This window comes from Vibrio sp. Vb1554 (assembly GCF_033344235.1).
Genome location: NZ_JAWPOJ010000030.1, coordinates 1 through 50,286 on the forward strand (window position 1 = coordinate 1; position 50,286 = coordinate 50,286).

The window sequence follows — 50,286 nt, forward strand, 5'->3', positions numbered from 1 at the left end:
TGGTGATTTCTCCAATTGATTTTCCGGTGTAGCGGTTTCCGACGTCTCGGAAAACCAAGTAGTTCTCTCAAAGTTACCTCTATTAACGACACCAAATTCAGAAGCTTTAGAAAAAAGTTTAAAAAAATAACATTGCGAGATTTAGCTAATAAAATTGAAGAAAAGTAAGAAAAAGTGCTCAAGTTTCCACAAATCGAGCCGAGAGGGCTAAATTGTATAGAAAACCAGCAAAAGGAAACAATTAAAGGTAAGTTCGCAGACGATAGACGTGAAAATTAGAAAAGAAAAAGCCCCTTTTCCTTTGAGAGAACTGGGGCTAGGTTGGTCGCCAGAGCCTATGTGGAGATCAAGAGAAATGAACACATTTCCGGCATACCGAGTGCAACTTTACATTGAAAATGATTGGCAGGTGAGAGATGAGAGAGCCGCTCATTCTATTGTAAAGCTGCTTGCCAAAAGCCTGCATTCCCATCCACGTCTGAATGTATTGAGTACAGGCTAAGTAAACTACTGCAATAGTGACATTGCAGAGTTTGGCAACTGTTTCGCTTGAGCAAGAATCGATGTACCTGCCTGTTGCAAAATTTGTGCTTTGGTCATTTGCGTGGTTTCTTTCGCAAAATCTGTATCTTTAATTCGGCTGTTCGATGCGTCAACGTTTTCTTGGATATTCGCCAAGTTGTTGATGCTGTGACTCAAACGGTTTTGCTTCGCACCTAAGTCTGCACGTTGCGAGTCTACGTATTTCAGTGCCGAATCCAGCACAGAAATCGCGTTTTGAGAACCTTGTACCGTGGTCATATCAATATCTTGTACTGACGTTCTGATAGGTTCATCACTCAGGCCAAGCTCAGATGCTAATCCACCAGAAATGGAAATCTCGCCCTGAACGTTTGGATGCGCGACAAAAACTTGCAACTTGCCATCTTCACTTACAGACGCATTAATCATATCAGACTGACCATTAATGTAAGTGGCAAGCTCTTCGATGTCGTCGCCCGCTTTGGCATTAATGTTGATTTCTAGATCATCAACATTGCCGTCTTCGTCTTCACCCATACCTGGTAGCGTGATCTTCAAGTCAGATTTAGCTGGGTCAACGCTCCAGTTTTTATCTTTACCATTTTCAGATAAGAAGGTCACACCGCCCATGCGAGTATCGTCCGCACGAATGCTGGTGAGTCCCATGATCATGGCTTCTCCTGAGCTCGCACCAATCTGGAATGCTGCTTCACCGAATGAGCCGTTCAATAGACGACGACCACCAAATGAAGTGGTTTCTGCAATACGGTTTAGCTCGTCAATCAATGCCATTGACTCTTCGTTGATCGCCTGACGCTCAGCTGGAGAGTTAGTACCGTTCGATGATTGAATCGCAAGGTCACGCATTCGTTGCATGACAGAGGTTGCCTCATTCATCGCACCTTCAGCGGTTTGTGCAATCGAGATACCATCGTTCGCGTTACGCATTGCGACATCTAGGCCACGAGACTGTGCAGTTAAGCGGTTAGAGATCTGTAGACCTGCCGCATCATCTTTTGCACTGTTAATCTTATGTCCTGAAGATAAGCGCTCCATCGACGTGTTTAATTCATCAGTCGCTTTGTTTAGGTAACGCTGCGCGGTCATCGCGGAGACGTTAGTACTAACTGTTACAGCCATTTTGCTCTCCTGTTGAGTTCGCAAGCTTTTGCGAAGCGGCCAGCTTTACTCTCATTTGGATAAGCACTGACCGTAAAAGTTACTTGCTAAATCTGCCTTAAACGCAGGGTTTAGAATCTCTAAATCTGTTCTGATATTTTCAATACAATTTGTGTGCCAACTTGCGTAAATTATTTAACTACTTTTAAAAGAATCAAATAAACAATAAGTTAGCTTTATCATTAAGCTATTTCCGGTTTGTCAGACTCATCTTAGCCCAAGGGTATTGAACGCTGCCCTGTTGCCGCCCGACTTGCCTCCCGCATCATTGCCGCTTTGGGTAAAATCGTGCCGCATGACATCTCAGACTCTCAGGTTACGTCGACTTATCGCGCTTAAGGCTTTGCACATAAGGCATCAAAATCAGACAATGCGTATGAGTGTCATACTAGATGTAGTTAAACAACGTTAGATCTTTGGTCTTACCGAATGCTTGTTGCGATGCCTGTAACGCTCGCGAGTTTTCACTGAACTCGATCACGGCTTTAGAGTAATCCAAGTCCTCAAAGTTGCTCTTCGCTTTTGCCAGAGACAAATTAAAGTCTTCATGATTTTGCTCTTGGATATCCAGCGTACTCAATCGAGCACCGGCATCTGTACGCGCTTTATTCAAATGGATAAAAGCAGCGTGGAATTCTTCTGTCATTTGGTGCAATTTAGCAGTCGCCGACGTATCCGAAACCGATTTGTCTGACCATGCCATTGCATCCTTGAAGGTATCGAAAATGCTGAACTCTGCCCGCTTTTCGATCTCAATGCTGTCACCAGGCGTAATTTGGCCTTTTACGTGCACTTTCAGGCCTTTGTATTCAATCCCTTTCTCTGGAGAAAACTCATCGGCATCCACTACTTTGCCGTTACGCTCTAATTGGTAACCAAATTTGCCGTTATTCATATCGACAAATGTCACGCGATACGCGGCATCATCCTTCGCGTCAACGTTAGTGGCTTTGTTTAGCAACAGCTCAGAGCCGTTTTGTAGATCGTAATTCGGCTGATAGTCGCCAAATGGGTTTGGTATCTCCATAAACAGCTTGCTGCCAGGATCGTTCATTGGCATCTCGAGCATGCTAGAGACTTTCATTTTGCGCTGATAATCGTCTCCAGCGTACTGAACACTACCGTCTTTATCGCGATAGAATGGTTGACTTTTTGGCTTAGTGCCCGCAAACACGTAGTTACCAGATTCATCTTGCGAGTTCACTAAGTTAAGGAAGTTGTTCGCAATCTCTTCTAACTCACGCTTCTTTGCTTGTCGGTCTTCAGCAGAAAAGGCACCGTTAATCATCTCCATCGTTAAGCGCTTCGACTCGTCGGCAAAATTCTCCGCATTGGCGATATTAACTTCGTGGTTTTCTAAACGATTACGCACCAACACTATCGAGCTAAGATATTGTTGTAGCTGTTCTTGTTGCTGACTAATGTTTTGGATGTAATGCGCAGCGAGGGGGTCGTCACTAGGTTTCAGTAACTTTTTCCCTGAAGCAAGTTGCTCTTGGTTGTGGTGAACCTTATTCTCTTGACGACGCAGATCATTTTGTACGGACTGATAGTTATGGAAACTAGAAATTCGGGTTAGCACTTATCTCTTCTCCTTACCTCAGTTGTAAAATGGTATTGAAGGTATCATTCGCCGCTTGCATCACACGTGATGAAGCCATGTACGCTTGTTGAAACTTCATCATGTTGGCCGCTTCTTCATCGAGGTTAACACCAGAAATAGAAGCAACGCGCTCTTGCGCCGCTTCATGCTCTAAACGAGCGACGGAGGCTAAACGGTTTGCTGTAGAAGACTTCAGTCCAACTTCGGTATTGAGGTTATGATAAACATCGATCAAGGTACTGGATTTTCCATCCATCATCTTGTCTGTTTGGATCTTCTGCATTTTTCTCAAGTTGCCGTTACCACCTTCAGAAGGCACCAAGTTTGCGGTGAATTTATCATTCATCAGAGCGCCTTCGCTCAACTCAAACACGGTTGCATCGCCGTTTTTATACAGCGGATGGCTTTTCGGCACTGATATTTCAATCATCGGGTTATCTTTATCTAACGGGTATGAGTATTTGTCCGATAGTAAATTACCCTTGTTATCCGTGATCTTTAACCACGGCTTATCATGCTTCTCGTCGGCTGGTTGTACGGTAACCTCAAACTCTTTAACATCCCCCGCCTCACGAATTTTAAACTTGGCGTTACCTTGGGCAAAAGTGGTTGAGGCTTCATAACTTTGTGCGGCAATAGCTTTTGCGTCATTGGTTTCCATCTTTATGATGGCTGCACCACTTCTCGTTGGGCGTAGCAATACGCGCTCACCGGCGGCAAGGCCTTCACCAATTTGCACTTTCATACCATCCAGAACAAACGACGAATCCGAACGGTCGATGTTCAACGACATTTGCTCACCTTTCGGTGTTGTCACGCTGTATTGGTCGCCATCATAACGCAGCGAATATTCACCACCTTTGATCGCGGAAATATCCTCGATGTAAACCGCAACATCAGCTTGAGAGTCAGGCGCAGCAAAAACTCGAGATTTTGCCACCAGCTCAGAGTTCACATCGGTAAATACGTCTTTACCTATCTTACCGTTGAGATCCAGACCTTGAGATTGCAGCTGATTAATTTTGTAGGAGAAGCCCGTTGCTAAACGGCCCATTTCATCTTGCAGTTGTGGGATGTGTTTGTCGCGCATTTCAAGTAAAGCGCCGATTTTTCCATCCATATCATCAGACTTGATCGCTTTAATGCCATTCCCTTCCACCATTGCTAATCGTCTTTGATGAACATCCGGATAGCCATCGATCATTTTGAGCTGGCTTGCTTCCGTGCCAGAAACAAGTGTGTGTCCATTGCCGATATGAACATTAAACCCTTCCGCATTTTTGCGTGGGGTTACGGTAACTTTGGTGTACTCTGACAGCTCAGTAACCAGCTTTTCATGCTGATCCATCAGGTCATTATGTGGGCCGGGGGTGCGCATCATCAGCCGATGAATATCGCGAATTTCCAACGCAAGTTGGTTAACGCGCTCAATGCCCATATCCAATTTTTTATTGGTGACATCAGATTGCAGTCGAACGGTTTCGTGGAAATCATTTAATGTATCAGAGAAGATTTTCGCCTTTTCCAATACCACTTTTCGTGCCCCTAAATCGTTCGGGGTATCTGCCATGGTTTTTACCGCATCGAACCACTCATTCAGGTTCTCGGGAATTTTCTTCGATGCCACGGAGCTCAACATGCTAGAGAGCATATCAAGATTGTCTTGGGTATCCGTTTTGTTGGCATTGTTGGTCGACGACAGGTTCAGTTCATTCACGGCAAACTGATCCCACGAGCGGCGAACATTTTCCACATGCACACCCATGCCGTAGGTAGAACCACCAAACATGCGCGGATCATTCGTGCCTTGGATAACAGACTGACGGCTATAACCCTCTGTATTAACATTAGAAATGTTATGACCAGTGGTGTTTAATTGTCTCTGAGCAGTAAGCACACTTTGAGTACCTACATTCAGAAGATCTGACGCCATACATGCCCCCGAAAACGAAATATAAATCGGCAAACCGATCACCTAGACACATTAAAAGCAAAAGATGTGCCAAGTGATAGAAAGGCGTAGATGTTCAGATAAAGTGAAGGCTTGCACTATGGCAAGCCTTCGAGAACGTCATAAATTTTCGCAGAGACATTACATACTTTCGATTTTATCCTTCACCTGCAGGACTTTATCTGCGTAGTTCGGATCGGTCGCGTAACCCGCACTGTGGATACCGCGAATAAACAACTCTGAACTCCCGCGTTTCTGCAATGCTGTCTCGTAACGTGGGTTGTCATTCAAAAATCGTACAAAGTCATTAAAGCTGTCTTCGTAACTTGAGTAGGAGCGAAATGCTGCCGTCTCTTTCACTGGCGTGTTATCGTGGAACTCTAAAGTTTGAGTCGTCACTTTGTCACCCTGCCAGCTTCGATCTGCTTTGATGTTAAATAAGTTGTTGCTGCTGCCACGCGCGTTCTTCACGACCTTTTGTCCCCACCCCGTTTCCAAAGCGGCTTGCGCAAGTAGCAAAGATGGCTCGACACCTAAGGCTTTCGCAGCTTTCTCCGCGTATGGCTTCATCGAGTTAACAAAGGATTCTGGTGAATCGAATCGAGTGGGTTCATTGCTTGGTCGAGATAATTGACCAGATTCAATCAAGCGCTGTTCAATCTCGCGCGCTTTTTTCGGGTCAACACGACGATATTCCGCAGCATTGTTTGCCGCATCACGCATAGCCGTTTCTTTTTTGTCGTTCCCTTGCCCAGCCGTTAATTGCTTAACAATCATATCGGCCAGTCCCATTGAACCAGACGAACTCAATTCACTCGCCATCTGTTCATCCAACATTTGTCGGTAGAACTTCTCGTTTTGGCTGTTCATCATGTTGGACTCAAAGCCCTCATTGGCTTCACGCATGGATTTCAACATCATGGAGGTGAAGATCGATTCGAACTGACGAGCAGCCGCATGCAATGCTTCTTGCTCGCCATCTTTTCCCTCTTTCACTGCTTTTTGACGCAGAGTATCCAGAGAACTGATGTCATGGATAAAACCAATGTCGTTAGGATTGTTCATTATACCTACCTCCTAACCATTAAATGATGATCAACTGGCCTTCAATGGCACCAGCTTGCTTCAATGCTTGTAAAATTGCCATCAAGTCCGAAGGCGCAGCCCCGACTTGGTTCACGGCACGGACCAAATCATCCAACGTTAAGCCTGGTTCGAACTTAAACATTTTGCCTTGCTCTTCGCTGACTTCGATATCCGAGTCTGGTACGACTACGGTTTGCCCACCAGAAAAGCCGTTAGGTTGGCTAACATTCAGGTTTTCTTTGATCGCAACCGTCATGCCGCCGTGCGTTACTGCTGCTGGTTTAAGACGCACATGCTTACCAACTACGATGGTGCCCGTGCGAGAGTTAACGATGATTTTGGCTGCACCATCTGCTGGGTCGAACTCTAGGTTTTCGATTGCCGATAAGAACGCAACACGCTGGCTGACGTCACGAGGAGCACGCACGCGCACTGATGTCGCGTCAACAGCGCTCGCCATTTGTGGGCCAAGGAAGTTGTTTACAGCATCCGCCATACGTTGAGCCGTTGTGAAGTCTGACTCAAGCAAGTTGAACGTGATGTAATCACCACGACCAAATGGGTTTGGAATTTCTCGCTCTACTGTCGCACCACTAGAGATAAGACCAACGGTTGGATTGTTACCTACGATTTTAGAACCGTCAGCGCCTTCAGCACTGAAGCCGCTCACTACTAAGTTACCTTGAGCAACCGCGTAAACTTGACCGTCGAGACCTTTGAGGAACGTTTGTAGTAGCGTACCACCACGCAAACTTTTAGCACTTCCGATGGAAGAGACAGTCACGTCCACTTGCTGACCCGGTTTAGAGAAAGGCGGCAACTCTGCCGTAACCATGACTGCGGCAACGTTTTTAATTTTTGGCTTTGTGCCCGGCGGCATCTGAATGCCGAAGTTTTGCAGCATGGCGGCGAAACTTTGCTCTGTAAACGGGTTCGCTTCACCCGTACCAGGTAAGCCTGAAACCAAACCATAACCCACGAGTTGGTTGCTTCGTACACCTGCCACTTGCGCGACGTCTTTGATACGTGCGGCTTGGGCTACGGTAGAAAACAGAGCAACGCTCATCAGTACTAAAAGGAGTTTTTTCATGCTTACTTATCTCTTGCAGTCAAATTGCCGTCAGCACGGCGTGTTATAGCGCTACATTAAAGAATCGTGCCAAGAAGCCTGGCTCTTGCATATCTTGTTGCAAACCAGTCCCTGAGTATTGAATTCTTGCGTTAGAAACGCGATTTGATGCAATGGTGTTGTCGAAATTAATATCATCCGGACGAATAGTGCCACTTAAACGTATGTACTCATCACCCGTATTTAGCGTCATCCACTTCTCACCGCGGATCACGAGGTTGCCGTTTGCCAGTACTTCGATCACCTCAACAGTGATGTAACCACTGATGCTGTTGCTCTGTTTTGCAGAAGAGTCACCTGCAAATGAGTTGGAGTTGTTTAGGTCATAAGAGAAATTATATTTTCCGCCAATTTGCAGCTCTTCTCCGCCCACTTGAAGCGGGTCCATTTGCGCTTCATTGGTTTTCGATAAATCGGCATTTGCGCTTTTCGTCGCACTGGTTGTCTCATCCAGTGTTACGGTAATAATGTCGCCAATACCACGTGGTTTAGAATCGTCGTATAGATCGGTAATGTGCTCGGCGCTAAACAACGAACCTGTTGCAGCAGCGTAATGCTCAGGTTTGTTTTTCGGATGAATTGGAGCCCAAGCAGGGTCGCCAGCAACCGGATCACTTCTACCACGTAAAGTATCTACAATACCGCTGCTCTCTTCTTTCGATTTATCGCCTTCTACTGCGTCGACCACAGTGGTTGCTTGTGTCACTTCATCCGTTTCAATCGGTTCCAACATGGCACATCCCGACATCGTAGCAATCAAAGCGAGTAGGCAAATACGTTTCATCGTGAGCTCCTCAAATCTTGCTCTTAATCGTTACAATTGCTGGTTAACGAAGCTCATCATTTTATCGACTGACGAGATCACTTTTGAGTTCATTTCGTAAACGCGCTGGGCTTCGATCATGTTGACCAACTCTTCCGTTACATTCACGTTGGACGCTTCCAGCATGGATTGACGAATTTCACCCAAACCGTCCAAACCTGGAACACCCTCTTGTGGATCGCCACTGGCACCCGTTGGTAAGTAAAGGTTCTGACCAATTGGCTCTAGGCCACCCGGGTTAACAAAATCTGTAATGGTTAACTGACCAACGACTTGGTTGTCTTGCTGCCCTCGGACGCGAACCGACACTTCACCATCCGTACCGACAGTAATAGAAATCGCATCTTCTGGAATCACAATTTCAGGCTCTACAGGGTAGCCAGAACCCGACGTGACTAACGTGCCTTCACCATTTAGCGTGAACTGACCGTTACGGGTATAACCGATGTTGCCGTCCGGCAATGTCACTTGAAAAAAGCCGTCGCCTTCCACCATCATGTCCAGTGCGTTGGTCGTTGTCTGTGCATTGCCGTGCGTGTGCACTTTTTGCGTCGCAACCACTTTAGAACCCGCACCTAGCATCAAGCCACTTGGCAGTTCCGTGTTCTGAGATGACTGGCCGCCAGGCTGGTTGATGTTCTGATAGAACAGATCTTCGAATACTGCACGGCTCTTTTTGTAGCCGACAGTAGAGGCGTTCGCCAAGTTGTTCGAAATCGTGGCAATGTTGGTTTGTTGGGCGTCTAGACCTGTTTTACTTACCCATAGTGCTGGATGCATAGTGAACCTCTAACTCTGTTAACTCATACGAAGCAGTGAATCTGAAGATTTATCCATTTCTTCAGCTGTGCTCATCATCTTGACTTGCATTTCAAACTGACGTTGTAAGTCAATCAATGCGGTCATTTCACCTACGGCATTCACGTTACTGCCTTCTATCGCTCCCGTCTGGAGGCTAACAGTCGCGTCTGCTTCGTAAGGTTGGTTTGGAGTTTTATGGCGAAATAAGCCATTGGTGTCTTTAAACAAGCTTTGATCATTAGGCTTAACAAGCTTAATGCGATCAACCGCTTGGAATTCTTCTGCCGGGGCACCTTGAGGAAGTACAGAGATGGTGCCATCCCGACCGATTTCAATTTTGGAGAGAGGGATAGGCAAAGTAATCGGCGCGTCGTTTTCACCCAGCACCAAATGACCACTTGCGTTGGTAAGCATGCCATTTTGATCGACTTTTAGGTTGCCGTTACGGGTCAACCCTTCTTTCCCTGTATGATCGAGTACCGATATCCAACCGCTGCCTTCAATCGTCACATCCAGATCACGCCCTGTTGTAATCACGCTACCTTGAGCAAAGTTATGCCCTGGACGCTCTGTCATGCTGAATACACGTGAAGGATGGCCTTCACCATAAGCCTGCATTGAGCGAGCCTGTGCTAAATCAGCCCGAAATCCGGTCGTGCTTACGTTAGCCAAGTTATTAGCGCGCAATTGTAGTGCCTGCATATTTTGCTTGGCGCCACTCATTGCGAGAAACAGTGCGCGATCCATAAATTACTCCAAAAAATCTCTCTGTACACGGAGTAGAAAGCAATAGTTATGCCAAAACAAAAATAGACTTATTAATCAATACTTTGAATTAAAAATCAACAATGAAAAGAGGTCAATAGAGGCAGAAAACTGTAACGAGAGGCAAGGTTTTGATCCATACGGCGGCAACAGCGGCAAATCGTAGATCAAAGCATGCTTAGCCTGAGTGAGGTGTATTCAGGCTAAGCATCAGATGAATGTCATGATGAAAATGAACAAAGCGGTAATTACTAAGAAGCAATCACACGCCATTGCTTACTCAAGCAGAGTATCGAATGACCCAGCTAGTGCTCTAGCGGATCTGTAAGATATTCTGTTGTAGTTGGTTGTGTACTTCTAGCGAACGTGAGTTTGCTTGGAAGTTACGCTGAGCAGAGATCAGGTCCACCAACTCCTGCGTCATATCAATGTTTGACTGTTCCAGCATACCGTTATTGATGGTGCCGAAAGAGCCTTTATTTGATTCACCCCAGATCTTGTCACCAGAGAACTGCGTTGAATCCCATTGAGTGCCGCCTTTCTTATCCAGACCTTGCTCGTTTGGAACACGTACGAGAGCAACACGACCCAATGTAACGTTTTCACCGTTTGAGTAAGTTCCCAATACGCTGCCGTTTTCATCGAAGTCAACTTTGGTTAGGAAGCCCGTCGTTGCACCGTCTTCGTCAAACTTAGTCAGTTCGAACGGAGCCGCAAACTGTGTTGCTGAGCCTAAGCCGAAGTTAAGCGTCTGCGCAGGATCGGCACCATTCATATCGACTGGTGTCGTGTTCGTCGCCGGATCGCCCAGAGCCACAGAAGTGATTGGCTGACCATTGTTCAAGCTCGCCAACGTACCATCGTTGTTGAACTTCATGGTATGCCCCACATGACCTGTTGGCGTTTGCGCATCACCAGCCGCAACATTTAAAGGCTTTTCACCTTCTTTATCTGTCACGGTGTAGTAAGTGTTCCATGTATTTGGCTGAGTCTGATCTTTCAAGTAATACGTCGTTAGCTTGTAAGACTGACCCATCGAGTCATAAATTGTCGAAGAGGTTGAACGGTTGTATGTATCTGGGTCTGAAAAATCAAACTGCGTTGGATCTTTCAAATCGCCGTTCGCTGGCAAGTTCACACCCACTTCAATGTTTGCTGTTTGTTTTGGCTTACCAAATTCAGCAGGAATATTGATGGGTTGTGGCTCGTATGAAGAAACCTCACCAGAGCTTGGGTCCACTTGGTAACCTAATAAGAACTCGTCGTTCGCGGTCACCATGTAGTTTTCTTTATTTAAGTGAAATGCACCATTACGTGTCAGTTCATTCTGTTGTGGAGTTAGACGCTCTTTCGCTACAGCGAAAAAACCTGTCCCCGAAACACGCAAATCCATTGGGTTGTTGGTGTAAATGCTAGAGCCTTCATGGAACTGCTGTGCCACTTGGCTTGCTTGCGCACCACCACCCGGTGTGGTTTTTGCGTTAGTAAATAAAGAGTTAGAGTAGACATCAGCAAACTCAGCACGGGACTCTTTAAAGCCGTAAGTGTTGGCGTTCGCAATGTTGTTACTGGTGGTGTTCAAATCCAGTTGGGCGGCGGACAAACCGCTTAAAGATACATATGACATTCCAAAATCTCCTAATCTAGCGAGCTATGACTACGCTTTGCCGACTTCCAATACTTCTGCAAGTCGAACTGGCGATTCAAAACCAGCCAGATTGAGTAATACGTTTCCGTCACCTTTGCCAAGCAATACGCTGTTTACGTTGGCATACGTCGATACTGGGAACTCTTGCGACTCCCCTTCAACTAAGCCAGACGCTTTCACTTTGTATTTGCCAGCTGGCAGTGGATTTCCGCTTTCATCTTTACCGTCCCAAAGCACACGCGTGTCGCCGGCTGGTTTCGCCCCTACCTCAAAGGTACGAACCAGTTGGCCAGCTTCATCCTCTACACGAACAAACAGATTATCGATAGATTGTGAAAGCTTAACCATTGCCGCCATTGGCACGTCGTCCTGCTTCACACCTGCTGCTCCTGGGACCAATACGTCACGCCCTACCAAAGAGGAAGCTTGTAACGCTTGATTTGATGTCATTGACGAATTCAAACTCTCAAACTGAGTGTTCATCTTGCCAATGCCATCAACGGTCGCAAATGAAGCCATTTGCGCAATCATCTGGTCATTACTTACCGGCTTAAAAGGGTCTTGCTGAGACAGTTGCTTCGTGAGCAATGATAAGAAGTCTTCCTGTTTTAGATCCTGCTTACCCGTGCTCTCTTCCGCTTTCTTGTTACTCTCTTGTAGACTTTTAAGCTGGTCGATATAGGACAAGCCGCTTTGACCAACGTTGTTAATTCCGGCCATACGCTACCCCCTTATCCTTATTGACCCATCTGCAGCGTACGCAGCAGCATTTGTTTACTAGAATCAGCGACCTGTACATTAGTTTGGTATGCACGAGAAGCTGAAATCATGTTTGCCATTTCTTCCATTACATTGACGTTAGGCTTGTAAATGTAGCCTTCTTCGTTTGCAAGGGGATGGTCTGGGTTGTACTCCGCACTCAGCGGTTTATCACTTTCTACAATACCCATCACTTTCACTGGCACCGTATCACCGCCACGCATGGCGTTACTTAACTCTGCACCAAACACTGCATGACGCGCTTTGTAAGTGTCTTTCGCAGAGCTGCTGACACTGTCGGCGTTCGCCAAGTTGCTTGAGGTAGTATTCAGACGAACGGATTCAGCGCTCATTGCGGAACCTGTCACATTGAAAACGTTAAATAAGCTCATCTAAATTATTCCCCTTTGATTGCTTTGGTTAAGTTCTTGAATTTGCTGCCTAGAAAGTCGAGTGATGCTTGGTGTCTGATTTGGTTTTGCATAAACAAGTTACGCTCTAAATCCAAGTCTACCGTGTTGCCATCTCCCGTATCTGGTTGCGTAGGAAGACGATATAACTTGTCCCCAACCAACGTTGTAGTGGCAGGAATATGCCGACCATCTGTGCGACTAAGACCAATGCTTGCCCCAGATGTTGCCGCTTGCAATTCCTTCGCAAAGTCTAAACCTCTTGCTTTGTAACCAGGCGTGTTTGCTTGTGCGATGTTGGTGGAAATCACCTCTGCATTGCGCTCACGTACGCCCACCGTGTGCTGGTGGATGCCTAGTGCATTGTCAAAAGATATAGCCATGTTTGCCTCTACAATTAAGAACTGACCGTGATTGATAACCAAAAAGCAATTAGCATGCCAAAACCTAAAGCATTACACCAACCTAGTGGTTACCGTGAATTGAAATAGCAATAAGTGAGCCAAAGTAACTGGAATGTCATGTCGTATCACTTTGCTCACTTAATAAAGATACACCGTGTTGAGGGCACAAGGCAAAAACGCGCTTCAACTAATTGAGTGATACATGAAGCGCTCGGCGCAGAAAGGTAACAAACAAAAAAGCCTGACACGAAGTCAGGCTTTTCTATCAATGAAGAGATACCGCTATTTAAGCTTGTAAATGATGCCCGGATTACAGCGCACCATTTCAAATTTATCAGTCAGACCAGTTAGCGACTCTGATGCCCCTAACAGCAAGTAGCCACCAGGGTTTAAACTGCTCGCCATTTGGTTAAGCACTTTAGATTTCATTTCTGGAGAAAAGTAAATCAATACGTTACGACAGAAAATGATGTCGAACTTACCCATCAGTGCGTAACTGTCCATCAGGTTTTGTGGACGAAAGTTCACCAAACGCTTGACGTTATCTTTGACTTTCATGCGACCACCGTCCGCATTTTCAAAGAAGGTGCGACGACGTTCTGGTGAAAGCCCGCGACCCAAAGCCAAGTTGTCGTACACCCCTGCACGACACATCTCGAGCATACTTGCCGAAATATCTGTGGCTGTAATGGACACGTTTGGTAACAAGCCCGGCTTGCGCTGTTGCGTTTCCAGGATCGTCATTGCAATAGAATACGGTTCTTGGCCCGATGAACTGGCAGCAGACCAGATCTTAATTGGGCGCTTGCTTGCCGCTACTTCTGGCAATAATTTGTCAGCTAAAACCGTGAACGGATAAGTATCTCGAAACCACAAGGTTTCGTTAGTCGTCATCGCATCCACAGCGGCGACTCGTAATTCTCGATTACGCCCTGTAACAACATCACGTAGCAAATCTGATAACGATGCGAGCTTAAACTTCGTCACTAAAGGACTCAGTCGGCTACGCACGAGGTATTGCTTGCTATCACCTAACACGATGCCACATTGCGATTCTAGAAAACGGCTAAAGTCACGATACTCTTGATCACTGATTGTAATAGCAGTCATTAATGTCTCTTTTATTGTGTTAATGCAGATTTAACCGCGTTACCCAACTCATCTGGGTTAAATTTCGCAATGAAGGTGTTGGCACCTACACGCTCAACCATAGCTTGGTTGAATACACCACTTAATGAAGAATGGAGGATAACATAAAGGTCTTTCAAATCGGCATGTCTGCGAATTTCAGCCGTTAAGGTATAGCCGTCCATTTCTGGCATTTCAATATCGGAAATAACCAACGAAATTTGATCGTAGATATTGCCTTCTTGAGCCATTTCAATCAACTTATTGTACGCTTCTTTGCCGTCTTTGACAGATACGACCTCAAAACCGATGGATGTAATCGCACGCTCTACCTGTTTACGCGCGACCGTCGAGTCATCAGCAATCAGTATGCGGCGTACAATAGGCTTTTCTTGTTCTGCTTGTGCGATTTCTTCGCCAATAGCGGAATCCATCGTTTCATCAACTGGCGCAATTTCTGCCAGGATTTTTTCAACGTCAAGGATTTCAACCAGCTCATTGTCAATGTTTGTAACGGCAGTCAAGTAGTGCGCTTTACCTGCGCCGTCTGGCGGTGGCAAAATCGCTTCCCAATGCATATTGATAATACGCTCAACCGATGATACCAAAAATGCTTGGATCGTACGGTTAAATTCTGCAATAACAACAAAACATTTATCTAAATCAGTGGTTGGGCGGCCACCAATTGCCAGGCTCAAATCAATAACGGACACGGTATGGCCGCGGATATGAGCGATACCTTTAACCAGAGGGTGTAGATTTGGCATTGAAGTCAGCTTAGGGCACTGTAGTACTTCTTTCACTTTGAATACGTTAATGCCGTAGCGCTGTCGGCCCATCAGTCGAAAGGTCAATAATTCCAATCGGTTCTGACCGACGAGTTGCGTACGTTGATTCACCGAGTCAAGAATCCCCGTCATATGCTCATCTCCATCTCAAACTTTTTGTTTTTAAATGATACTCTACCACTGGCAAGCACGATACCAGGGAGACAGTATGGCGTATTTCACTTTCACTTCGACACCATTGACTATGACAATATGTAGAGCGCTAATTACAAAGTACGCTAAGTCTATCGGCATTTTGCTCAGTATGTTTAGCTTTTTTGTTCATTCAGCTTCAGATAATCAGATCGAGCAAATAAAAACAGCAGCAGAACAACATATTCTTGCTACGGTTGATCAGCCTGATGGTGGCGAGCTATCTGTTAATGCGGCAGAGATCGACTCGAGAATAAAAGCAACGGATTGCCCTGTTCCGTTAGATACATCTGCCTCTTCCACCAGCAGCACGAGAAGTAACATCAATGTGTTAGTGGAATGCCAACCGGATGACTGGAAAGTCTATGTCCCTGTGAGGATCTCGGTATCAGTACCAATGATCGTCGCGACACGAACATTAGGGAGAGGAGAAATCGTCAGCGCATCGGATGTTACCACTTCCATGATCGAGCTACAGCGCTTTCGTAAAGATGGATTTTCTAGCTACGATCAAGTGGTTGGGGCAAAGCTAAAGCGTAATGTTCGTTTAGGCGATGTCGTAGAGAGAAATGATGTTTGTGTGGTATGCCGAAATGAAAAGGTCATTATCAAAGCGGTGAATTCTGGCATGACGATCACAACGCAAGGCACAGCATTGCAGGATGGTTCAGCTGGCGATCAAGTAAGAGTGAAAAATGATAAGTCACAACGTATAATAGAAGGCATAGTGACTGACATTGCGGAAATCACTGTTAATTTTTAATATCCACTGGTAGCGTGTTTAAACTGATCAATAAAAATGCAAAAAATGACTAAAGTTATTTTTGCGCTGGTCGATAGTCTGGATACCAGTATTACGATACAAGGCAAAGGTTAAACATGGCAGGTATAGATAATATACGTTCAGGGCAAATGATGACGACAACAAGTCGCGCACCTGCACGTAACGATTCCAATGCTACCAGCACGACAGAATCAAAAAAGGCGCCAGCGCAACAAGACGCAGTATCACTCAGCCAGCAAAGTAAAGCCGTCAGTAAACTCCAGAAGGATATGGCAGCTTCTCCGGCATATGACAGCGCCAAAGTTGCAGCAATCAAAGAAGCTATCACAAACGGTTCATACAAAGTCGATCCTGAAAAATTGGCTGACAACATGATTAAGTTTGAAAACGAATTGCAAGGCAAAAGCTAACTGACTTAGGCCGAAGGTAAGTATTTTATGGCAGCATTAGTCGATCTCGTTAATTTCCAGCTAGAAAATGCTAAGGCACTTTCCGCTGTTTTACGCCAAGAAACACAAGCAATAACGGCGCGTGTCTCTACCGAGATTGAGAACATTGCCAAACAGAAGATGACGCTCATTGATCAGCTCAGAACAACTGATCAGCGAATCGCCTCTCACCCGCACGTCAATCAACTTACTGAAGATGAGCACCTAAGTCAGGTTGTTGCTCAAATCCAATCGATCGTCCTCGACTGTCAACAAGTTAACCAAGTAAATGGCGAATCGCTTAGTCGCGCACAGCTGAGCTTCAATAAACTCAACAACATGCTTCAGCGAACTCATGGCAAAGTTGGCATGACCTACAATGCGGGCGGAAAAACCCACACCATCTCGACGCTTGGCACCAATATAAAAGCTTAAACGTCACTCCTACCCTCAATTCCCGCGCTCACGTAGATATAAAAAAAGCGACTCATTGTTACCAATCAGCCGCTCAAAAAGATTATCTGTCTAGTGAAATGGTTTAAAACAAGGTTTGCTGACGCTTCTCAGGTACCTGCTGAACTTCTCCATAATCACGTAGCTTATCCATCTTACGGATATCCAGACGCAGCTCAGTCACATAACTGTCTTCAACAAGATAACTACGCACAACTTCTGCACCACGAATTACACCATCGACGGCACCAGTGGTGCTTTCAATACCCAAACGCTGGTCTTGCAGCTCTGCACGTCCACTAACACGCATGCCATAAACTTGCTCTGCTAGCTCACGATAAGCATCAATTTTTGATGCGCGCATTGCTCGTACACGCTTTTCTTCTACTGTGCGGCCTGTTTGCTCACTGACGCTGGCGTAGCCCACCGCCACTAAGATTTCATCTTGACGCATCTGTTGTAATGGCTGACACCCAACCAATATCAGTGTGGCAACAATAAATAATAACTTCTTCATGCTTCTATCCTATGGACGGAGAATCACAGTGTACGGCTGACGAATGGTAGGGTCAGAACGAATCAACACACCATCTTGTGTGCGGATGCTATTTAACGTATCTAAGTCACGCCCAATACGGTCAGCCGGAAGGAAACCTTGCGCTGTCGCTACAACTACACGGCTTTGCATGCCAACCACGCGTGCATTGACAAGCACTCCCCCCTCTTGGCGCAGCATCGTTCCGGTCAATACATACTGAATTTGCTGCTCTTGAGCTAAATCTTGCCAATCACGACTTAAAGCAAAATCGCCCTGTTGCGTCACTTGAATAGAGCCCGTAGTTTTGAAATCAACCACTTTAAACCCTCGGCGCTGAAACTGATGGATAAAACCTTCAGAGACCGAGTTACCTAACCAGTTTGTTGCATCCATATTTTGTAGATCAACAAACGAGGTAATCGCAATCGGTGTCCGCGCTGATACTGCCACATTAGAAACCATCAGGTCTTCTGTCATGCTCTCAATGAAAAAGTCCATCGTATGACGCGGACTATCCATCAGCATGAACTGGCTTCCCGAGTAAGGTTCTTTACCATTGTAAATCGGTGAGTACGCGCACGATGTCAGAAGCGTCATCATCGATGCAGCGACAAGCCACTTTTTCATGGTTTGATTCTCCAGATAATCTTAGGTGATACCGTTCTTTATTAATTCCTTTCCAAGAAAGTGAATATTGGAACAGTCTTTGCTTTTCTTTGTTTGCCTAACGAAGAAAAACCCACCAAACTTCACTGAATTTGTTAAAGCAATATTTATACCCGAACGGTTGTAACCAATGAAAAAAATATTAAACAGTCTGTTTTCAATCACTTTAGTGATGCTTGTGCCTTTTAAGGTAATGGCATCTTGGTATGAAGTCACAGGCGTTGCCACCATCGTTTCTTCAGAAGAGACGGCAAGGCTCCATGCGTTGGAAGACGCGCTGTTCAAAGCCGTCAATTTTTCGGGCGCAGATATTGGCAGTATTAGCAACTTGATGCCGCTATTAGAAGAAAGTCGCAACGAATACCAGTTTACCAATCATGAAGTCCGTTACATTTTGGTGGAGTCTGAACGCAAACGTCGCGGTAAAGTCGAGGTAAAAATCCGCGTTGATATTTATCCATCGGCAACGGGTTGCCACACCGATCAATACAAAAAGACAATGCTGGTCGGCAATATTGAGGTCGCATCACCACAACAAGCAGTGATGGGACAAATTTATCAAGTTGGTGACGATTTTAGCCACGTAGTGAACCGTCAACTTGATCAAACCTCACGCAGCTTTGTGTCTGTTGGTACAACGGACTACTCAATAAGCAGCAACTATCCTGCTCGCACTCAAATGATCGCGCAAGACAATGGCGCACAATACATCATTGGAGGGGTCATTACCGATCTCACTGCAACGGTCGAATCTCAACTATTGCAAGATGACATCATCAATCGTCAGTTTGCGTTAGAAATGAAAGTATTTGATGGTAAAACTGGCCATGAAATCTTCAACAAAGCCTACCGTGAGGTCGCGCGTTGGCCATTTGCTAAGACGAGTCAAGTGGACACTCGTAGTGCACGTTTTTGGGCATCGACCTATGGCGAGATGATGCTTCGCGTTAGTCGCAATATTATGTTGGATCTGGAGTCGGAGCTATCTTGCAAAATTACACTGCCAGAGGTTGTGGCAGTCTTCGGTAATACCGTAACGATGGATCTCGGCCGTATGCACGGCGTAAAAGAGGGAGACAAATTGCAGCTTTGGCACACCGCGTCGTTTATCGACCAAAATGGATTGCCAAGAAACAAAGTCTCGCAAAGCGAAATTACATTAACGGTATCACGCATATACGAACACGAAGCGGAACTGACGATTGATCAGCCAAATTTAGCATCTAGCGTTCAAATTGGCGACGTAATGAACAAGATCCTATAAAAGCAAACATTAAGTCTTGAGATATGCTCACTTTTGAATATCATAGGCAGCGCATCTTATTTGATTATACCAATGACCGTAGCGAATCGTTCAACGTGATGCTGATACAGATCTGGTAGATTGCTAGATTTGAACTCAGTAAAACAGTGCAATGAACTGCAACTATTGGTATTACGCCCCCATGGCACAGCTGGATAGCGCAGTCCCCTCCTAAGGGACAGGTCGTAGGTTCGAATCCTACTGGGGGCGCCATATCATAGCCTTAGCTCCCACTTGAGCTAAGGCTTTTTTGTATCTTCAATTTCAAGCCTCGCACTGCTCCCCCTAGTACACCGTGTTAGATAATCTTCCCAGTAATCAATATGATCGGATCGGGTGTTTCGGTTACGGGATAAACCCTTCTACTGATCTGACTTCTTCCCCTTGAAATCATTTCAACAAGCCCTATTTACAGTTTTGTATTTTATTACTTTAATTATCTATGAGTTTTGCTTACCCTTTTAGCTATTAATAAAATTATTAGTTAGCACTATGTCTAAGAGCAATTTAATAACTAACACTGGACACCGCTTTATTTCTAAAGGCAAGACAGCCTTTAAGATACATATCCATACCCCCGAGGATACGGTACTACACCGCTCGGTAGGATTTGTTCGTATTGGAGAAAAGAAAGGCTTACAAAAAGCCATTAAGCTGAGAAACGAGTTAGGCCGGCAAATGTGGGGCAAATTCTGGCGACGTCTTTTGAAAGACCCTTACCTAATGACCAGGCTTCCACATAGCGTTGAGCCTAAAATCGTTCACAAGCCTAACCCTACTCTTGAAAACCCTGACAACCGAGATACGTGTTACATCGCCAAGTGGCGAGAGTTCAATGATGACGGTGAGTATAAATATAAAACGGTGGTTCGCTCTATTAGTAAGTACGGCAAACTTGCCGCCTACATGCAAACCAAAAAAGCGTTGTTAGAAGCACATAAAGATAACTTGGAGATCCTGACATTCATGGGGCGTTTAAACAGCATTGATCTTAAATAATACCTGGCCACTTTGAACATTTCAGTCAGTTTTTAAAGAGAAATAAAAAGCCCCAAAGAGCGAACTCTTTGGGGCTTTCAGCTTCAGTCTTCTATACTACGGTCGAATAGGAGCTTATTGCTGAACTTGGTATTCAAATTCTGGAACAACGACTTCTACGCGACGGTTTTGTTGACGACCTTCACGAGTGTCGTTTGAAGCGATTGGGTTGTTTTCACCTTCGCCACGAGCTTGGATACGTGATGAATCAATACCTTTTTCAACGAGTGCGTTAGCAACAGACTCAGCGCGTTTCTCAGAAACTTTTAGGTTGTAAGCTGCTGGGCCAGACGTATCTGTGTAACCTACAACTTCAACGTTCGCTTGTGGGTGCTCGTTTAGGAAAGCAACTAGGTTATCAAGTTTTGCAGCGCTCTCTGGTTTTAGAGTTGTGCTGTTTAGATCGAAGCTACCTGTACCAATTGTTTGAGTTTCGAATGTTTTCGTAACTACAACTGGCTCTTCTACCACTTCTTCTACAACCACTTCTTCAACAACAACTGGCTCTTCTACGATTACTGGCTCATCGTTGCCGCCGAATTTGAAAGAAACACCTAGTGTTGCAGTGTTACCTGTCGCACGAGTTACATCGTTGCTGATGTCAGTCAGTGTTTGGTATTCCGCACGAGCTGTTACGTTTTGGCTTAGGTTGAATTCAAGACCAGCTGCGCCTAGGTAAGAGTAATCATCTTTGCCATCAAACATTACGTAAGCGCCACCCACTTTACCGTAAAGTGCGATGTCTTCAGTGATTGGTAGGCTAAATTTAGGAGCAAGAGTGATCGCTTCTACGTGGCCACCGAAAGAAGTTTGGTTAAAATCACCGATGTTGTCGAAACCCGCTTCTACTGCGAAGTATTTATTCATTTCGTAACCAACAAAAGCGCCAAGAGTAGAATCGTCTTTGTCACAAGCCTGGCCCGCTACACACGCGTCTTCCATCCATGACTTACCCATCTTACCACCAACGTATACTTCTGCTTGTGCTGCTGAAGCCATAAGTAGAGACGCTGAAATTACCGCTGCTAATTTTTTCATTATTGATTCCTCTAAAGAAGTTCTTTTGTTAGATGCCGAAATGCGCCGTCTGACTGACGTTGTATTTCAATTCTTTTTATTCATTCCTTGAGTGAGATACTTAGTCAGCTTCTTTTTATGCACATGCATTTTTTTTATGGAAGCAACTTACGTACATTTCCTGTTCAGTGATACATATCGCCATCTCGGTATCGCTGACGGGATGAACTATAACGCTAAGAAATCGCGAGAAAAATCCCAATTCTGTCAATTTATTGTCATCAAAAATCTCGACAACATGTGATCTTAAGCAAAAAAATCCCCACGCAACCACGACGCAAACGTTTGCTTTAATTTTTGGAACAACATAGCTAAAGCAAATATTTTTCTTAAAAATGAGACAAATAAAATGGAACTTTAAGGAACATGGATAAAAATCAATCAGATATTTGATATATAATCGCTCGTTTTTTATTCATGCCAACGATATTTGGATTAAAAAATCTTATCCATATTGAGGTAAATTACAGGTGAAACCATCTCTTCATTCACCAATATGAGAGAAAGTTTCTCGTTATCTAAATTGAAGATACAAAAAAGCCGCGGTTGCTCACCGCGGCTTTGTGACTATTTATTCAAAAGAACGTTCAGTTCAAAGCAATTATGCGTTTGCTTCACGCTCAGCAATGAACTCAAGCGCCATCTTAATGCGAGCAATACAGCGCTCTTTTCCAACCAGCTCCATTACTGCATCGACAGAAGGAGACTGACCCCCGCCTGTTACAGCAACACGTAATGGCATACCGATTTTGCCCATGCCGATTTCCAACTCTTCACATACTGCTGCGATAACGCCATCTTTGATGTTCGCTGTCGTCCATTCAGTTAGTGCTTCCACTTTCGCTAATGCAAGTTCTAGAGGCTCTTTAGCCACGCCACGCAGGTGTTTCTTCGCTGCGCCCGCTTCAAACTCAGAGAAATCTTCATAGAAGTAACGGATTTGCTCAGCTAGCTCAACTAGTGTGTTGCAACGCTCACCCACCAGCTTGATCACGTCAGTAATAGCAGGACCATTCGTTACGTCTAGTTTTTGTTGGTCTAGATGCCATTGTAGATGCTCAGCAACGTACGCAGGATCTGAGTTCTTGATGTAGTGGTTGTTCAACCATTGCAGTTTGTCAGTGTTAAAAGCAGACGCTGACTTAGATACTGCGTTTAGGCTAAATAGATTGATCATCTCTTCTTGAGAGAAGATTTCTTGGTCCCCATGAGACCAACCAAGGCGTACTAGGTAGTTGTTTAGTGCCGCAGGCAGGTAGCCCATATCGCGGTATTGCATGACTGATACAGCGCCGTGACGTTTAGACAGTTTCGCGCCGTCATCACCCAGGATCATTGCACAGTGTGCAAATGTAGGTACTGGCGCACCTAGTGCTTCGTAGATGTTGATTTGACGAGGCGTGTTGTTGATGTGGTCTTCGCCACGAACAACGTGAGTGATACCCATGTCCCAGTCGTCCACTACTACACAGAAGTTGTAAGTAGGTGAACCGTCTGTACGACGAATGATTAGGTCATCCATTTGATCGTTGCGGATTTCAATGCGACCACGGATTTGATCATCAAATACTACGCTGCCTTCTTTCGGGTTACGGAAACGGATAACACATGGATCACCATCTTTTGCCGCTTCGTTTGCTGCTTTGATTTTTGGATGGTTAGCATCGTAGCGAGGCATTTCTTTATTTGCTTCTTGCTCTGCACGGATTTCATCTAGCAGCTCTTTAGACGCGTAACATTTGTAAGCTTTGTCTTCAGCAAGAAGCTTATCAACCATTTCGTTGTAACGGTCAAAACGTTGAGTTTGGTAGTAAGGACCTTCATCCCACTCCAAGCCTAGCCATTCCATGCCTTCAAGAATTGCATCAACCGCTTCCTGAGAGTTACGCTCAAGGTCTGTATCTTCGATACGTAGAACGAATTCACCACCTTGGTTTTTAGCGTATAGCCAAGAGTAAAGTGCAGTACGCGCACCACCAACGTGTAGATAGCCAGTTGGGCTAGGAGCAAAACGAGTTTTAACCGTCATTTGAGTTCCTTAGGGGTAATGAGCAACGAGAGATCTCTCGTTGTAATGTCAAGGATAAAAGTGGCGACATTTTACCACCGTAAGTCAATTCTACAATCGGTTTGACAACAGAAATAAAAACAGGGCAGAACCAAAAAGGCACAGCCCTGCTATTTACTGTTAAAGCACGAGACGAAATTACTTCAGGTTACGCATTGCCCATTGCATAAATTCTTGCTGCTCTTCACGGCTCAATTCATTAAACGATGCTTTGATTGTTTTGGTTTCCGCTGGAGAAGACGCAATGCTTGCCTTAGTCGATTCTTTATTCATTGCGTTATTATAGTCGGCAACTTCTCGTTCATAATCACGAAAACCGTGCAAACCACCTTTACGAAGTTGAACCATAGAGAATGCCACTTCTTTTCCGTTTTTGTCTTTCAATACCACTTTAGGATCGAGTTCGAACGCTCTCGCCTCTTCAATAGTACGGAATGTTTGATAAGTCAGAGAAAGCTCGGTGTCTTTTTCTGCATCAAACTCTAATACCAGCGGCTGCGAATCGAATTTACGGCGCTTTCCATCTTCAAATACGATTTGTCCAACCGTTACCGCCAATTGGTTTTCCCCATCCTTTAACTCGATGCTGTTGTTCTTGGATATCCACTCAGGGTAGACGAACTCGCCGTTGAGAACGCGAGGAACTAATTCAGATTGCAGAGTGAGTTGAGCAGAAAAAGCTGGCGCCGAAAGCATTGCGCAAAGTCCGAGAAGTGTCGTTGTTTTTTTCATCATGGTTTCTCACTTTATACCAATTTAGATAAGCCTCTAAAATTTACAGGCCAGTCATTTCAAAGGCTTATTTGAATAAGTATCAAGATAAAAAGGGCGTTTCCGCCCTTTTAGCTGCTTCTTTAGTTAGAAGTAGTATTCAACACCTACAGAGAACTCGTCGTAGTCAGCAGACTTCCAACGTGCTTCTGTTGGTTTATCTAATTGAGACGCACCGTCGCCAAAGTCTAGAGTACGAGCACGTACGTACAGCACTGCCGATGGGTCTACGAAATACATAACTTGTGCAGATAACACATCGTCCGCTGTATCGTTAATTTTCTTACCATCACGCTCGAGATCAAAGTTAGCGGCGTAAGCCAGTTTGTATTGCCAATCACCCGTGGTGTACATGATAGCGGCAGACATTGCATCTTGCTTTTCACTCACACCATTGCTTGCGTCCGCTTCCATGTATTTGTATTGCGCAAAGAAAGAGATCCCGTTATCAAACCAGCCTTGTGCCCCTACCAAGTACGTGTTGTTTTCCCACGTTTGGCTTTCCATCTTGATATTACGGTTACCTTCATATGCCGCATCTAACTGGATAGGACCAATTTTGTAGTGTGCTGCGATACCACCCCAGTAGTCATCCCCTTCACCTAGACCTGCTTTATCACCTGCACCAGCTGCGATATCTAGGGAGAATTTGTCAGCAAACATTGGAGAGTCCCAGCGGATAGTGTTTGATTGACGGTCTTGGTACTTGGCGCCACCAATAGCACCACCCCAGTCGTATACATCGCCGAGGCCAGGGTTAGATGCTGGCCAGTCAACCAATTCGTACATAGGTGTCAAAACGCGACCCAGGCGAATTTGCCCCCAAGATGCACTTTCAAAACCGACGAATGTGTCACGTTCACCAAGACCTGCGCCCTCGCCACCAAAGCTAGGGTCTACATAACCGCCTTCGATTTGCCAAATAAAAGTAGGGTCGAAGTTAGCAAATTGTTTTTTACCACGGAAACCAATACGAGACTCGTTGTTTAGCTGCATGCCACCCAAATCATCGTCCGTTGCTTTGCTGCCAGAATCGTAATCGCGGTACGCGGCCTGCATCGCGATGATTCCGTAAACTTCATAAGAAAATGAATCTTTGGTTAGAAACTCTTTTGCTGCGTCACTGTTTGCACCATCAGCAAATGCAGCACCACTGAACATCATGCCGGTAATTGCCGTGGCAAGTAGGCTTTTCTTTAGGTAAGACATTATAAACCCCTATATTTTTAGTTTTTTCCATTTTCAAATTCACTAACTAGGACATGGCAGGAACTTGAAACAGTGTTTGGACGGGGCAAATATGACAAACTTTTTTCGCACTAAAAAACTTTCCCTACAGCAATCTGAGCGACTTCAAAATGAGAAGATCAAAAATAAAATAAATCAATAAAAAACAATTAGTTAAAATCAAATATAAAAAATAAAAAACGTTAAAAGTACGTTTTGACACTGAACTGACATTGAGAGCATCTAAAAAACGTGAGCGACTTCATTCATCTTTTAGGTGTTTTAACGGAACTTTATATTCAAAGAGAAAAAACCTTGAGATCACTCGCAAGTAAAATGACCGTGCACTTGTGGGATTCGAGAGATTTTGACGAAATTGTTGTGAGTAGCAAATGGGTATTGACCTTACCCTTGCAGGAAGGTTTAAGCTCATAGCATCACTACTATTGAGGTGCAGATTATGTATCAGTTAGTTATACCTTTATCAGGGCTCAACTGCATGGGCTGTGCGAGAAAAGTTGAGAATGCTTTACATGCGAATCACGATGTGGAGATCCTCAATTTGTCCCCGACGCAAGTAGAGGTCAAAACCGAGTCTTCTCTTAAAGAGCTCGTCTCGTCGATTGAATCTCTTGGTTACCAAGCAGGAAATCACTACGAACTAAACCTTTCAGGCTTAAGCTGTGGCGGTTGCGTCAAAAAACTTTCATCTTTATTAGAATCTAATCAAGACGTTATTTCTTTTGAGGCTTCAACAACGCACTTAGAGATTCGTACCCTCCTCTCCGAGCAACAAGTGATCGACTTAATAGCAACACTCGGCTATACCGCCAACCTTGATTCTGTTGAAGTAGAGAACGAAAGCTCACCAGAGACCGAACAGGTAGAACAGCAAAGCAATATTAAAGATACGCAGGTGCCACCAGCGAGTATTCAATTGCAAATGCTGATTCAAGGCATGACGTGTGCGAGTTGCGTATCTTCAGTAGAGAAAGCACTTACTAACGTGGAAGGTGTTGAGAAAGCACAGGTCAACCTTGCAGAACAAAGCGCACTAGTATTCGCAAGCCAAGACTCTGATGACCTCCTTAACGCAATTGTTGAATCGGTAAAACAAGCCGGTTACCAAGCAGAGATCCTACAAGACGCCGCAACCCAGCAAGAAAAGCAAGCACAGCAACAACGTCAGCAACAAAAACGCTTTAAACTGGATGCTATTGCTGGCCTTGTCGTCGGAGCCCCTTTAATGATTTGGGGCGTTGCTGGCGGCAATATGATGATTCGCAACACCAACGACCAATTAGCTTGGGGAGTGATCGGTATCGTATGTTTACTCCTTCTTGCCACAGCAGGGAAACACTTCTTCAGTAACGCTTGGTTAGCTGCTACTCACAAGCGCGCCACCATGGACACGTTAGTCGCGCTCGGTACTGGCGCAGCGTGGTTCTATTCGATGCTTGTGGTGATTTTCCCAGGCTGGTTCCCTCTTGCTTCACGCCACGTGTACTTTGAAGCGAGTGCAATGATCATCGGCTTAATTTCTCTTGGTCACTATATAGAAGCAAAAGCCAAAGCAAACACAACACGCTCATTGCAAGCTCTGATTAACCTGCAACCTCAGCAAGCTACGGTAATCACGGAACAAGGCGATCAACAAATAACGGTTGAGCAAATCACGCTAGGCATGAAACTGCGTATCAAACCAGGCGAGAAAGTGCCTGTTGATGGTGTTGTGATTCAAGGTGAATCATACATTGATGAGTCGATGCTCACTGGTGAACCAGTACCAGTGTTAAAAGCGCAAGAGGCTCAAGTGTCTGCTGGTACATTAAATACCGATGGTGGATTAGTCATTGAGGCAACGGGCATTGGCGCAAATACCATGCTGGCTCGTATCATCCGCATGGTGCGCACAGCGCAAAGCAGTAAGCCAGCCATCGCGAAACTGGCAGACCAGATTTCATCGGTGTTTGTCCCTGTCGTTGTTGGCATAGCAATACTGGCCGCGCTCGTTTGGTTTGCCGTTGGCCCAGAGCCAAAAGCGAGTTATATGCTGGTGGTCACCACAACCGTCCTGATCATCGCCTGCCCTTGCGCTCTAGGCTTAGCAACCCCGCTTTCTGTCACGGTGGGAGTGGGTAAAGCCGCAGAGCTCGGCATTCTGATCAAAGACGCCGACGCCCTGCAATTGGCAAGCAAAGTCGACACGGTTGTGTTCGACAAAACTGGCACGCTTACCCAAGGTAAACCTAGCGTTCAGAAAGTGTTTACTCACGCCACCAGCCAAGAAGATCTATTGGCTTTAGCGTATGCGGCAGAGCGTCAGTCTGAGCACCCACTGGCAAAAGCGGTATGTGATTACGCCAAACGACACGACGCAAAGGATGTCTCATTAGACAAGTTTGAGAACGTTCGCGGGCGCGGCATTTGGGCGACGTATCAAGATAAACCGCTACTCATTGGTTCGCTTCAATTTATGCAAGCAGAGAACGTCGAGACCAGCGCACTAAAACCTGCCATCGATGAATGCGCAAAAAATGCGTGGACTCCGGTAGCTGTGGCATTGAACGGCGAACTGATCGGTCTGATCGCCATTGCCGACCCGATCAAATCAGATGCGAAGCAAGCGCTCTCTGCATTAAAATCGCAAGGCATCAAAACGGTAATGCTGACGGGCGATAACCAACACGTTGCCAATGCTATCGGCCAAGAACTTGGTATTGATGAAGTGATTGCCCAAGTAATGCCAGATGAGAAAGCTCAGCACATTGAGCAACTTCAATCTCAAGGACATGTCGTGGCAATGGTGGGGGATGGCATTAACGACGCCCCTGCTCTCGCGTTATCCAACCTAGGTATTGCCATGGGTAGCGGCAGTGATGTCGCCATTGAAAGTTCGCAAATGACCATCCTGAACACGTCACCAATGGCGGTAGTACATGCGATTGAACTCTCTCGCGCTACACTTAAGAACATGAAGCAAAACCTATTTGGTGCCTTTGTTTACAACTCGTTGGGTATTCCAGTTGCCGCTGGTGTGCTTTACCCAGCGTTTGGATTTTTGCTCAGTCCTGTTGTCGCAGGAGCGGCAATGGCACTGTCTTCAATTACTGTCGTTAGTAATGCAAATCGACTACGACTGTTTTCAGTAAAATAACCACTTCTTTTTGAGGGTATTATGAAGTTGAAACTATTGACCTTTGCAATGCTTGCGACCGTGTCCGCCAACGTATTGGCAGCCGATGTCATTAACCATAAATCGCCATACTGTGGCTGTTGTGGAGAATGGACAAAACACATGGAAGAGAACGGCTTTACGGTCGAAGAAAAATTGCACGATGACATGAACGCCATCAAACGCGATCTAGGCATCAAGAATGAACAGCTTTACTCTTGCCACACGGCAGAGATCAACGGCTATCTGTTTGAAGGTCACATTCCAGCCGAAGACATTAAAGCGTTTTTGAAAAATCCACCACGTAACGCAAAAGGCCTATCAGTACCAGGCATGCCAATGGGCTCCCCTGGTATGGAATATGGCGACAAAAAAGACAGCTACACCGTTTACGCCTTTAACGAAAAAGGCCAAGTGTTCGAATATAGCCACCACGAAGGCAACGACCAATAAAAACAAAGCCCAGCGAGATAAACCGCTGGGCTTTTTCTTAATGGACAGTTAAGACAAATATAAAATTAGAAGCCGTAAGAGGCACCAAATACAAAAGCGTTATTCACTAGGCTGTCACCACTCGCGTTTTCTGCACCGTGTGCTTGACTACGGAACTCAAAGTAAGGTTGAACACCTTTACGAGTCCACGTTGCACGAAGCTCGTGGTCCATGGTTTCCGCTTCAATCATGTAGACGTTGTTGTAGCTTAGCGTCACATCCTCATTCATCACGTAACCGATGCGGTTGTCCATGCGGTAATCTGTATCCGCATCTGCGTCTGTCGCATCAATGTGCGCACGAGTACGGTTACTTAAGGAGATGCCGTTATCGAAGTTGTAACCGATCTTAACCAATGGACGGTACTGTACATTCTCGCCAGCAGAGAACAGGTGTTGGTAACCCGCGGCAACCCATAAATGATCGGTAATATTAAATGACTGCTCACCACCCACAGTGATTGCTGGTGTTGTGTTACCTGCGCCACCGTTTTCTGTTTCCAGTTTACCCAACTGAATACCATCAAATTCGGTGTAAACCGTAAAGCCGCCGAATTGGTTATCAAAAGTATGACCAGCTTCCAGTGTAGACGTAACGTCCGAACCATGAATTCGACCATCATCGTGGAATTGAACATTACCTGTTACGTAAGAAGAACCAGCAAAAGCGCTAGAAGCGAAAGCGAGAGAAAGAGCACTCAGTGCAAAAATGTTTTTCATAATTACTGCCTTTATTTATTCACGTTATGCGATAGTTTTAGAGGGCATCTCTTCCCTTTTATCGCAAACTTTGGAATGTGCCTCCTTGGCGTTCGCAATATTGTTTCAATTAATTCGCGATGGAAAATAAAACATTTTAAAAAGTGATCTTGTTCAAAACGAAGCTCAACAACCCTGATAAAAACATGGAAAATACAGGCACTTACCGTATTTTTATAAAATTATCAAAAAATAGAAGTGTGATCGTAAACAGATAATTTATTGATATTTATCAGATTAAGTCGATCCGGTTCACAATAACCTTGACCATTACAACCCAAAACTTATTTATCAATGAAAAATAATTAGACATCGATCACGCTTAATTTCCTAAAAAAATAAAGAAAGCCCCAACATGATGTTGAGGCTTTGCCAAAAAATTAACTTACAAGAATCGAGTTATTTCACGCTGGTCACTCGACTTGCTTTCTCACCGGTTGCTGACACAGAACGGATAAACACTTCACCTTTCACATTTGGACGAGCATTATCTACGTAAGTTAGCCAGTTCTTGCCGTCTAGAGAGTATTGAAGCTTCACACCCGGGAACTGAACGTTCATTGCCAGTTTACCCTCTTCAACTTTCGCGCCTGGTACAGGTAGGCGGTAGTCGATACCCGCTTTTTCTAGCTTAGCCAGTTCGCGTTGGCCAAGTACGTTCGCAAAGCGGTTGTAGTCTTGGTTTAGCGCAGCTTTGTTTACTAGGTTAGAGTTTTGCGAGTATTCAACACCCACTTTGTAGTCGTTTTCCCAATCAGCACGGTGCCATGCACGTTCAGCGGCTGCCAGTACGCGAGGGAATACCATGTACTCGTATTGCTCGTCGTTACGTACTGTCTCAGACCACAGCTGTGCTGATAGACCATAGAAAGGTTTCGCTTTGATTTCACCTTTACCAGTGAAGCCGTTACCATCGCGGTCTACAGAGGTTTCTGCGTTCTGAGGCATGTTCTCTGGTGCAAAACCAAACATCTTACGAGTATCTGTTGCACGCGTTGCCCAGTAGTAACCACGCTCTTTCGGGTCAACTTCGTACGGCATGTCCATGTATACGTAGTCTGGGTTAGAAACGATAACGTCGTAACCTTTCTTAGACCATTCGTACACTGATGATGTGCCACCCCAGTAAAGAACGTCCCAGAAGTTAACACGCGTGTTTTCTGTTGCGAACGCTTTCTCACCTTCACTGTACTTAAGGCCATCTTGCCAAGCTTGGAAGTTTGGGATGCCTTTCTCTGCCACCATCTTCGACACTTCTTCTGCAAAGTGGCTTGGTAGATGAGCAAAATCGCTTACCGTACCGTCTGCAATTAACGTCTGACATTGTGGTGACTGTGCGAATGGCTTGTCTTGCTTAGACAAATCAATGTTACCCTTCCAGCTTACTTTGTCTTCTGCGTTGATGTCTTGCAGACCAGCGCCTAGCTTGATGTTCTTCGCTTCGTCACCACCAAAGTGCCATGTTGTTAGCGGCGTGCCCGCTTCTTGGTGCATTGCTGCTACTTCTGAAATCACTTTATCAACAAAGCGAGTTGAAGATTCCATACATGGGTTGATGAAGCTTTGCTTGTTGTAGAACTGAACCGTCGTTACGTTCGATGTATCTTGAGGATCCATCAGGCGGTACTCGTTCGCTTCTGCTTCTTTACCTTCTTCCATTAGACGGTCGTAACGTGCTTCCATTGATACCACTGCTGCACGAGCGTGTGCTGGCATATCGATTTCAGGAATCACTTCGATGTTACGTGCTTTCGCGTACTTCAAGATGTCCACGTAGTCTGCTTTGCTGAAGAAGCCAGAACCAAAGTTGTCTGTCGTTGCACCTGAGCCAAGCTGAGGCAGTAAACAGCTTTTCTCTTCCAAATCGAAACAACGGTTAGCACCCACTTCAGTCAGCTCAGGCAGACCCGGGATTTCTAAACGCCAGCCTTCATCATCCGTTAGGTGAAGGTGTAGTTTGTTCATCTTGTACGCGGCCATTTGGTCAAGCGTTGCAAGAATCGCGTCTTTAGAGTGGAAGTTACGAGCCACGTCCACCATCACACCACGGTAATCAAAACGCGGCGCATCTTTAATAGACAGTTGTGGTAGAGAATCAGCATTTTGGCTATCTACCAGGCCAAAGATAGATTGTACTGCGTAGAAAGCACCTGCTTGGTCAAACGCTTTAATCGCAATACCGTCGCCTTTGATGCTCATTTCGTAAGCACCAGATTTTGCCAATTCACCGGTGAAGTCTGCAGGAACAACAGTGATGCTTACAGGAAGATCACCACGAACATCCACACCTACCACTTCTGCACGACCTTGAATTGCTGCATATTGAGCCGCATCGAATGCGTCTTTAGGCAGTGCAATACCCGCCGCGATATCTACCGTACCTTTACCTGCTTCAACAGACATTGGCGTTGGTAGTAACGTGGTTGATACGTCTTGTTTTGCTAGATCTTCGTTCTTCTCGAAACGAGACACAGCGCTCGCAAATACGTTGTTGTCATCTGGCGTACGTTTTAGGTTGTTACCCTCAAGGCCAGTCACGAAAGATGCAACGTCTTCTGTGTTAAGAGAAGCGATCATCTTAGGCTCTGCATTTGGTGCAGCAACGAAAGCGCCTGGCATGAAGTCAGTTTCAAATAGCTGCCAGTATTCAGCAACAAGAGGAAGCACAACCTCTTCACCCGCAGCAAAACCATCAAACTTATCTGTTGGTTCTAGTTTGTGTAGATCACCCGTTACGCGAGAGATTTTAAACTGTTCGTTTTCAACATCCAGAATCAGACGAATGCTATGGAAGTAAATAGCCCAATCTTTTGAGTCAACCGCTTCACCTTGGTTAACCAGCGTCATGTTTACCTTGTTACAAGACGCCCACTCAGCCCCTAAGTCCTGACAAGCAAGACCTTCGTTTGCACCGTGGTTAGTCAACACTTGGTATTGAATATCAAGATTATTAGCCAACGAATTTACAACTTGTTGTTCAGAGCTTTGCAGCGCAGAGCAACCTGCTAATGTAGTGATAACAGAAACAGCAATCAGACTAGGTTTAAACATCTTACTTCCCCAAAAAAGTCAGTGGTTCAAAACGACAATGATAAAAATCTCGGCCCCTCAAATGCGAGGTATCTAACCGTTACATTCAACATACAACCTGTTATTTCTAAGCGTAAAATAAATAGAAATAGGAAGTGATCCAGCTCAAAAAATGACACTCAGCAAAAACAATAAAAATCTAATTTTCATGGAGTTACAATACACGTCAAAATCGAACAACTTGTTTTGACGAGTTTGCTGCGATCTAGGTCACTTATATTCATGAGTTACGACTGATTTTGTAAGATTTGGATCACGCCTAATTATTTTGTGAACCATTAGTAAGCGAATTACCTATTTACCTTTCGTGAAGTGACTCTCATTTATTCGTCGTCAAAACTCGTCAATATTTTTAGAAATGACGATTTTGTCGAATACCCCACTGGAGAAATTGCACTTAACCTCACGCTATTTTGCGTATAAAGTTTAAAGGTATCTTATCTGAGGACCATTCTATGTTTCGTCTCTTGACGCTCATATCATCTCTACTTGTTACTTTGACTCCTTTTTCCTCTTATGCAGAGCCACAGCATTGGTTAGCGAAAAAAGGGGAAACCGAACTTATGATTATTGGCTCGGTACATGTGGGGGATAAAACGATGTACCCACTCCCTAGAACGGTCATCCAGCATTTAAGCCAAAGCGCAGGGTTGATTATTGAAGCAGACGTCAGGAATTCTGAAGGCTTGGTTTACCCACAAACAACCATTCTTTCTAAAGATGTTTTAGACAGAGCTCAACGTCGCCACTTAATTGAAATTGCCCAAGATTTAGGTTTGCCAGAAACTCAACTCCTAAATTCCCCACCTTGGATGGCAGCATTCACCATCCAACTCGCTTTAGTCAACAAACTGGGGTATGTCTCTGATAAAGGGGTCGACATGCACTTAATAGGACTCGCTGATAAAAAGCAAATCCCGGTCATTCCACTGGAGTCCGTGCAATTCCAAATCGATTTAATCGCAGGTCAATCAGAAGGCGGTAAAGAGATACTTCTCTCATCAATTGAAGAATATGATGGCGGAGAAGAGTTGGTTCAATGCTTGATAGAGAGTTGGAAGAGTGGTGATGGTAGCATGTTGGTCGAAGCCTCTTTGACCGATCATACAACAGAAGAGTTTAACCAAGCCTTTTTATACGAGCGTAATCGAGATTGGGCTAAAAAACTCGACACTGGCAGTGTTCTACCTCAGCAATCGGGTCGTTACACCGTTGTTGTTGGTGGCTTGCATTTAGTAGGTAAAGATAACCTGATTGAACTGCTTAAAAATCGGGGATTTAACATCAAACCACTGGGTAAGACGCGCCAAGCAAATTGTGATATCTAGTGATTGTTTGAAAAATGCCATTTAAATACAATTATTTAAATACAACCATTTAAAATTCATTCAAACTTTCTTATAAAACGCCGTTAAGCTAAGTGGATACAAAACAACTCATATGAAATTTAAATATTTATTCCTATACACGATTGGAATTATGCTCACTTCTTCGCTGTCTTATGCTAAACCGCCATGCAACGTAGAAGCTTTTCAAGCTATTGATATAACTCCGGAAGTAAAAGGCGGTGTTTTAGATAAAGAGAGTGGTCAATTTCTTATTACCGAAAAACCAATGATGCGTTGCGCGAACATCACGTTTTCAACAGCCCACACTCGAAATCGCGTTGCACATATGATGAACCAAGGCTTTGAAGCGGTTTACTATGATGGAAATACAAGCAAATCTCACTCAGTAACGTTTGATGAAGACGATTTAAAAGCGGGTTACGTCAAGATTGGTCCAAATCACCCAAAGACCGCTTATGTCTGCTTCACTACTTCTGAAACTCCTATCAATACTATCTCGTGTGACATCAAGTAATAAATTTACTCACTCTAAAAAATGAAAAGGCCCTACATTTCTGTAGAGCCTTCCTCTCAATACGTGTCGGTGAAGTGCCATATTCGAACATCAGGCGAACCCCAATTTGATTCGATACTATTGAAGTCTAAAATTACTAGCGCTAAAAACGACGAAAGCCTGCTCATTGAGCAGGCTTTCTAAAAGTGGTCGGTGAAGAGGGATTCGAACCCCCGACCCTCTGGTCCCAAACCAGATGCGCTACCAAGCTGCGCTATTCACCGAGATGTTTAACTGAGGAATTGTCCCCGTCAACGAATGCGTATATTACGGATTCTGAACTGTGGCGCAAGTGCTTTTTACAAAAAAACCTTAGGTCTTAATTCGTTTGATGAATAACTGAACACTAGCACGTAAAATGTGACTGATAACTCACAACAAAATACAGTTTATTAACCTTAGCAACATAATTGATCCAGATCAGTGTGCAACAAGACACCGCCATTTAGTTTATTCCTGTCGGGAACATCTTGGAGGAAACGTATGGACTTTTGGCTTGATCTCCTATTTGGTAATGCAGTGGGTCTATCGTCAATGATAGTAATTTTTGGGGCAATTGGTCTGATGTTATTTTACGGCGGTTTCTTCATATACAAGATCATGAACGACAAATCTCCTCACTAGATCTCGCTTAGCTCTAGAAACGCTTTGCACCGGAGTCGGTTACTTGCCTACTCCGGTTTTTTATTTGATCTCAATGCACCACTCATTGATATAATCCTATTATTCTTCCCTGTTCTTAATGAGATTACTGCTATGTCTCACGACGACGATTTTGATCTATTTCAACAGATGATGGGCGATGTAAAGCCAATCACTCAAGACACCACCGAACACAAAAAAGTACACCAAGTAACAGAAGCACAGCTCGCAAAACGAGAAGCAGCAATCTGGTTAACGGAAGATGACCCAGAATACCTATCACTTGATCACGCTGAAATGCTCAAGCCAGAGGACTTTGTTGAGTTCAAACGTGATGGTGTACAGGACGGGGTTTACCGCAAACTTCGCCTTGGTAAGTATCCAATCCAAGCTCGCTTGGATTTGCACCGTAAAACATTGAAAGAAGCACGTGATGAAGTCGTGACGTTTTTAAAGCAATGCCTATCAATGGACATTAGAACGGTCGTTATCGTCCATGGTCGAGGAGAACGCTCAAATCCACCTGCAATGATGAAAAGCTTTGTTAGCAGTTGGCTACGACAAATAAAGGAAGTCCAATGCGTCCATAGTGCGCAACGCTTTCACGGTGGAACTGGAGCCGTTTACGTCCTACTTAGAAAAAGTGCGGAAAAGAAATTAGAAACCCGCGAACGTCACCAAAAACGGTTAGGCTAAATTTCACCCTAATGCTAGAATGCCCGCCCTTATTCTTCCTTCCCCTTAAAGGAAGGGAGCTTCATTCGCCGTTGTGAAACGTTAGGAGACAAAAATGTCACAAGACAACGCTAAACGATTAAATAAATTCATCAGTGAAACGGGGTTTTGCTCACGCCGTGAAGCAGACAGACTGATTGAGCAAGGCCGTGTCACCATTAATGGCAACAAAACTGAAATGGGGACAAAAGTGCTACCTGGTGATGATGTTTGTGTGGATGGTAAGCCAGTGGCAGCAAAAGAGAAGCCGATTTACATCGCTCTCAATAAACCAACAGGCATCACCTGTACAACTGAGAGAGACGTCCCTGGAAACATCGTTGATTTCATCGGCCACCAAAAACGTATCTTTCCGATCGGCCGCTTAGACAAACCCTCTGATGGTCTGATCTTTTTGACCAACGATGGCGACATCGTGAACAAAATCCTTCGCGCAGGCAACAGCCACGAAAAAGAGTACGTCGTACGCGTGGACAAGCCAATTACAGGCGAGTTTCTCAAACAGATGTCGAGTGGCGTTAAGATTCTCGACACAGTCACCCTACCTTGTAAGGTAACGAAAGAAACTAAATTCTCTTTCCGTATTGTGCTCACTCAAGGACTTAACCGTCAGATCCGTCGCATGTGTGAAGCGCTGGGCTATGAAGTATTCAAGCTGCGTCGCGTACGCATCATGAATATCTCTCTTGATGGTATTCCCAATGGGAAATGGCGTTATCTAAGTGACGAAGAAGTGGCAGAGATCCTAGCAATGTGTGAAGGCTCGGTAGGTACAGAAGAAGCATCAAAAACAGACTCTAGAGGTCGCAACATTCGTAAAGCGACCGACGCGAAGCTGTTTGATAGCCGTGAAGAAAACCAAGATTCTACTGCTCGTCGTAACCAGAAGACACGAACTTTCCGCGGTAACAATGCTGATGAATTCCGTCATGCACCAAACTCGAAAAAAGGTCAACAAAAGCGTCGTCAGCGTGATGATGAAGGCGGACGTCCAGCTAAAGAACATTACAAAGCGAAACCACAAGGTGAACGCAGCAGACCGCAAGGCGAGCATGGTAAATCACACCGTAAACCAGATGCATCAAGCAATACGCATTCAGTAAACAAGCCTCAATCACCGAGTAAGCCCAAGCAGCATTACATGAACCCAAATGCCGCGAAACCAAGTAAACCAGCTAAACGCACTGGTGGTACATTGAGTCTGAAGAAGTAACGCTTCACTGACAGGCAAGATCAAAAAAGGACGCTCATGAGCGTCCTTTTTATTTGTCATGAGTTTACAAACAAAGAGGTGCAAACTGACCGCGAGTTAAGCTCAGCAAATCTCTCGGGGCTAACTCAATTTCTAAACCACGTTTACCAGCACTCACACAGATTGTGTCTTGCTCTGCTGCGCTTTCGTGCAAAAAAGTAGGTAAGGCTTTCTTCTGCCCTAGTGGGCTAATTCCACCAACGACATAACCTGTGGTCTTTTGGGCGATTTCCGGATCAGCCATATCGGCCTTTTTGCCCTTCGCTGCTTTCGCCGCCAGTTTTAGGTTCAGCTTTTGATCAACAGGGATAATCGCAACCGCAAGGTTCTTTGGCTCCCCGTTCAAGCAGAACAGCAAGGTTTTAAATACTGTTTTCGGATCCTGCCCCAGTACTTCAGCAGCCTCCAAGCCATAACTATCGGCTCTAGGGTCATGCTCATACTGATGAATCGTGTGTGGAATTTTTTTCTTTTTCGCAAGATTAATGGCCGGAGTCATCAAGATTCTCCTCATAAAAACAAAAAGCGCAGATTGAATTGGATCTGCGCTTTTAGTTAATGATATCAGCGAGTTTGAGTCAATCGCTTTTTATCTGTTGGGTTACTGATCAATCGCCGTATCAACTAAATACGTGATTTCACCTGAAGGGGCATACTCATTAACATCAATAGGGCTATGTGTTTCTAAATAATCCTTCAAAACCTCAGCATCGGTAAAACCTGTATTTACATACCCTGGATGATCGTCGATTTTAGGGTAACCATCTCCACCAGCAGCATTATAGCTTGGTACGGTAAAGCGGTAATTACCATCTAAGCGAAGTTGCTTATTACCAATGAACACATTGGTTACCTCACCATTATTGATACTCATCGCAATGCCGGCAAACTGCGCGTAAGCTCCAGAGTCGACAGGTTTAGTTGCAACGACATTTAGGTAATCCAATACTTCTTTGCCCGTCATATCAACGTAAGAGACCATATTGCCAAATGGCTGAACAGTCAGCACATCTTTGTAGGTAATCTCACCTGCTGCAATCGAATCGCGAACGCCGCCAGAATTCATTACGGCGAAATCTGCTTTCGCACGTTCCATGTGAGCCGTTGCAATTAATCGACCTAAGTTTGTTTGCTGGTAACGAACCACATTGCGGTCACCCTCAAGCTTACCGTTAGATTCTGCAATCTTCACGTTTAGTTTGCCCTGACCTTTTTCTTGATAAGGACGAAGAAACTCAAGCATCATTTCGTCTTGTTTAATCTCATCTTGGATCAAGACTCGTTGCGACTGACCATCAACTTTAACTTTCTTTTTCAAGTTTACAGGGATTAGATCGTAGCTCACCATCGAGAGTTCGCCATTACGAAACTCGTAATCGGCGCGTCCCACATATTTCCCCCACTCATGTGCCTGAACAATAAAGGTACCATTTTGTTTATCGGGCTGACATTCATCACCTGGTTTAAAGTTCTTTTTGATAACGTTTGGACCTTCCATGCACACAGGTTCTTGTGAGTGTCCTCCAACGATCATGTCGAGATCGCCGTCATTCAAATAACGAGCTAACGCCACATCGCCAGGAGCATTGATGCCTCTATTACCATTTTCATAGTGTCCCATATGCGTGACAGCAAAAATCAGATCTGGATACTCTGTTTCTTTCAGTTCTGCAATCAGCTTCTTGGCTTCTTCTTTTGGGTCACGGAAGTCAATTTGTTCAATGAATTCAGGGTTGCCAAGTTTCGCTGTGTCTTCGGTTGTAAGGCCAATGACCGCAATTTTAATGCCCTGCTTTTTAAACATCGCATATGGTTGGAATAAACGCTTGCCAGTATTTTTATCGTAAATATTGGCAGACAACATCGGAAAGTTTGCCCACTCTTGCTGCTTGAATAGCACGTCCAATGGATTATCAAACTCATGATTACCTAGAGCCATCGCATCGTAACCAATTTTGCTCATGCCTTTAAAATCCGGCTCGGCATCTTGTAAATCAGACTCAGGTACTCCTGTGTTGATGTCACCACCAGAAAGCAGTAACACGCTGCCCCCCTCAGCCTGTATTTCTTCGCGCAAATCATCGATTAACGTTTTACGCGCCGCCATGCCATATTCACCGTATCGATTTTGCCAAAAGCGACCATGATGATCGTTAGTGTGCAACACGGTCAATTTATAGGTTGTATCGGCATTCCATTCTGGTGCAGGTTGCGTAGCACACCCAGCTAACGAGGCCAAGATAGCGGCACTCAAAACAGTTTTGATCATCAGACGCTGATTCATTTATTTACCTTTTTCTTATTGGGATTACTGAAGCACATTTTAAGCATTCGATCTATTTGAAAACCACGTGCACCCTAACACATTGATTTAATAATTATGATGCATTGTTTAGCAATAACAAATTCATCAGTAACAAGTTTGAGAATTCACGGCTTTTCAGATAAAAAAATAGCCAACACTCGGTTGGCTATAGTATTTGTTACCACCAGTCATCTGGCGTTTACTTGATATCTATATCTGCAAAGCTCTTGATCAGATCATCAAGCGATTTCATTTGTGCTAAGAATGGCTCTAACTTGTCTAGAGGCAGTGCAGATGGGCCATCACAACGCGCTTGGTCTGGGTTTGGGTGCGCTTCGATAAATAGACCTGCGATGCCTGTCGCTAGACCCGCTTTTGCAAGCTCAACCGTCTGCTCACGACGGCCGCCAGATGCTGCGCCTGATGGGTCACGCATTTGTAGTGAGTGCGTTACGTCAAAGATGATTGGGCTACCTTTCGAAGCATTTTTCATCACACCAAAACCAAGCATGTCTACAACTAGGTTATCGTAACCGTGGCAAGAACCGCGCTCACATAGGATGATCTTGTCGTTACCGCACTCTGCGAACTTCTCAACGATGTTTCCCACTTGACCAGGGCTCATAAATTGAGGTTTCTTCACGTTGATAACCGCACCTGTTTTGGCCATAGCTTCAACAAGGTCAGTTTGGCGAGCTAGGAATGCAGGAAGCTGAATAACGTCTACCACGTCAGCGACAGGTTGAGCTTGCGCTTCAGTGTGAACGTCCGTGATGATCTTTACACCAAAAGTGTCTTTCAGCTCCTGAAAGATTTTCATACCTTCTTCCAGACCTGGACCGCGGTATGAATGAACAGAACTGCGGTTTGCTTTGTCAAACGACGCCTTAAATACGTAAGGAATACCAAGTTTTTCCGTTACTTTTACGTAGTGCTCACAGATCTGCATCGCAAGATCACGAGACTCAAGAACGTTCATACCTGCAAATAGGGTGAATGGCTTGTCGTTAGCAACCTGAATGTCGCCGATATTAACGATTTTCTGTTCCATTTTGATTCTCTTTTTCTGTCCACGATACGCCACAGTTCGGCACATCGATAAAATTAGTGAAGTGTGACGTGCGTTTCACTCATCACATTAACTTGTGATTTTAGTAGCTCGGAAGCCGGATCGTCAGGGCATTGGTCAATAAAGTACTGAAAATCTGATACCGCTACTTGAGGGCACTCTAGCTGTTGGAAAATAAAACCACGGTCACGAATTTCGTATGGGTCATCTGGCACAAACGTTAGAGCAAGATTTGTACAACGTAATGCCAGCGTATAATGCTCTTCACGCAACATCGCACTTTTAATCAATGCCAACCAGCGACCAATAATTGTTGGGTTGTCAGCTTCCTCAAAATGTTCAGCCTTTAGCTGAGCTAGCGGTCCTTCCTGGCCAATAAGCCAAGCTTGAAGAATCCTTTCACCTACATACTCACCATTAAATGGGTTGATGTAGTCTGGCTTCTTATGCATCCAGTCGACTTTTAACAGGAACTGAGTAGGGAAAGTAACTCCCTTCAACGGGAACCCCAGCTTTTTGCCTAGGTATAACAAAATCGAACCTAAGCTCACAGGAATACCTTTTCTGCGCTCCAACACTTTATCGATGAAGCTGTTGTCCGAAATAAAGTATTCCTGCTCGTCGCCTTTGAATCCCCACTCGTGGAAAAACAGTCGTAGGAATGCATCAAATCGTTGCTCTTCATCGGTTTCATGAACAAGCGTGGCTTCTGCATCTTTGTAAAGACGCTCTAACTCTTGTTTCGCCCAATGTACTTTGGTTTCTGGGTTAATCGCTTTGTTTAGCTCAAGCGCACCTTCCACCAACGGTATATTGTCAAAATCTTCGTCAAAAAACTCTAACATGACGTCTATCCAAATAACGTAGGGCTCTTAGACACAGCAATGTTTGCAGCCATGACCAACCAACCTAATGCGCCGAAAAAGCCAAATATCTTCAGTAGGTTGTTTTTCGCAAGTTTCAATGAGAAGAATCCAAGCGCAATGTACGCCAGTACGCAGGTGATTTTGTTTGTTAACCACGGTGCGGCATCGGTAAACGGGATGAAACCAGTAATGAAAATAAGCGCGATACCTGACACTAGCAATGCAGTATCAACGATGTGGGGAAACACTTTCAAAAAGCGATTATTTCGCTTCGGTGAGTTCATCATCATTAACACGAATCGGATCGATAGTAGCGTCGCGCTGAGAGCGATCGTCACTAAGTGTATGTGTTTTAGAGCTACGTACATTTTTCTTCTCTTTTTAGTTAGTGTTTGCTGACTTCCATGATTAACTGGCCAGACAACCAAGTGTTACTCGATCGTTACCGCCATAATCTTTTTCCGTAGCGACCTGTTGGTAACCAAAGCCACGCATTATCTCACGCACCGCCTCACCTTGATCATAACCATGCTCAAATGCCAGCCAACCGCCCACTTCAAGATACTGACGAGCAAGATCCGAGATATGACGAATATCAGCTAAGCCATTCTCTTTAGCAACTAATGCAGATTTTGGCTCAAAGCGCACATCACCTTGGGATAAATGTGGATCTTTTTCATCAATATATGGCGGGTTGGAGACAATTAAAGCAAACTTCGTACCTTCTGTAATAGGCTCAAACCAACTGCCTTGAGCAAAGGTCACATTTTTGATGTTTAGCTGCTCAGCATTGTACTCTGCAAGTGCTTTCGCTTCTTGTTTGAGATCTACGCCCATTACTTGACGTTTTGGCATTTCAGATGCGAGTGCGATAGCAATTGCCCCCGTCCCCGTTCCAAGATCTAAAATAGGCCCAGTCTGCTCGTAGGTCTTATCGAGTGCAACTTCGACCAAACGTTCTGTATCCGGTCTTGGGATCAAGGTAGAGGGAGAAACTTTGAACGGTAAAGACCAAAACTCTCGCTCACCAATAATATAAGCGACGGGTTCACCAGTTAAACGTCGTTCAAGTAGAGCGTCGAATTTTGCTTGTTGCTCTGCTTCTAATGCTTTTTCTGGCCAGGTCAGTAGATAAGTTCGTGGTTTGCCAAGGACATGGCAAAGGAGTACAGCTGCATCGAGAGAAGGCGACTCTTTGCCGCCTTCTGCCAGTTTCGCCGTCGCACTTTTCAGTGCTTGCTCAATCGATTGAACTTGGCTCATCGATTAGCCGTTCTCTGCGAGCGCCGCAAGTTGGTCTGCTTGGTGCTCTTGAATCACAGGATCAATCAAGCTCTGCAGGTCACCTTCCATCACTTCGTTCAAACGATAGATGGTTAGGTTGATACGGTGATCAGACACACGACCTTGTGGGTAGTTGTATGTACGAATACGGTCACTACGGTCACCAGAACCTAGAAGGTTACGACGTGTATCAGACACTTCTGCGGCACGACGCTCTTCTTCCGCTTGAACGATACGAGCAGCAAGAACAGCCATTGCTTTCGCTTTGTTCTTGTGCTGTGAACGCTCATCCTGACACTCTACTACCGTACCCGTTGGTAAGTGGGTAATACGAATTGCAGAATCCGTGGTGTTAACGTGCTGACCACCCGCGCCAGATGCACGGAACGTATCGATTTTCAGGTCTGCTGCTTTGATTTCAGGCAGATCCGCTTCAGGGATTTCCGCCATTACTGCTACTGTACAAGCAGAAGTATGCACACGGCCTTGAGATTCAGTTGCAGGAACACGCTGTACACGGTGACCGCCTGACTCAAATTTCAACACGCCGTATGCACCGTCGCCGCTCACTTTTGCGATCATCTCTTTGTAACCACCGTGCTCAGCCTCGTTTGAAGACATGACTTCGATGCGCCAGCCACGCTTTTCTGCGTACTTGCTGTACATACGGAATAGATCACCCGCGAAGATACCCGCTTCGTCGCCACCCGCACCTGCACGAATTTCTAGGAAACAGTTACGATCATCGTTCGGATCTTTTGGCAGAAGAAGAATCTGTAACTCATCAGTAAGACGCTCAATCGTCGCTTTCGCTTCTTTGATTTCTTCTTGCGCCATTTCACGCATTTCTTCGTCGTCTTCGTTTGCCATCTCTTCAGCGGCGACAAGATCTTCTTGTGCTTGTTGATAAGCTTGGAAGCACTTGGTTACTTCTTCTAGCTGAGAGTACTCTCTTGATAGAGCACGGAATTTGTCCTGATTTCCAATTACATCAGGATCACCAAGAAGATGTTGAACTTCTTCGTAACGTTCTACTAGCGTTTCTAGCTTAGTCAGAATAGAGGCTTTCATAGTGTCGTTTTCTTAATAAAAAGCGTGAGTTATAGATCATCCAAGCCAAGTGTTTGGCGGATAATCGTTAATTTTGCTGGTTCGCCTTGCTCTGCTGCACTTTGCAATGCGCGAGTTGGAGCGTGAATCAGTTTGTTGGTGAGTTTATTACTCAGCTCGCGCAGCACTTTCTCCGGATCTGCGCCTGCCGCTAAAGATTGCAAACTTTTGCTCAGTAACTCTTCACGAATTTCGTTGGCTGATTTGCGATAGTCGCGAATACTATCGACGGCTTGCAGTGAACGCAACCATGTCATAAATGCAGCGCTTTCTTCACTAACAATCGCTTCAGCTTGAATCGCTTCGACTTTACGCTGCTCAATGTTGCTGTCGATGATAGATTGCAAGTCATCAACAGAATACAGATATGCGTCGTTCAGTTCACCGACTTCCGACTCTACATCTCGCGGCACCGCAATATCGACCAACAAGATAGGTTGATGCCGGCGCTGCTTTAGAGCCGTTTCGACCATACCTTTGCCAATAATAGGCAATGGGCTCGCCGTTGAGCTAATCACAATATCCGCTTTCGCCAAATGTTCAGGAATTTCGTTCAAACTGATCACTTCTGCGCCAAATTGGTCCGCTAAGCCTTGCGCGCGCTCTTTAGTGCGGTTCGCGACAATCATTTTTGTGCAACCGTTGGACGCTAAATGCTTCGCGACCAATTCAATCGTCTCACCCGCACCAACCAAAAGCACGGTTGAATCTGATAACGACTCAAAAATATGTTTTGCCAGTGTACATGCCGCATAAGCCACGGACACGGCATTACCACCAATATCTGTCTCTGTTCTTACCCGTTTGGCGACTGAGAACGTCTTTTGAAACAGTTTATCAATCGAGGCATCGACGGCTTGATGATCTCGCGAGTCAGAAAATGCTTGCTTTACCTGCCCCAAAATTTGAGGCTCACCCAACACCAGAGAGTCAAGACCGCACGATACGCGCATCAAATGCTTTATTGCTGCTTGCTCTTCATGAACATACAAACTCGGCATTAAATCTTCGCGGCTCACTTGATGAAATTGAGCAAGCCAATCGATCAACTTGTTTCGCGCTCCTTGCTTAACATCGCAGTACAACTCAGTTCGGTTACAGGTTGAAACAATCACACTGCCGTTAACTGCTTCGTGCTCTCTAAGTTGCTCGAGTGCAGGGCCGAGTTTATCCGGACCAAACGCCACCTTCTCTCGCAAGTCGACAGACGCTGTATTGTGATTAATTCCAATAGCAAGCAAGGACATCTAACGTGGTATCTCTGGGATAGGTTATAAAATAGGTCCAGAATTTTACTGTAAGCACGCATTTATTGAAAGGGTAAGCCGGATTTGTTTTCCTAAGTGCGACTTTTCAATGCTATAGTTGTGAGCGATTCCCGATGAAACTGATTAATAAGCCATCAAACATGACGTTACGCTCCTTTATTCTTTTTTTCTTGTCGAGCTTACTGCTCGCTGGTTGTTCGTCCGTTCCTGAAAGTGTTACCAGCGTTGAATGGCAAGCTCATGAGCAGCGACTCGAAACCATCCAAGATTTTCAAGCAACGGGGAAACTTGGTTATATTGGCCCAGACCAAAGACAAAATTTAAACTTCTACTGGAAACATTCTTCAGCACTAAGCCAGTTGCGTTTAACAACGATTCTCGGACAAACGGCATTAAAGCTCACCATCACCCCACAAGGCGCCACAGTAGAAACTTACGACGATCAGGTCCTTTCTTCTCGCAGTGCTAACCAGCTGATTTACCGTCTTACAGGGTTGATGATGCCCGTCGATCACATGCCTGACTGGCTATTAGGTCTACCGACCGATGCCGACAAATTCCAACTGTCTCCAACCAATACACTGCAAGCGTTAAACAAACAAATTGGTTTAAATGATTGGAGCATTGCATATCAACGATATGGCGACGTTCAATGGCATGAACAGTCTCTCCCTCTGCCAAATAAGCTGAAACTCACCACAGCTGATGTCAAAATAAATCTAGTGATCACAAAATGGAACATCACCCAATGATTGAACTTTCAACACGCTGGCCATCACCAGCGAAATTGAATCTCTTTCTATATATCAACGGCCGTACAGAGAATGGCTACCACGAGTTACAAACGTTATTCCAATTCGTCGATCACGGCGATGAGCTCACCATTCAAGCGAACCATTCTGGTGATATTACGATTTCTCCAGACATAGAAGGTGTGCCCCTTCAAGACAATTTAATTTGGAAAGCAGCAACCGCGCTTCAAGCTTACTCAAACTGCCCTTTTGGCGCGCATATTGAGCTACAGAAAGTGCTGCCTATGGGTGGAGGCATTGGTGGGGGCTCATCGAATGCTGCTACAGCATTAGTGGCACTGAATTACTTATGGCAACTGAATCTAACTGACGACGAACTGGCTGAAATAGGTTTAAAACTAGGCGCAGACGTGCCCGTATTTGTGCGCGGATTTGCAGCTTTTGCTGAAGGTGTTGGTGAAAAACTCTCTCCTGCTTATCCCGAAGAAAAGTGGTATTTAGTCGTCAGACCGAATGTATCTATCGCAACCGTCGACGTTTTTTGTCATCCAGATCTAACGCGAAACACCCCAAAACGAGATCTAGAAACACTTTTAAATACGCCAAGCGTAAACGATTGCGAAAAAATTGTACGAATGCTCTACCCAGAGGTTGATAAGCAACTTTCTTGGCTGCTACAATACGCGCCGTCAAGATTGACGGGGACAGGATCTTGCGTTTTTGCTGAATTTTCGAGCAAATCTGAAGCAGAAACTATCCTTGCACAACTCTCTGATAAAGTCTCGGCATTTGTCGCTCAAGGGCGCAATATTTCGCCATTAAAAGAGACTTTGGCTGAATACCAATCAGCCTCACACCGACCTATTTAAACTGGACGCAAACCCGAGGTTTCCACCGTGCCTGATATGAAGCTATTTGCTGGTAACGCAACACCTGAACTAGCCCAACGTATTGCTGATCGTCTTTACATCTCTCTTGGTGATGCATCTGTTTCTCGCTTTTCTGATGGCGAAGTTGCAGTTCAAATCAATGAGAATGTTCGTGGTAGCGATGTTTTCATCATTCAATCCACTTGTGCACCGACTAACGACAACCTAATGGAATTGGTTGTTATGATTGATGCAATGCGCCGTGCTTCAGCAGGCCGTATCACTGCAGTTATCCCTTACTTCGGCTACGCTCGCCAAGACCGTCGTGTACGTTCTGCGCGTGTGCCAATTACTGCAAAAGTTGTTGCTGATTTCCTATCTAACGTTGGTGTTGACCGCGTTCTAACTATCGACCTACACGCAGAGCAAATTCAAGGCTTCTTCGATGTACCTGTAGACAACATCTTCGGCACGCCAGTGCTACTTGAAGATATGCAGGCTCGCGGTCTAGATAACCCTGTAGTGGTATCTCCTGACCTAGGTGGCGTTGTTCGTGCTCGTGCAACAGCAAAAGCACTAGGCGACATCGACATCGCAATCGTAGATAAGCGTCGTCCACGTGCAAACGTTTCTGAAGTAATGAACCTAATCGGTGATGTTGAAGGTCGTGACTGTGTGATCGTTGATGACATGATCGACACAGGTGGCACACTATGTAAAGCAGCTGAAGCACTAAAAGAGCGCGGTGCTAAGCGTGTATTCGCTTACGCTACTCACGCAGTATTCTCAGGCAACGCTGCGGATAACATCAAGAACTCAGTTCTTGACCAAGTTATCGTAACTGACTCTATCTCTCTGTCTAAAGAGATGGCTGCAACAGGTAAAGTGACAACACTAAGCCTATCTCGCATGCTGGCTGAAGCGATTCGTCGTATCAGCAACGAAGAGTCAATCTCTGCAATGTTCAACTAATACGAACATTTCAGTTAAACTGATTTCAAAAGCACCCCTCTTTGGGGTGTTTTTTTATTTGTATCGATAGGCAGAAAATCCCTTGGTCGCCCACTGCGAGAATTCTGTGCTATCATACTGCGCTTTTTGAGATTCCAGAGAGATCCTAACCTTGACTCAACCAATCAAACTTCTTGTTGGTCTTGCTAATCCGGGACCAGAATACGCCAGAACTCGTCACAATGCGGGCGCTTGGGTTGTAGAAGAATTAGCACGCGTTCACAACGTTACACTGAAGAACGAACCAAAGTTTTTTGGTCTAACAGGACGCATTATGGTCAATGGCCAGGATCTCCGTTTGCTTATCCCAACCACCTTCATGAATCTATCAGGTAAATCGATCGCTGCGCTTGCGAAATTTTATCAAATTAAACCTGAAGAGATCATGGTTGCTCATGACGAGCTAGACTTACCGCCAGGTGTCGCTAAGTTTAAAAAAGGTGGGGGTCACGGTGGACACAACGGTCTGCGTGACACCATTAGCAAACTGGGCAATAACAAAGATTTTTATCGTCTTCGTATTGGCATTGGTCATCCGGGACACAAAGATAAAGTGGCGGGTTTTGTATTAGGTAAAGCGCCAGCTAAAGAGCAAGAGCTTTTAGATGCAGCAGCTGATGAGGCTGTTCGTTGTCTAGATATCCTGATTAAGGATGGCCTATCTAAAGCACAAAATCGCCTCCACACGTTCAAAGCTGAATAAGGTTACTATCATGGGTTTTAAATGTGGCATCGTTGGTCTACCTAACGTAGGTAAATCAACTCTGTTCAACGCACTAACTAAAGCGGGTATCGAAGCAGCAAACTTCCCGTTCTGTACCATTGAACCAAACACTGGTGTGGTTCCTGTGCCAGATCTACGTCTAGACGCACTAGCTAAGATCGTTAACCCACAGAGAGTTCTTCCAACGACGATGGAGTTCGTGGACATCGCTGGTCTTGTTGCTGGTGCATCACGTGGTGAAGGTTTAGGTAACAAATTCCTAGCTAACATCCGTGAAACAGACGCGATTGGCCACGTTGTACGTTGTTTTGAAAACGAAAACATTGTTCATGTTTCAGGTAAAGTTTCACCTATCGAAGATATCGAAGTGATCAACCTCGAACTTGCAATGGCTGACCTAGATTCTTGTGAGCGAGCGATTCAACGTAACGCGAAGAAGGCAAAAGGCGGCGATAAAGACGCAAAATTTGAACTAACCGTACTAGAAAAACTGTTACCAGTACTAACTGAAGGCGGCATGGCACGCACAGTTGAGCTATCTAAAGAAGAGTTAGCAGCAATCGGCTATCTAAACTTCCTAACACTGAAGCCAACTATGTACATTGCAAACGTAAACGAAGATGGCTTCGAAAATAATCCATATCTAGATGCGGTTCGTGAGTTCGCAGAAAAAGAAAACAATGTCGTTGTACCTGTATGTGCAGCTATCGAATCTGAACTATCTGAACTAGAAGATGAAGATCGCGAAGAATTCCTAGCAGATATGGGGATCGAAGAGCCAGGTCTGAACCGTGTAATTCGCTCTGGTTACGAACTACTGACTCTACACACCTACTTCACAGCAGGTGTTAAAGAAGTACGTGCTTGGACAATCCCTGTTGGTGCAACTGCGCCTCAGGCGGCAGGTAAGATCCACACTGACTTCGAGAAAGGCTTTATTCGTGCAGAAGTAGTCGGTTACGACGATTTCATCCAATTCAATGGTGAAAATGGCGCAAAAGACGCAGGTAAATGGCGTCTAGAAGGTAAAGACTACATCGTAAAAGATGGTGATGTTGTACACTTCCGCTTCAATGTTTAATTAAATGAATGAATTCTAAACACTTCATTTACACTAAAAGCCAGCTGTTAAGCTGGCTTTTTTAATACCTTAAGTAAATGAACAAAAATAAATTACGCAACTACAAGCTAATTTATTTCCAGTTTTAGATCATAAACACGCCTCTTTGTTTAAAAAGGAAGCGAACGAGGTTTTTTCCGAAATTTATTAAAAAAAACTGTTGACGGATCTCACTCAACTTCGCATAATGCGCGCCGTTCCCAACGACAAGGCAACAAAGCGTTGAGAACAAAAAATATGGTTTTGGCTACGTAGCTCAGCTGGTTAGAGCACATCACTCATAATGATGGGGTCACAGGTTCGAATCCCGTCGTAGCCACC

47 protein-coding genes and 3 tRNA genes are annotated in these 50,286 nt (G+C 45.0%); 19 read left to right on the plus strand and 31 right to left on the minus strand.

What is annotated here, in order from left to right:
* Positions 1-507: 507 nt before the first annotated feature.
* The 14 genes from R8N28_RS19540 to R8N28_RS19605 all read right to left on the minus strand — a co-directional run bounded on the left by R8N28_RS19540 (position 508) and on the right by R8N28_RS19605 (position 15,128).
* Complete coding sequence (locus R8N28_RS19540) at positions 508-1,662, minus strand: flagellin (protein WP_005382038.1); 1,155 nt, start codon at positions 1,660-1,662, stop codon at positions 508-510.
* 427 nt (positions 1,663-2,089) lie between these two features.
* Positions 2,090-3,283 carry a flagellar hook-associated protein FlgL gene (gene flgL, locus R8N28_RS19545; protein WP_005382037.1) on the minus strand — a complete coding sequence of 398 codons (1,194 nt, stop codon included), beginning with the start codon at positions 3,281-3,283 and terminating at the stop codon, positions 2,090-2,092.
* A gap of 13 nt (positions 3,284-3,296) precedes the next feature.
* Positions 3,297-5,237 carry a flagellar hook-associated protein FlgK gene (gene flgK / locus R8N28_RS19550; RefSeq protein ID WP_065274248.1) on the minus strand — a complete coding sequence of 647 codons (1,941 nt, stop codon included), beginning with the start codon at positions 5,235-5,237 and terminating at the stop codon, positions 3,297-3,299.
* A 159-nt stretch (positions 5,238-5,396) separates the two neighbouring features.
* Positions 5,397-6,323, minus strand: a complete 927-nt coding sequence (flgJ, locus tag R8N28_RS19555; RefSeq protein WP_065274247.1) for a flagellar assembly peptidoglycan hydrolase FlgJ — start codon at positions 6,321-6,323, stop codon at positions 5,397-5,399.
* A 16-nt stretch (positions 6,324-6,339) separates the two neighbouring features.
* On the minus strand, positions 6,340-7,431 hold the full coding sequence (locus R8N28_RS19560; RefSeq protein WP_005393118.1) for a flagellar basal body P-ring protein FlgI: 1,092 nt from the start codon (positions 7,429-7,431) through the stop codon (positions 6,340-6,342).
* 43 nt (positions 7,432-7,474) lie between these two features.
* Positions 7,475-8,254 (minus strand): flagellar basal body L-ring protein FlgH, encoded by a 780-nt coding sequence (gene flgH, locus R8N28_RS19565; protein ID WP_005382033.1) that lies wholly within the window; start codon positions 8,252-8,254, stop codon positions 7,475-7,477.
* A 30-nt stretch (positions 8,255-8,284) separates the two neighbouring features.
* Entirely contained in the window at positions 8,285-9,073 is a 789-nt protein-coding gene (flgG, locus tag R8N28_RS19570; RefSeq protein ID WP_005382032.1) for a flagellar basal-body rod protein FlgG, read from the minus strand.
* Positions 9,074-9,091: 18 nt separating this feature from the next.
* Positions 9,092-9,841 (minus strand): flagellar basal-body rod protein FlgF, encoded by a 750-nt coding sequence (flgF, locus tag R8N28_RS19575; protein WP_005382031.1) that lies wholly within the window; start codon positions 9,839-9,841, stop codon positions 9,092-9,094.
* A 331-nt stretch (positions 9,842-10,172) separates the two neighbouring features.
* Entirely contained in the window at positions 10,173-11,486 is a 1,314-nt protein-coding gene (gene flgE / locus R8N28_RS19580) for a flagellar hook protein FlgE (RefSeq protein WP_005382030.1), read from the minus strand.
* A gap of 30 nt (positions 11,487-11,516) precedes the next feature.
* Positions 11,517-12,227 (minus strand): flagellar hook assembly protein FlgD, encoded by a 711-nt coding sequence (gene flgD / locus R8N28_RS19585; protein WP_065274246.1) that lies wholly within the window; start codon positions 12,225-12,227, stop codon positions 11,517-11,519.
* A 17-nt stretch (positions 12,228-12,244) separates the two neighbouring features.
* A complete protein-coding gene (gene flgC / locus R8N28_RS19590; protein WP_005393132.1) occupies positions 12,245-12,658 on the minus strand; it encodes a flagellar basal body rod protein FlgC in 414 nt (137 codons plus the stop codon).
* A 5-nt stretch (positions 12,659-12,663) separates the two neighbouring features.
* The gene (gene flgB, locus R8N28_RS19595) at positions 12,664-13,059 is read right to left on the minus strand and encodes a flagellar basal body rod protein FlgB (protein WP_005382026.1); all 396 of its coding nucleotides are present in this window, start codon (positions 13,057-13,059) and stop codon (positions 12,664-12,666) included.
* A gap of 303 nt (positions 13,060-13,362) precedes the next feature.
* Complete coding sequence (locus R8N28_RS19600; RefSeq protein WP_005382024.1) at positions 13,363-14,190, minus strand: CheR family methyltransferase; 828 nt, start codon at positions 14,188-14,190, stop codon at positions 13,363-13,365.
* An 11-nt stretch (positions 14,191-14,201) separates the two neighbouring features.
* Positions 14,202-15,128, minus strand: a complete 927-nt coding sequence (locus R8N28_RS19605; protein WP_005382022.1) for a chemotaxis protein CheV — start codon at positions 15,126-15,128, stop codon at positions 14,202-14,204.
* Between the two features lie 76 nt (positions 15,129-15,204).
* Between R8N28_RS19605 and flgA the strand changes: the two genes are divergently transcribed.
* The 3 genes from flgA to R8N28_RS19620 all read left to right on the plus strand — a co-directional run bounded on the left by flgA (position 15,205) and on the right by R8N28_RS19620 (position 16,835).
* On the plus strand, positions 15,205-15,951 hold the full coding sequence (gene flgA, locus R8N28_RS19610; RefSeq protein ID WP_005382020.1) for a flagellar basal body P-ring formation chaperone FlgA: 747 nt from the start codon (positions 15,205-15,207) through the stop codon (positions 15,949-15,951).
* A gap of 116 nt (positions 15,952-16,067) precedes the next feature.
* The gene (gene flgM, locus R8N28_RS19615) at positions 16,068-16,382 is read left to right on the plus strand and encodes a flagellar biosynthesis anti-sigma factor FlgM (RefSeq protein WP_005382018.1); all 315 of its coding nucleotides are present in this window, start codon (positions 16,068-16,070) and stop codon (positions 16,380-16,382) included.
* Positions 16,383-16,409: 27 nt separating this feature from the next.
* Positions 16,410-16,835: a flagella synthesis protein FlgN gene (locus tag R8N28_RS19620; protein ID WP_005382015.1), complete on the plus strand. Its 426-nt coding sequence runs from the start codon at positions 16,410-16,412 to the stop codon at positions 16,833-16,835.
* Positions 16,836-16,938: 103 nt separating this feature from the next.
* Here the strand turns inward: R8N28_RS19620 and flgP are convergent, their stop codons facing one another.
* Positions 16,939-17,370 (minus strand): flagellar assembly lipoprotein FlgP, encoded by a 432-nt coding sequence (gene flgP, locus R8N28_RS19625; RefSeq protein ID WP_005382014.1) that lies wholly within the window; start codon positions 17,368-17,370, stop codon positions 16,939-16,941.
* A 9-nt stretch (positions 17,371-17,379) separates the two neighbouring features.
* Entirely contained in the window at positions 17,380-18,018 is a 639-nt protein-coding gene (locus R8N28_RS19630; RefSeq protein ID WP_005382013.1) for a FlgO family outer membrane protein, read from the minus strand.
* A 169-nt stretch (positions 18,019-18,187) separates the two neighbouring features.
* Between R8N28_RS19630 and R8N28_RS19635 the strand changes: the two genes are divergently transcribed.
* The 3 genes from R8N28_RS19635 (at position 18,188) to R8N28_RS19645 (ending at position 20,359) form a co-directional block, all read left to right on the plus strand.
* Positions 18,188-19,321 (plus strand): flagellar assembly protein FlgT, encoded by a 1,134-nt coding sequence (locus R8N28_RS19635; RefSeq protein WP_005382012.1) that lies wholly within the window; start codon positions 18,188-18,190, stop codon positions 19,319-19,321.
* Positions 19,322-19,496: 175 nt separating this feature from the next.
* Positions 19,497-19,573, plus strand: a tRNA-Arg gene (locus R8N28_RS19640).
* 279 nt (positions 19,574-19,852) lie between these two features.
* Positions 19,853-20,359: a hypothetical protein gene (locus R8N28_RS19645; RefSeq protein ID WP_005382011.1), complete on the plus strand. Its 507-nt coding sequence runs from the start codon at positions 19,853-19,855 to the stop codon at positions 20,357-20,359.
* Between the two features lie 114 nt (positions 20,360-20,473).
* Here R8N28_RS19645 and R8N28_RS19650 read toward each other — a convergent pair whose 3' ends face one another.
* From R8N28_RS19650 to chiP, 4 genes are all read right to left on the minus strand, one after another.
* Complete coding sequence (locus R8N28_RS19650; RefSeq protein ID WP_005382010.1) at positions 20,474-21,436, minus strand: OmpA family protein; 963 nt, start codon at positions 21,434-21,436, stop codon at positions 20,474-20,476.
* Between the two features lie 640 nt (positions 21,437-22,076).
* Complete coding sequence (gene gltX, locus R8N28_RS19655) at positions 22,077-23,504, minus strand: glutamate--tRNA ligase (protein ID WP_005384075.1); 1,428 nt, start codon at positions 23,502-23,504, stop codon at positions 22,077-22,079.
* 177 nt (positions 23,505-23,681) lie between these two features.
* Positions 23,682-24,278 carry a DUF2057 domain-containing protein gene (locus R8N28_RS19660; protein ID WP_065274244.1) on the minus strand — a complete coding sequence of 199 codons (597 nt, stop codon included), beginning with the start codon at positions 24,276-24,278 and terminating at the stop codon, positions 23,682-23,684.
* A gap of 123 nt (positions 24,279-24,401) precedes the next feature.
* Positions 24,402-25,523, minus strand: coding sequence for a chitoporin (gene chiP, locus R8N28_RS19665; RefSeq protein ID WP_005382007.1), 1,122 nt, complete (start codon positions 25,521-25,523; stop codon positions 24,402-24,404).
* A 478-nt stretch (positions 25,524-26,001) separates the two neighbouring features.
* Between chiP and R8N28_RS19670 the strand changes: the two genes are divergently transcribed.
* Both R8N28_RS19670 and R8N28_RS19675 read left to right on the plus strand, forming a co-directional pair.
* Positions 26,002-28,698 carry a heavy metal translocating P-type ATPase gene (locus R8N28_RS19670; protein ID WP_042522772.1) on the plus strand — a complete coding sequence of 899 codons (2,697 nt, stop codon included), beginning with the start codon at positions 26,002-26,004 and terminating at the stop codon, positions 28,696-28,698.
* Between the two features lie 21 nt (positions 28,699-28,719).
* Positions 28,720-29,169: a DUF411 domain-containing protein gene (locus R8N28_RS19675; RefSeq protein ID WP_005382005.1), complete on the plus strand. Its 450-nt coding sequence runs from the start codon at positions 28,720-28,722 to the stop codon at positions 29,167-29,169.
* Between the two features lie 65 nt (positions 29,170-29,234).
* Here the strand turns inward: R8N28_RS19675 and R8N28_RS19680 are convergent, their stop codons facing one another.
* Together R8N28_RS19680 and R8N28_RS19685 are read right to left on the minus strand one after the other, a co-directional pair.
* Positions 29,235-29,927: an oligogalacturonate-specific porin KdgM family protein gene (locus R8N28_RS19680; RefSeq protein ID WP_005382004.1), complete on the minus strand. Its 693-nt coding sequence runs from the start codon at positions 29,925-29,927 to the stop codon at positions 29,235-29,237.
* A 438-nt stretch (positions 29,928-30,365) separates the two neighbouring features.
* On the minus strand, positions 30,366-33,017 hold the full coding sequence (locus R8N28_RS19685) for a beta-N-acetylhexosaminidase (protein ID WP_065274243.1): 2,652 nt from the start codon (positions 33,015-33,017) through the stop codon (positions 30,366-30,368).
* 494 nt (positions 33,018-33,511) lie between these two features.
* Here R8N28_RS19685 and R8N28_RS19690 point away from each other — a divergent pair, with 494 nt between their 5' ends.
* Entirely contained in the window at positions 33,512-34,384 is an 873-nt protein-coding gene (locus R8N28_RS19690; protein WP_005382001.1) for a TraB/GumN family protein, read from the plus strand.
* A 151-nt stretch (positions 34,385-34,535) separates the two neighbouring features.
* A complete protein-coding gene (locus R8N28_RS19695) occupies positions 34,536-34,919 on the plus strand; it encodes a hypothetical protein (RefSeq protein ID WP_005384085.1) in 384 nt (127 codons plus the stop codon).
* A gap of 186 nt (positions 34,920-35,105) precedes the next feature.
* Here the strand turns inward: R8N28_RS19695 and R8N28_RS19700 are convergent.
* Positions 35,106-35,182: transfer RNA gene (locus R8N28_RS19700), tRNA-Pro, on the minus strand.
* Positions 35,183-35,441: 259 nt separating this feature from the next.
* On the opposite strand from R8N28_RS19700, the gene R8N28_RS19705 reads away from it, so the two are divergent.
* The 3 genes from R8N28_RS19705 (at position 35,442) to rluF (ending at position 37,548) form a co-directional block, all read left to right on the plus strand.
* On the plus strand, positions 35,442-35,582 hold the full coding sequence (locus tag R8N28_RS19705; RefSeq protein ID WP_005382236.1) for a DUF3149 domain-containing protein: 141 nt from the start codon (positions 35,442-35,444) through the stop codon (positions 35,580-35,582).
* Positions 35,583-35,714: 132 nt separating this feature from the next.
* Positions 35,715-36,296, plus strand: coding sequence for a DNA endonuclease SmrA (gene smrA / locus R8N28_RS19710; protein WP_005382233.1), 582 nt, complete (start codon positions 35,715-35,717; stop codon positions 36,294-36,296).
* A gap of 94 nt (positions 36,297-36,390) precedes the next feature.
* A complete protein-coding gene (gene rluF / locus R8N28_RS19715; protein ID WP_262635447.1) occupies positions 36,391-37,548 on the plus strand; it encodes a 23S rRNA pseudouridine(2604) synthase RluF in 1,158 nt (385 codons plus the stop codon).
* A 64-nt stretch (positions 37,549-37,612) separates the two neighbouring features.
* Here the strand turns inward: rluF and ybaK are convergent, their stop codons facing one another.
* The 8 genes from ybaK to hemA all read right to left on the minus strand — a co-directional run bounded on the left by ybaK (position 37,613) and on the right by hemA (position 45,468).
* Complete coding sequence (gene ybaK / locus R8N28_RS19720) at positions 37,613-38,086, minus strand: Cys-tRNA(Pro) deacylase (protein ID WP_005382231.1); 474 nt, start codon at positions 38,084-38,086, stop codon at positions 37,613-37,615.
* A 102-nt stretch (positions 38,087-38,188) separates the two neighbouring features.
* Entirely contained in the window at positions 38,189-39,871 is a 1,683-nt protein-coding gene (gene ushA, locus R8N28_RS19725) for a bifunctional UDP-sugar hydrolase/5'-nucleotidase UshA (RefSeq protein WP_005382230.1), read from the minus strand.
* Positions 39,872-40,091: 220 nt separating this feature from the next.
* Positions 40,092-40,943, minus strand: coding sequence for a 3-deoxy-8-phosphooctulonate synthase (kdsA, locus tag R8N28_RS19730; protein ID WP_005384095.1), 852 nt, complete (start codon positions 40,941-40,943; stop codon positions 40,092-40,094).
* A 53-nt stretch (positions 40,944-40,996) separates the two neighbouring features.
* On the minus strand, positions 40,997-41,806 hold the full coding sequence (locus R8N28_RS19735; RefSeq protein WP_042524122.1) for a SirB1 family protein: 810 nt from the start codon (positions 41,804-41,806) through the stop codon (positions 40,997-40,999).
* A gap of 5 nt (positions 41,807-41,811) precedes the next feature.
* The gene (locus R8N28_RS19740) at positions 41,812-42,195 is read right to left on the minus strand and encodes a SirB2 family protein (protein WP_005382225.1); all 384 of its coding nucleotides are present in this window, start codon (positions 42,193-42,195) and stop codon (positions 41,812-41,814) included.
* 40 nt (positions 42,196-42,235) lie between these two features.
* Positions 42,236-43,090 carry a peptide chain release factor N(5)-glutamine methyltransferase gene (gene prmC, locus R8N28_RS19745; protein ID WP_042524123.1) on the minus strand — a complete coding sequence of 285 codons (855 nt, stop codon included), beginning with the start codon at positions 43,088-43,090 and terminating at the stop codon, positions 42,236-42,238.
* Between the two features lie 3 nt (positions 43,091-43,093).
* A complete protein-coding gene (prfA, locus tag R8N28_RS19750) occupies positions 43,094-44,182 on the minus strand; it encodes a peptide chain release factor 1 (protein ID WP_005382222.1) in 1,089 nt (362 codons plus the stop codon).
* 29 nt (positions 44,183-44,211) lie between these two features.
* Positions 44,212-45,468: a glutamyl-tRNA reductase gene (gene hemA / locus R8N28_RS19755; RefSeq protein WP_005384104.1), complete on the minus strand. Its 1,257-nt coding sequence runs from the start codon at positions 45,466-45,468 to the stop codon at positions 44,212-44,214.
* A 134-nt stretch (positions 45,469-45,602) separates the two neighbouring features.
* Between hemA and lolB the strand changes: the two genes are divergently transcribed.
* The 6 genes from lolB to R8N28_RS19785 all read left to right on the plus strand — a co-directional run bounded on the left by lolB (position 45,603) and on the right by R8N28_RS19785 (position 50,284).
* Positions 45,603-46,241, plus strand: coding sequence for a lipoprotein insertase outer membrane protein LolB (gene lolB, locus R8N28_RS19760; RefSeq protein WP_017634843.1), 639 nt, complete (start codon positions 45,603-45,605; stop codon positions 46,239-46,241).
* Complete coding sequence (gene ispE / locus R8N28_RS19765; protein WP_042524125.1) at positions 46,238-47,110, plus strand: 4-(cytidine 5'-diphospho)-2-C-methyl-D-erythritol kinase; 873 nt, start codon at positions 46,238-46,240, stop codon at positions 47,108-47,110. Before lolB ends, ispE begins: the two co-directional genes overlap by 4 nt.
* A gap of 27 nt (positions 47,111-47,137) precedes the next feature.
* Positions 47,138-48,082: a ribose-phosphate pyrophosphokinase gene (locus tag R8N28_RS19770; protein ID WP_005393176.1), complete on the plus strand. Its 945-nt coding sequence runs from the start codon at positions 47,138-47,140 to the stop codon at positions 48,080-48,082.
* 151 nt (positions 48,083-48,233) lie between these two features.
* A complete protein-coding gene (gene pth / locus R8N28_RS19775; RefSeq protein ID WP_042524127.1) occupies positions 48,234-48,824 on the plus strand; it encodes an aminoacyl-tRNA hydrolase in 591 nt (196 codons plus the stop codon).
* A 10-nt stretch (positions 48,825-48,834) separates the two neighbouring features.
* Positions 48,835-49,926 carry a redox-regulated ATPase YchF gene (gene ychF / locus R8N28_RS19780; protein WP_005393178.1) on the plus strand — a complete coding sequence of 364 codons (1,092 nt, stop codon included), beginning with the start codon at positions 48,835-48,837 and terminating at the stop codon, positions 49,924-49,926.
* Between the two features lie 284 nt (positions 49,927-50,210).
* Positions 50,211-50,284: transfer RNA gene (locus R8N28_RS19785), tRNA-Met, on the plus strand.
* The last annotated feature ends 2 nt before the right edge of the window (positions 50,285-50,286 follow it).

Coding starts and splice junctions, on each gene's coding strand:
- R8N28_RS19540 (WP_005382038.1), bottom strand. CDS start 1,662: ATGGCTGTAACAGTTAGTACTAACGTCTCCGCGATGACCGCGCAGCGT.
- flgK (WP_065274248.1), bottom strand. CDS start 5,237: ATGGCGTCAGATCTTCTGAATGTAGGTACTCAAAGTGTGCTTACTGCT.
- R8N28_RS19560 (WP_005393118.1), bottom strand. CDS start 7,431: ATGAAAAAACTCCTTTTAGTACTGATGAGCGTTGCTCTGTTTTCTACC.
- flgH (WP_005382033.1), bottom strand. CDS start 8,254: ATGAAACGTATTTGCCTACTCGCTTTGATTGCTACGATGTCGGGATGT.
- flgG (WP_005382032.1), bottom strand. CDS start 9,073: ATGCATCCAGCACTATGGGTAAGTAAAACAGGTCTAGACGCCCAACAA.
- flgF (WP_005382031.1), bottom strand. CDS start 9,841: ATGGATCGCGCACTGTTTCTCGCAATGAGTGGCGCCAAGCAAAATATG.
- flgE (WP_005382030.1), bottom strand. CDS start 11,486: ATGTCATATGTATCTTTAAGCGGTTTGTCCGCCGCCCAACTGGATTTG.
- flgD (WP_065274246.1), bottom strand. CDS start 12,227: ATGGCCGGAATTAACAACGTTGGTCAAAGCGGCTTGTCCTATATCGAC.
- flgC (WP_005393132.1), bottom strand. CDS start 12,658: ATGAGCTTATTTAACGTTTTCAATGTGACAGGTTCCGCAATGAGCGCT.
- flgB (WP_005382026.1), bottom strand. CDS start 13,059: ATGGCTATATCTTTTGACAATGCACTAGGCATCCACCAGCACACGGTG.
- R8N28_RS19600 (WP_005382024.1), bottom strand. CDS start 14,190: ATGACTGCTATTACAATCAGTGATCAAGAGTATCGTGACTTTAGCCGT.
- R8N28_RS19605 (WP_005382022.1), bottom strand. CDS start 15,128: ATGACGGGGATTCTTGACTCGGTGAATCAACGTACGCAACTCGTCGGT.
- flgA (WP_005382020.1), top strand. CDS start 15,205: ATGGCGTATTTCACTTTCACTTCGACACCATTGACTATGACAATATGT.
- flgM (WP_005382018.1), top strand. CDS start 16,068: ATGGCAGGTATAGATAATATACGTTCAGGGCAAATGATGACGACAACA.
- R8N28_RS19620 (WP_005382015.1), top strand. CDS start 16,410: ATGGCAGCATTAGTCGATCTCGTTAATTTCCAGCTAGAAAATGCTAAG.
- flgP (WP_005382014.1), bottom strand. CDS start 17,370: ATGAAGAAGTTATTATTTATTGTTGCCACACTGATATTGGTTGGGTGT.
- R8N28_RS19630 (WP_005382013.1), bottom strand. CDS start 18,018: ATGAAAAAGTGGCTTGTCGCTGCATCGATGATGACGCTTCTGACATCG.
- R8N28_RS19635 (WP_005382012.1), top strand. CDS start 18,188: ATGAAAAAAATATTAAACAGTCTGTTTTCAATCACTTTAGTGATGCTT.
- R8N28_RS19645 (WP_005382011.1), top strand. CDS start 19,853: ATGTCTAAGAGCAATTTAATAACTAACACTGGACACCGCTTTATTTCT.
- R8N28_RS19650 (WP_005382010.1), bottom strand. CDS start 21,436: ATGAAAAAATTAGCAGCGGTAATTTCAGCGTCTCTACTTATGGCTTCA.
- gltX (WP_005384075.1), bottom strand. CDS start 23,504: ATGACGGTTAAAACTCGTTTTGCTCCTAGCCCAACTGGCTATCTACAC.
- R8N28_RS19660 (WP_065274244.1), bottom strand. CDS start 24,278: ATGATGAAAAAAACAACGACACTTCTCGGACTTTGCGCAATGCTTTCG.
- chiP (WP_005382007.1), bottom strand. CDS start 25,523: ATGTCTTACCTAAAGAAAAGCCTACTTGCCACGGCAATTACCGGCATG.
- R8N28_RS19670 (WP_042522772.1), top strand. CDS start 26,002: ATGTATCAGTTAGTTATACCTTTATCAGGGCTCAACTGCATGGGCTGT.
- R8N28_RS19675 (WP_005382005.1), top strand. CDS start 28,720: ATGAAGTTGAAACTATTGACCTTTGCAATGCTTGCGACCGTGTCCGCC.
- R8N28_RS19680 (WP_005382004.1), bottom strand. CDS start 29,927: ATGAAAAACATTTTTGCACTGAGTGCTCTTTCTCTCGCTTTCGCTTCT.
- R8N28_RS19685 (WP_065274243.1), bottom strand. CDS start 33,017: ATGTTTAAACCTAGTCTGATTGCTGTTTCTGTTATCACTACATTAGCA.
- R8N28_RS19690 (WP_005382001.1), top strand. CDS start 33,512: ATGTTTCGTCTCTTGACGCTCATATCATCTCTACTTGTTACTTTGACT.
- R8N28_RS19695 (WP_005384085.1), top strand. CDS start 34,536: ATGCTCACTTCTTCGCTGTCTTATGCTAAACCGCCATGCAACGTAGAA.
- R8N28_RS19705 (WP_005382236.1), top strand. CDS start 35,442: ATGGACTTTTGGCTTGATCTCCTATTTGGTAATGCAGTGGGTCTATCG.
- smrA (WP_005382233.1), top strand. CDS start 35,715: ATGTCTCACGACGACGATTTTGATCTATTTCAACAGATGATGGGCGAT.
- rluF (WP_262635447.1), top strand. CDS start 36,391: ATGTCACAAGACAACGCTAAACGATTAAATAAATTCATCAGTGAAACG.
- ybaK (WP_005382231.1), bottom strand. CDS start 38,086: ATGACTCCGGCCATTAATCTTGCGAAAAAGAAAAAAATTCCACACACG.
- ushA (WP_005382230.1), bottom strand. CDS start 39,871: ATGAATCAGCGTCTGATGATCAAAACTGTTTTGAGTGCCGCTATCTTG.
- kdsA (WP_005384095.1), bottom strand. CDS start 40,943: ATGGAACAGAAAATCGTTAATATCGGCGACATTCAGGTTGCTAACGAC.
- R8N28_RS19735 (WP_042524122.1), bottom strand. CDS start 41,806: ATGTTAGAGTTTTTTGACGAAGATTTTGACAATATACCGTTGGTGGAA.
- R8N28_RS19740 (WP_005382225.1), bottom strand. CDS start 42,195: ATGTACGTAGCTCTAAAACACATACACTTAGTGACGATCGCTCTCAGC.
- prmC (WP_042524123.1), bottom strand. CDS start 43,090: ATGAGCCAAGTTCAATCGATTGAGCAAGCACTGAAAAGTGCGACGGCG.
- prfA (WP_005382222.1), bottom strand. CDS start 44,182: ATGAAAGCCTCTATTCTGACTAAGCTAGAAACGCTAGTAGAACGTTAC.
- hemA (WP_005384104.1), bottom strand. CDS start 45,468: ATGTCCTTGCTTGCTATTGGAATTAATCACAATACAGCGTCTGTCGAC.
- lolB (WP_017634843.1), top strand. CDS start 45,603: ATGAAACTGATTAATAAGCCATCAAACATGACGTTACGCTCCTTTATT.
- ispE (WP_042524125.1), top strand. CDS start 46,238: ATGATTGAACTTTCAACACGCTGGCCATCACCAGCGAAATTGAATCTC.
- ychF (WP_005393178.1), top strand. CDS start 48,835: ATGGGTTTTAAATGTGGCATCGTTGGTCTACCTAACGTAGGTAAATCA.